The organism is Sutterella sp. KLE1602 (assembly GCF_001578585.1).
Classification (GTDB): domain Bacteria; phylum Pseudomonadota; class Gammaproteobacteria; order Burkholderiales; family Burkholderiaceae_F; genus Sutterella; species Sutterella wadsworthensis_A.
In genome coordinates this window covers 1-52,228 of sequence record NZ_KQ968485.1, presented here as the reverse complement: position 1 = coordinate 52,228, position 52,228 = coordinate 1, and the positions used below count along the sequence as shown (strand labels likewise).

Annotated in this window: 66 protein-coding genes and 2 tRNA genes (1 of these 68 cut by a window edge); 18 read left to right on the top strand and 50 right to left on the bottom strand. The window is 61.2% G+C overall.

Going from position 1 to position 52,228, the window contains the following annotated elements; genetic code table 11:
• The 6 genes in view from HMPREF3036_RS00755 to HMPREF3036_RS00730 are tightly spaced (at most 20 nt apart) and all read right to left on the bottom strand, a layout consistent with a single transcriptional unit that may run on beyond the window.
• A protein-coding gene (locus tag HMPREF3036_RS00755) for an MlaC/ttg2D family ABC transporter substrate-binding protein (RefSeq protein ID WP_005434334.1) crosses the window boundary here: on the bottom strand, nucleotides 1-468 show its 5' portion. It extends 174 nt beyond the left edge of the window; only the first 468 of its 642 coding nucleotides appear in the window; the start codon lies at nucleotides 466-468; the stop codon falls past the left edge of the window.
• 2 nt (nucleotides 469-470) lie between these two features.
• Nucleotides 471-1,283 carry an MlaA family lipoprotein gene (locus HMPREF3036_RS00750; RefSeq protein ID WP_038006365.1) on the bottom strand — a complete coding sequence of 271 codons (813 nt, stop codon included), beginning with the start codon at nucleotides 1,281-1,283 and terminating at the stop codon, nucleotides 471-473.
• A 17-nt stretch (nucleotides 1,284-1,300) separates the two neighbouring features.
• Nucleotides 1,301-1,774, bottom strand: a complete 474-nt coding sequence (mlaD, locus tag HMPREF3036_RS00745; RefSeq protein WP_005434331.1) for an outer membrane lipid asymmetry maintenance protein MlaD — start codon at nucleotides 1,772-1,774, stop codon at nucleotides 1,301-1,303.
• A 20-nt stretch (nucleotides 1,775-1,794) separates the two neighbouring features.
• Nucleotides 1,795-2,571, bottom strand: a complete 777-nt coding sequence (gene mlaE, locus HMPREF3036_RS00740; RefSeq protein ID WP_005434329.1) for a lipid asymmetry maintenance ABC transporter permease subunit MlaE — start codon at nucleotides 2,569-2,571, stop codon at nucleotides 1,795-1,797.
• Nucleotides 2,568-3,368: an ABC transporter ATP-binding protein gene (locus HMPREF3036_RS00735; protein WP_005434327.1), complete on the bottom strand. Its 801-nt coding sequence runs from the start codon at nucleotides 3,366-3,368 to the stop codon at nucleotides 2,568-2,570. The genes mlaE and HMPREF3036_RS00735 overlap by 4 nt, the downstream gene beginning before the upstream one ends.
• A 6-nt stretch (nucleotides 3,369-3,374) precedes the next feature.
• On the bottom strand, nucleotides 3,375-3,866 hold the full coding sequence (locus HMPREF3036_RS00730) for an acyl-CoA thioesterase (protein ID WP_005434325.1): 492 nt from the start codon (nucleotides 3,864-3,866) through the stop codon (nucleotides 3,375-3,377).
• 328 nt (nucleotides 3,867-4,194) lie between these two features.
• On the opposite strand from HMPREF3036_RS00730, the gene HMPREF3036_RS00725 reads away from it, so the two are divergent.
• The gene (locus HMPREF3036_RS00725) at nucleotides 4,195-6,576 is read left to right on the top strand and encodes a penicillin-binding protein 1A (RefSeq protein WP_062330792.1); all 2,382 of its coding nucleotides are present in this window, start codon (nucleotides 4,195-4,197) and stop codon (nucleotides 6,574-6,576) included.
• Between the two features lie 97 nt (nucleotides 6,577-6,673).
• Here HMPREF3036_RS00725 and cyaY read toward each other — a convergent pair whose 3' ends face one another.
• Entirely contained in the window at nucleotides 6,674-6,979 is a 306-nt protein-coding gene (gene cyaY, locus HMPREF3036_RS00720; RefSeq protein WP_005434321.1) for an iron donor protein CyaY, read from the bottom strand.
• Between the two features lie 14 nt (nucleotides 6,980-6,993).
• Between cyaY and HMPREF3036_RS11435 the strand changes: the two genes are divergently transcribed.
• From HMPREF3036_RS11435 to hemB, 5 genes are all read left to right on the top strand, one after another.
• Nucleotides 6,994-7,131 (top strand): LPS translocon maturation chaperone LptM, encoded by a 138-nt coding sequence (locus tag HMPREF3036_RS11435; protein WP_005434319.1) that lies wholly within the window; start codon nucleotides 6,994-6,996, stop codon nucleotides 7,129-7,131.
• Between the two features lie 46 nt (nucleotides 7,132-7,177).
• The gene (lysA, locus tag HMPREF3036_RS00715) at nucleotides 7,178-8,458 is read left to right on the top strand and encodes a diaminopimelate decarboxylase (RefSeq protein ID WP_062330789.1); all 1,281 of its coding nucleotides are present in this window, start codon (nucleotides 7,178-7,180) and stop codon (nucleotides 8,456-8,458) included.
• Nucleotides 8,459-8,618: 160 nt separating this feature from the next.
• On the top strand, nucleotides 8,619-9,662 hold the full coding sequence (locus HMPREF3036_RS00710; protein WP_062330786.1) for a GMP reductase: 1,044 nt from the start codon (nucleotides 8,619-8,621) through the stop codon (nucleotides 9,660-9,662).
• Between the two features lie 113 nt (nucleotides 9,663-9,775).
• Nucleotides 9,776-10,423 (top strand): ribosome biogenesis GTP-binding protein YihA/YsxC, encoded by a 648-nt coding sequence (gene yihA, locus HMPREF3036_RS00705; RefSeq protein ID WP_005434313.1) that lies wholly within the window; start codon nucleotides 9,776-9,778, stop codon nucleotides 10,421-10,423.
• A 68-nt stretch (nucleotides 10,424-10,491) separates the two neighbouring features.
• Nucleotides 10,492-11,505, top strand: coding sequence for a porphobilinogen synthase (gene hemB, locus HMPREF3036_RS00700; protein WP_005434311.1), 1,014 nt, complete (start codon nucleotides 10,492-10,494; stop codon nucleotides 11,503-11,505).
• A gap of 78 nt (nucleotides 11,506-11,583) precedes the next feature.
• On the opposite strand, the gene HMPREF3036_RS00695 is transcribed toward hemB, so the two are convergent.
• From HMPREF3036_RS00695 to HMPREF3036_RS00535, 32 genes are all read right to left on the bottom strand, one after another.
• Entirely contained in the window at nucleotides 11,584-11,961 is a 378-nt protein-coding gene (locus HMPREF3036_RS00695) for an RNA-binding S4 domain-containing protein (RefSeq protein ID WP_005434309.1), read from the bottom strand.
• An 86-nt stretch (nucleotides 11,962-12,047) separates the two neighbouring features.
• A complete protein-coding gene (rplQ, locus tag HMPREF3036_RS00690) occupies nucleotides 12,048-12,437 on the bottom strand; it encodes a 50S ribosomal protein L17 (protein ID WP_005434304.1) in 390 nt (129 codons plus the stop codon).
• A gap of 241 nt (nucleotides 12,438-12,678) precedes the next feature.
• On the bottom strand, nucleotides 12,679-13,677 hold the full coding sequence (gene rpoA, locus HMPREF3036_RS00685) for a DNA-directed RNA polymerase subunit alpha (RefSeq protein ID WP_062330783.1): 999 nt from the start codon (nucleotides 13,675-13,677) through the stop codon (nucleotides 12,679-12,681).
• Between the two features lie 279 nt (nucleotides 13,678-13,956).
• Nucleotides 13,957-14,583, bottom strand: a complete 627-nt coding sequence (gene rpsD, locus HMPREF3036_RS00675; protein ID WP_005434301.1) for a 30S ribosomal protein S4 — start codon at nucleotides 14,581-14,583, stop codon at nucleotides 13,957-13,959.
• A 95-nt stretch (nucleotides 14,584-14,678) separates the two neighbouring features.
• Complete coding sequence (gene rpsK / locus HMPREF3036_RS00670) at nucleotides 14,679-15,086, bottom strand: 30S ribosomal protein S11 (protein WP_005434300.1); 408 nt, start codon at nucleotides 15,084-15,086, stop codon at nucleotides 14,679-14,681.
• Between the two features lie 12 nt (nucleotides 15,087-15,098).
• Complete coding sequence (gene rpsM / locus HMPREF3036_RS00665) at nucleotides 15,099-15,464, bottom strand: 30S ribosomal protein S13 (RefSeq protein WP_005434299.1); 366 nt, start codon at nucleotides 15,462-15,464, stop codon at nucleotides 15,099-15,101.
• Nucleotides 15,465-15,475: 11 nt separating this feature from the next.
• Nucleotides 15,476-15,589: a 50S ribosomal protein L36 gene (gene rpmJ / locus HMPREF3036_RS00660; RefSeq protein ID WP_038006473.1), complete on the bottom strand. Its 114-nt coding sequence runs from the start codon at nucleotides 15,587-15,589 to the stop codon at nucleotides 15,476-15,478.
• Between the two features lie 256 nt (nucleotides 15,590-15,845).
• Nucleotides 15,846-17,177 (bottom strand): preprotein translocase subunit SecY, encoded by a 1,332-nt coding sequence (gene secY, locus HMPREF3036_RS00655; RefSeq protein ID WP_005434292.1) that lies wholly within the window; start codon nucleotides 17,175-17,177, stop codon nucleotides 15,846-15,848.
• A gap of 26 nt (nucleotides 17,178-17,203) precedes the next feature.
• Complete coding sequence (gene rplO, locus HMPREF3036_RS00650; RefSeq protein ID WP_005434291.1) at nucleotides 17,204-17,644, bottom strand: 50S ribosomal protein L15; 441 nt, start codon at nucleotides 17,642-17,644, stop codon at nucleotides 17,204-17,206.
• Nucleotides 17,645-17,660: 16 nt separating this feature from the next.
• Nucleotides 17,661-17,843, bottom strand: coding sequence for a 50S ribosomal protein L30 (gene rpmD, locus HMPREF3036_RS00645; protein ID WP_005434290.1), 183 nt, complete (start codon nucleotides 17,841-17,843; stop codon nucleotides 17,661-17,663).
• Nucleotides 17,844-17,858: 15 nt separating this feature from the next.
• The gene (rpsE, locus tag HMPREF3036_RS00640; protein ID WP_005434289.1) at nucleotides 17,859-18,380 is read right to left on the bottom strand and encodes a 30S ribosomal protein S5; all 522 of its coding nucleotides are present in this window, start codon (nucleotides 18,378-18,380) and stop codon (nucleotides 17,859-17,861) included.
• 11 nt (nucleotides 18,381-18,391) lie between these two features.
• Entirely contained in the window at nucleotides 18,392-18,757 is a 366-nt protein-coding gene (rplR, locus tag HMPREF3036_RS00635) for a 50S ribosomal protein L18 (protein ID WP_038006471.1), read from the bottom strand.
• Nucleotides 18,758-18,775: 18 nt separating this feature from the next.
• Nucleotides 18,776-19,309, bottom strand: coding sequence for a 50S ribosomal protein L6 (gene rplF / locus HMPREF3036_RS00630; RefSeq protein WP_005434281.1), 534 nt, complete (start codon nucleotides 19,307-19,309; stop codon nucleotides 18,776-18,778).
• A 14-nt stretch (nucleotides 19,310-19,323) separates the two neighbouring features.
• The gene (gene rpsH, locus HMPREF3036_RS00625) at nucleotides 19,324-19,719 is read right to left on the bottom strand and encodes a 30S ribosomal protein S8 (protein WP_005434279.1); all 396 of its coding nucleotides are present in this window, start codon (nucleotides 19,717-19,719) and stop codon (nucleotides 19,324-19,326) included.
• 17 nt (nucleotides 19,720-19,736) lie between these two features.
• Nucleotides 19,737-20,042, bottom strand: coding sequence for a 30S ribosomal protein S14 (gene rpsN, locus HMPREF3036_RS00620; RefSeq protein ID WP_005434278.1), 306 nt, complete (start codon nucleotides 20,040-20,042; stop codon nucleotides 19,737-19,739).
• 12 nt (nucleotides 20,043-20,054) lie between these two features.
• Nucleotides 20,055-20,594, bottom strand: a complete 540-nt coding sequence (gene rplE / locus HMPREF3036_RS00615) for a 50S ribosomal protein L5 (RefSeq protein ID WP_005434275.1) — start codon at nucleotides 20,592-20,594, stop codon at nucleotides 20,055-20,057.
• A gap of 11 nt (nucleotides 20,595-20,605) precedes the next feature.
• Nucleotides 20,606-20,926 carry a 50S ribosomal protein L24 gene (gene rplX / locus HMPREF3036_RS00610; RefSeq protein WP_005434273.1) on the bottom strand — a complete coding sequence of 107 codons (321 nt, stop codon included), beginning with the start codon at nucleotides 20,924-20,926 and terminating at the stop codon, nucleotides 20,606-20,608.
• Between the two features lie 13 nt (nucleotides 20,927-20,939).
• A complete protein-coding gene (rplN, locus tag HMPREF3036_RS00605; RefSeq protein WP_005434271.1) occupies nucleotides 20,940-21,308 on the bottom strand; it encodes a 50S ribosomal protein L14 in 369 nt (122 codons plus the stop codon).
• A gap of 245 nt (nucleotides 21,309-21,553) precedes the next feature.
• Nucleotides 21,554-21,820 (bottom strand): 30S ribosomal protein S17, encoded by a 267-nt coding sequence (gene rpsQ / locus HMPREF3036_RS00600; protein WP_005434269.1) that lies wholly within the window; start codon nucleotides 21,818-21,820, stop codon nucleotides 21,554-21,556.
• Nucleotides 21,817-22,011 carry a 50S ribosomal protein L29 gene (gene rpmC, locus HMPREF3036_RS00595; RefSeq protein WP_005434268.1) on the bottom strand — a complete coding sequence of 65 codons (195 nt, stop codon included), beginning with the start codon at nucleotides 22,009-22,011 and terminating at the stop codon, nucleotides 21,817-21,819. The genes rpsQ and rpmC overlap by 4 nt, the downstream gene beginning before the upstream one ends.
• Nucleotides 22,012-22,021: 10 nt before the next feature.
• Nucleotides 22,022-22,438, bottom strand: coding sequence for a 50S ribosomal protein L16 (gene rplP, locus HMPREF3036_RS00590; protein ID WP_005434266.1), 417 nt, complete (start codon nucleotides 22,436-22,438; stop codon nucleotides 22,022-22,024).
• 2 nt (nucleotides 22,439-22,440) lie between these two features.
• Nucleotides 22,441-23,217: a 30S ribosomal protein S3 gene (rpsC, locus tag HMPREF3036_RS00585; protein WP_005434264.1), complete on the bottom strand. Its 777-nt coding sequence runs from the start codon at nucleotides 23,215-23,217 to the stop codon at nucleotides 22,441-22,443.
• A 9-nt stretch (nucleotides 23,218-23,226) separates the two neighbouring features.
• A complete protein-coding gene (gene rplV, locus HMPREF3036_RS00580) occupies nucleotides 23,227-23,568 on the bottom strand; it encodes a 50S ribosomal protein L22 (RefSeq protein ID WP_005434263.1) in 342 nt (113 codons plus the stop codon).
• Entirely contained in the window at nucleotides 23,569-23,847 is a 279-nt protein-coding gene (gene rpsS / locus HMPREF3036_RS00575; protein WP_005434261.1) for a 30S ribosomal protein S19, read from the bottom strand.
• Between the two features lie 10 nt (nucleotides 23,848-23,857).
• Nucleotides 23,858-24,685 carry a 50S ribosomal protein L2 gene (gene rplB, locus HMPREF3036_RS00570; protein WP_005434259.1) on the bottom strand — a complete coding sequence of 276 codons (828 nt, stop codon included), beginning with the start codon at nucleotides 24,683-24,685 and terminating at the stop codon, nucleotides 23,858-23,860.
• Entirely contained in the window at nucleotides 24,685-24,984 is a 300-nt protein-coding gene (rplW, locus tag HMPREF3036_RS00565; protein WP_005434258.1) for a 50S ribosomal protein L23, read from the bottom strand. Before rplW ends, rplB begins: the two co-directional genes overlap by 1 nt.
• On the bottom strand, nucleotides 24,981-25,601 hold the full coding sequence (gene rplD, locus HMPREF3036_RS00560) for a 50S ribosomal protein L4 (RefSeq protein WP_005434256.1): 621 nt from the start codon (nucleotides 25,599-25,601) through the stop codon (nucleotides 24,981-24,983). Before rplD ends, rplW begins: the two co-directional genes overlap by 4 nt.
• A gap of 11 nt (nucleotides 25,602-25,612) precedes the next feature.
• Nucleotides 25,613-26,257, bottom strand: a complete 645-nt coding sequence (gene rplC, locus HMPREF3036_RS00555; protein ID WP_005434254.1) for a 50S ribosomal protein L3 — start codon at nucleotides 26,255-26,257, stop codon at nucleotides 25,613-25,615.
• Between the two features lie 172 nt (nucleotides 26,258-26,429).
• Nucleotides 26,430-26,741 carry a 30S ribosomal protein S10 gene (gene rpsJ, locus HMPREF3036_RS00550; RefSeq protein ID WP_005431601.1) on the bottom strand — a complete coding sequence of 104 codons (312 nt, stop codon included), beginning with the start codon at nucleotides 26,739-26,741 and terminating at the stop codon, nucleotides 26,430-26,432.
• Between the two features lie 100 nt (nucleotides 26,742-26,841).
• On the bottom strand, nucleotides 26,842-28,032 hold the full coding sequence (tuf, locus tag HMPREF3036_RS00545; RefSeq protein WP_062330780.1) for an elongation factor Tu: 1,191 nt from the start codon (nucleotides 28,030-28,032) through the stop codon (nucleotides 26,842-26,844).
• A gap of 71 nt (nucleotides 28,033-28,103) precedes the next feature.
• Nucleotides 28,104-28,178 (bottom strand) — tRNA-Thr (locus HMPREF3036_RS00540).
• A 104-nt stretch (nucleotides 28,179-28,282) separates the two neighbouring features.
• A tRNA-Tyr gene (locus tag HMPREF3036_RS00535) sits at nucleotides 28,283-28,368 on the bottom strand.
• A gap of 170 nt (nucleotides 28,369-28,538) precedes the next feature.
• Here HMPREF3036_RS00535 and cls point away from each other — a divergent pair.
• Nucleotides 28,539-30,005 carry a cardiolipin synthase gene (gene cls / locus HMPREF3036_RS00530; RefSeq protein WP_062330777.1) on the top strand — a complete coding sequence of 489 codons (1,467 nt, stop codon included), beginning with the start codon at nucleotides 28,539-28,541 and terminating at the stop codon, nucleotides 30,003-30,005.
• 6 nt (nucleotides 30,006-30,011) lie between these two features.
• On the opposite strand, the gene HMPREF3036_RS00525 is transcribed toward cls, so the two are convergent.
• Nucleotides 30,012-30,380, bottom strand: a complete 369-nt coding sequence (locus tag HMPREF3036_RS00525; RefSeq protein ID WP_005434223.1) for a hypothetical protein — start codon at nucleotides 30,378-30,380, stop codon at nucleotides 30,012-30,014.
• A gap of 388 nt (nucleotides 30,381-30,768) precedes the next feature.
• Here HMPREF3036_RS00525 and folE2 point away from each other — a divergent pair, with 388 nt between their 5' ends.
• The 3 genes from folE2 to HMPREF3036_RS00510 all read left to right on the top strand — a co-directional run bounded on the left by folE2 (nucleotide 30,769) and on the right by HMPREF3036_RS00510 (nucleotide 34,013).
• The gene (gene folE2 / locus HMPREF3036_RS00520; RefSeq protein ID WP_005434222.1) at nucleotides 30,769-31,563 is read left to right on the top strand and encodes a GTP cyclohydrolase FolE2; all 795 of its coding nucleotides are present in this window, start codon (nucleotides 30,769-30,771) and stop codon (nucleotides 31,561-31,563) included.
• A gap of 158 nt (nucleotides 31,564-31,721) precedes the next feature.
• Nucleotides 31,722-33,464 carry an arginine--tRNA ligase gene (argS, locus tag HMPREF3036_RS00515; protein ID WP_005434221.1) on the top strand — a complete coding sequence of 581 codons (1,743 nt, stop codon included), beginning with the start codon at nucleotides 31,722-31,724 and terminating at the stop codon, nucleotides 33,462-33,464.
• An 18-nt stretch (nucleotides 33,465-33,482) separates the two neighbouring features.
• Nucleotides 33,483-34,013 carry an SPOR domain-containing protein gene (locus tag HMPREF3036_RS00510; RefSeq protein WP_005434220.1) on the top strand — a complete coding sequence of 177 codons (531 nt, stop codon included), beginning with the start codon at nucleotides 33,483-33,485 and terminating at the stop codon, nucleotides 34,011-34,013.
• 75 nt (nucleotides 34,014-34,088) lie between these two features.
• Here the strand turns inward: HMPREF3036_RS00510 and recQ are convergent, their stop codons facing one another.
• On the bottom strand, nucleotides 34,089-35,912 hold the full coding sequence (gene recQ / locus HMPREF3036_RS00505; RefSeq protein ID WP_005434219.1) for a DNA helicase RecQ: 1,824 nt from the start codon (nucleotides 35,910-35,912) through the stop codon (nucleotides 34,089-34,091).
• A 94-nt stretch (nucleotides 35,913-36,006) separates the two neighbouring features.
• Nucleotides 36,007-37,236, bottom strand: coding sequence for a serine/threonine transporter SstT (gene sstT / locus HMPREF3036_RS00500; protein WP_005434218.1), 1,230 nt, complete (start codon nucleotides 37,234-37,236; stop codon nucleotides 36,007-36,009).
• A gap of 315 nt (nucleotides 37,237-37,551) precedes the next feature.
• Between sstT and HMPREF3036_RS00495 the strand changes: the two genes are divergently transcribed.
• Entirely contained in the window at nucleotides 37,552-38,754 is a 1,203-nt protein-coding gene (locus HMPREF3036_RS00495; protein WP_005434217.1) for a tetracycline resistance MFS efflux pump, read from the top strand.
• Between the two features lie 108 nt (nucleotides 38,755-38,862).
• Here the strand turns inward: HMPREF3036_RS00495 and HMPREF3036_RS00490 are convergent, their stop codons facing one another.
• Genes HMPREF3036_RS00490 through HMPREF3036_RS00475 form a run of 4 tightly spaced genes read right to left on the bottom strand, consistent with a single transcriptional unit; the run spans nucleotide 38,863 to nucleotide 43,409 of the window.
• Complete coding sequence (locus HMPREF3036_RS00490) at nucleotides 38,863-40,488, bottom strand: NAD(P)-binding protein (protein WP_005434215.1); 1,626 nt, start codon at nucleotides 40,486-40,488, stop codon at nucleotides 38,863-38,865.
• 22 nt (nucleotides 40,489-40,510) lie between these two features.
• Nucleotides 40,511-41,569 (bottom strand): thiamine pyrophosphate-dependent enzyme, encoded by a 1,059-nt coding sequence (locus tag HMPREF3036_RS00485; RefSeq protein ID WP_062330774.1) that lies wholly within the window; start codon nucleotides 41,567-41,569, stop codon nucleotides 40,511-40,513.
• A 3-nt stretch (nucleotides 41,570-41,572) separates the two neighbouring features.
• Nucleotides 41,573-42,838, bottom strand: a complete 1,266-nt coding sequence (locus HMPREF3036_RS00480; RefSeq protein WP_062330770.1) for a transketolase C-terminal domain-containing protein — start codon at nucleotides 42,836-42,838, stop codon at nucleotides 41,573-41,575.
• Nucleotides 42,831-43,409 (bottom strand): 2-oxoacid:acceptor oxidoreductase family protein, encoded by a 579-nt coding sequence (locus HMPREF3036_RS00475; protein ID WP_005434209.1) that lies wholly within the window; start codon nucleotides 43,407-43,409, stop codon nucleotides 42,831-42,833. Before HMPREF3036_RS00475 ends, HMPREF3036_RS00480 begins: the two co-directional genes overlap by 8 nt.
• Before the next feature lie 238 nt (nucleotides 43,410-43,647).
• Here HMPREF3036_RS00475 and HMPREF3036_RS00470 point away from each other — a divergent pair, with 238 nt between their 5' ends.
• On the top strand, nucleotides 43,648-44,199 hold the full coding sequence (locus HMPREF3036_RS00470) for a DUF3455 domain-containing protein (protein ID WP_147645216.1): 552 nt from the start codon (nucleotides 43,648-43,650) through the stop codon (nucleotides 44,197-44,199).
• 193 nt (nucleotides 44,200-44,392) lie between these two features.
• Entirely contained in the window at nucleotides 44,393-44,803 is a 411-nt protein-coding gene (locus tag HMPREF3036_RS00465) for a DUF1801 domain-containing protein (protein ID WP_231289334.1), read from the top strand.
• 79 nt (nucleotides 44,804-44,882) lie between these two features.
• Here the strand turns inward: HMPREF3036_RS00465 and HMPREF3036_RS00460 are convergent, their stop codons facing one another.
• Both HMPREF3036_RS00460 and HMPREF3036_RS00455 read right to left on the bottom strand, forming a co-directional pair.
• Nucleotides 44,883-45,803 carry an alpha/beta fold hydrolase gene (locus tag HMPREF3036_RS00460; protein ID WP_038006350.1) on the bottom strand — a complete coding sequence of 307 codons (921 nt, stop codon included), beginning with the start codon at nucleotides 45,801-45,803 and terminating at the stop codon, nucleotides 44,883-44,885.
• A complete protein-coding gene (locus HMPREF3036_RS00455) occupies nucleotides 45,800-47,029 on the bottom strand; it encodes a sigma 54-interacting transcriptional regulator (RefSeq protein ID WP_005434201.1) in 1,230 nt (409 codons plus the stop codon). The genes HMPREF3036_RS00460 and HMPREF3036_RS00455 overlap by 4 nt, the downstream gene beginning before the upstream one ends.
• A gap of 154 nt (nucleotides 47,030-47,183) precedes the next feature.
• Here HMPREF3036_RS00455 and cydP point away from each other — a divergent pair, with 154 nt between their 5' ends.
• The 5 genes from cydP (at nucleotide 47,184) to HMPREF3036_RS00430 (ending at nucleotide 50,938) form a co-directional block, all read left to right on the top strand.
• Nucleotides 47,184-47,387, top strand: coding sequence for a cytochrome oxidase putative small subunit CydP (gene cydP / locus HMPREF3036_RS00450; protein ID WP_005434200.1), 204 nt, complete (start codon nucleotides 47,184-47,186; stop codon nucleotides 47,385-47,387).
• 15 nt (nucleotides 47,388-47,402) lie between these two features.
• Complete coding sequence (locus tag HMPREF3036_RS00445; protein WP_005434198.1) at nucleotides 47,403-48,953, top strand: cytochrome ubiquinol oxidase subunit I; 1,551 nt, start codon at nucleotides 47,403-47,405, stop codon at nucleotides 48,951-48,953.
• 14 nt (nucleotides 48,954-48,967) lie between these two features.
• On the top strand, nucleotides 48,968-50,107 hold the full coding sequence (cydB, locus tag HMPREF3036_RS00440) for a cytochrome d ubiquinol oxidase subunit II (protein WP_062330767.1): 1,140 nt from the start codon (nucleotides 48,968-48,970) through the stop codon (nucleotides 50,105-50,107).
• Between the two features lie 142 nt (nucleotides 50,108-50,249).
• A complete protein-coding gene (locus HMPREF3036_RS00435) occupies nucleotides 50,250-50,540 on the top strand; it encodes a cyd operon YbgE family protein (protein ID WP_005434195.1) in 291 nt (96 codons plus the stop codon).
• 14 nt (nucleotides 50,541-50,554) lie between these two features.
• A complete protein-coding gene (locus HMPREF3036_RS00430; protein WP_062330764.1) occupies nucleotides 50,555-50,938 on the top strand; it encodes a group II truncated hemoglobin in 384 nt (127 codons plus the stop codon).
• A gap of 256 nt (nucleotides 50,939-51,194) precedes the next feature.
• On the opposite strand, the gene HMPREF3036_RS00425 is transcribed toward HMPREF3036_RS00430, so the two are convergent.
• Together HMPREF3036_RS00425 and HMPREF3036_RS00420 are read right to left on the bottom strand one after the other, a co-directional pair.
• Nucleotides 51,195-51,758: a YaeQ family protein gene (locus HMPREF3036_RS00425; protein WP_062330761.1), complete on the bottom strand. Its 564-nt coding sequence runs from the start codon at nucleotides 51,756-51,758 to the stop codon at nucleotides 51,195-51,197.
• A 36-nt stretch (nucleotides 51,759-51,794) separates the two neighbouring features.
• Nucleotides 51,795-52,199 carry a DUF4870 family protein gene (locus tag HMPREF3036_RS00420; protein ID WP_062330758.1) on the bottom strand — a complete coding sequence of 135 codons (405 nt, stop codon included), beginning with the start codon at nucleotides 52,197-52,199 and terminating at the stop codon, nucleotides 51,795-51,797.
• Nucleotides 52,200-52,228: the final 29 nt, after the last annotated feature.

The following is a 52,228-nucleotide window of genomic DNA, read 5'->3' as shown; positions in this document are numbered from 1 at the left end:
GTCGCGGTAGATGCGGAAGTCGATGCCGATGTCAGGATTGCCCGTCGACTTGAGGATGGTGCGGATGACCATCTCGTCCTTGATCGTCCTGTTGCGGGTCGGACGGAGTTCGCACTTGTGGTCCGTCACGGTCTTGAGGGCGCCGGAGTAGACGCGGATGAGCAGCTTCTCGAAGCCGTCCATCAGGCGTTGGCGTTCTTCCTTCGTGGCCTTTCGCCACTTCGGGCCGATCGTCATGCGCGTCATCATCGCAAAGTCCGCGGCCGCCATGACGCGACGGTCGACGAGCGCCTGAAGCGCCGTCTGATCACCCGAGTGCAGCTTGGGATCCGCGCGGATCTCGTCAAGAATGCTGTTGTTGAGGGCGACGATCCACTCGAAGGGATCGACGGCCTCGGCCGCAAGGGCGGGCATGGCCGCAAGCGCGAGGCCGCAGGCGCCGCCGAGAACCAAAGTACGTCTCTGCATGATTACTTTTCCTTGTCCTTGTCCGTTTCAGCCGGCTTGCCGGCGTCGTCCTCGGCCTCCTCGTCGTCAAAACTCAAGGGCGTCAGACTGTTGAGCTGGGCATCCTCGTCGATCTGTCCGTCGGCAACGGCCATGCGGCGCGACTGACGGTAGGCGTCGCGGATCGCAACGTACTCGTCGACCACGTTGGCGCGCATGTCGTCAAGACCTGCGTCCATCATGCGGGAGCGGGTGTCGACCGCGTCGACGACCGCATACGCCGTGCTCCACTCCCACTCGTCCCACGTCAGATAGGTGATGGGATTGGTGGCGGTCTGCACGGGCCACTTGAAGATGTCGCGTCCGCCCGAGGGACCGAGAAGCGGCAGCTCGAAATACGGGCCCTCAGGCACGCCCCAGACGCCGAGCGTCTGGCCGAAGTCTTCGGGAGCCCTTTCCATGCCGACCCAGGTCGCCACGTCGAAGAGACCGAACACGCCGATCGTGGAATTGAGCATGAAGCGGAACGCGGACGTGATGCCCTGATCCACCTTGCCCTGCAGCACGTTGTTGAGCGTGTTGTTCACTTCGCCGAGGTTGTCGATCGCGTTGGAGACGCCGTCCTGGACGAACTGCGGCGTCACCCAGCGATAGCCCTTCGTGACGGGCTTGAGCGCCGCATCGTCGACCATCACGTTGAACGCGTGCATGTTGCGGTTGAATGCCTCGTACGGGTCCTCGGGATTCTGTCCGGCATCGGGGGGCACGTTCGCGCAGCCCGACAGTCCCAACGATAAGGCACTGAGAGTAAGAATGAGGATTTTCGTGTTTTTCATTTTTGTGACCCCGTGCTTCATTCCTTTCCGGTCTTTTCCGCCGTGTTGTAGAGGAACTGGCTGATCAGGGTTTCGAGTACGACCGCACTCTGGGTGCGGCGGATTTCATCGCCGTTCTTCAGGTTCTCCTCGTCGGCGCCGGCCTCAAGGCCGACGTACTGTTCGCCGAGAAGACCCGAAGTCAGGATCTTGGCCGAGGAGTCGGCCGGGAAGGGATAGGCGGCGTCGAGATCCATCGTGACCTTCGCCTGGAAGGACTCGGGATCGAAAACGACGGACTGCACGCGGCCCACCACGACGCCCGCAGACTTCACTGCGGCGCGGGCCTTGAGGCCGCCGATGTTGTCGAAGGCGGCCGTGACGCTGATCGTCTTGCCGCTGCCCGTGAAGCTGCCGAGGTTGGCCGCCTGCAGTGCCATGAACAGCATGGCAGCAAAGCCGAGGAACACGAAGATCCCGACGTAAAACTCGAGTGTGCGATTCTTGTCCATTTTAAAAATTCCCCATTCGCTTACACGGTCGTAAACATCCACGCCGTCATGATGAAGTCAAGGCCGAGCACGAGAAGCGAAGCCACCACCACGGTGCTCGTCGTGGCTCTGGAGACGCCTTCCGGTGTCGGACGGGCGGCATACCCGTTGAAAAGTGCGACGAGCGCGACGGCAACGCCGAAGACCACGCTCTTGATGAAGCCGTTGCCGATGTCGTGCCAGACGTCGACTGCGCTCTGCATCTGGCTCCAGAACGCGCCGCCGTCGGTGCCGATCATCTCCACGCCCACAAACCAGGCGCCCATGATGCCCACGGCCGAGAAGATCGTTGCCAGCACGGGCATCGCCACGAAGGCGCCGATGAATCGGGGGGCGAGGACGCGGCGGACCGGGTCGACGCCCATCATCTCCATGGCCGCGAGCTGCTCGCCCGCGCGCATGAGGCCGATTTCAGCGGTGAGCGCAGTGCCCGCCCGGCCCGCGAAGAGCAGCGCCGTCACGGCGGGGCCGAGCTCTCGCACAAGGGAGAGCGCGACCATGGTGCCGAGCGCCTGCTCGCTGCCGTAGGTGACGAGCACGTAGTAGCCCTGAAGGCCGAGCACGAAGCCCACGAAGAGGCCCGAAACCGCAATGATGAGAAGCGAGTAGTTGCCGATGAAGTGGATCTGCTGAACGACGTGGCTGAGCCTTGCGCCGCCCAGCCGCATCAGAAGCGTCCAAGAGAAGATCCCGAATCGGCCGACCCTGCAGAAGAGTCCGACCACGAAGCGGCCGATTGCCGTGAGGAGCTTTCTCATCTTTCCTCTCCTCCGAAGCAGGCCTCGATGCTGTTGGCCGGGTAGTGGAAGCGGACGGGACCGTCGGGAAGCGCATTGATGAACTGCTTGACGAACGGCTCCTCGGAACGGCACAGCTCCTCGGGAGAGCCCTCGGCCGCCACGCGGCCCGCATTGATCATGTAGACGTAGTCGGCGATCTCGAACGTTTCGACGACGTCGTGGGTCACGATGACAGACGTGGAGTGCAGCGCATCGTTGAGCTTGCGGATCAGGTTGGCGGTGACGCCGAGCGAAATCGGATCAAGGCCCGCGAACGGCTCGTCGTACATGATGAGCGCGGGGTCGAGCGCAATCGCACGTGCGAGCGCAACGCGGCGCGCCATGCCGCCCGAGATCTCGGAGGGCATCAGGTGCGCGGCGCCCCTCAGGCCCACGGCATTGAGCTTCATGAGCACCAGATCCCGAATGGTCTCCTCGTCGAGATCCGTCTGCTCGCGCATCGGGAAGGCAACGTTGTCGAAGACCGAAAGGTCGGTGAAGAGCGCACCGAACTGGAAGAGCATGCCCATGCGGCGGCGGATGCGGTAGAGGCGCTTCTGGTTCGAGGGATCGAGCGTTTCGCCCGTCACCTCGACCCTGCCGCCCTGAGGCGTCAGCAGGCCGCCGATCAGCTTGAGCAGCGTCGTCTTGCCCATGCCCGACCCCCCCATGATCGCGACGACCTTGCCGGCGCCGAACTTCATGGACACGTTCTGCAGGATCAGGCGATCGCCATAGCCGAATGTGACATCTTCAATTTTGACGGTATATTCCATAATTCCTCATTTGGACGCCGCGGCGAGTCCGGGACTCGGCGCAAAGCGGACCATCCGCCGGATACCCATGTCCCTGAGAACCTCCGCGTCGGGCGCAACGAGCCTGAACGACGCGCGCATCTCCTCGGGGATCTGCACGGGCGTGCGCCTTTCGTAGTCCACGAGCACCCATTCAGTGGCGCCGACGGTCAGAAGCTCGCCGTTGCGAAGCACTGCATAGCGCCTCAGGGACGACAGGCGCCTGACGCTCTCCACCCAGGTCGCAACGACAAGTTCGTCGCCCAGACGCGCGGAGCGCAGGTATTCGATCCAGTGCTGCCTGACGACCCACACACGGCCGGCCGACCGAAGGGCATCGAAGCTCCAACCGAGGGAGGCTGCGTGCGCGGTGGCCGCCGCCTCCATCCAGCGCATGTACTCGCGATTGTTGACGTGTCCGAGCAGATCGATGGACGACTCTCCGACAACGACGGGCATGCTGAAAACGGATTCCTGCATTTTATTATTCCCAGAGGCGTTTCCCCAAATTTGTACATTATCGCCCGAAAACCGGCCCGACTACGGTCTGACGGAGGGACCATGTCGCGAAGAAACTACACAACAAATGCGGACGGGAAGACTGCCTGCGTTCAAAAACCGCAGCGACTCCTGCCTCCCCGCACCTTGCATTTCCATACAAAAGACCCTGCTCCCTGAACGGTTCAATGCCCTCCGTGACCGCCGCCCCGCCGCCTTCTCGATTAGAATCGTTACATTCAGCCGACACGGCCGCGCATGACGGCCGTGTTTCTCTTTCGGCCCCACACATTCACGACAACACATCCACGTGACCCAGACCAAACGAACTACCGCCGCCAGAAAGAAGCCTGCGCGCAAATCCCCGCGCGCGGGTTCGGTTCTGGCCTGGCTCTTCGGCATTGCGGCTGCAGGCATCGCCTCCGGCGTTCTGCTCGCCGTCTTCGTCTTCGCCTTCATCTACAGGCAGCTCCCCCCGATCGACACGCTTGCCGACTATCGTCCGCGCGTGCCGCTTCGCGTCTGGAGCGCCGACGGCAAGCTCATCGGCGAGTTCGGGGAGGAGCGCCGCGACTTCGTGCGCCTCTCCGAAGTGCCCGACCACGTCAAGCACGCCATTCTCGCCGCCGAGGACGACGGCTTCTACGAACACCCCGGCATCGAGATCACCGGCATCATCCGCGCCGCACTCTCCAACGTGCTGACCGGCCGCCGCGGCCAGGGCGGCTCGACCATCACGCAGCAGGTTGCCCGCAACTTCTTCCTCTCGTCCGAGCGCACCTACACCCGCAAGCTCTACGAGATCGCGATGTCCTTCAAGATCGAGAAAACGCTTACGAAGGACCAGATCCTCGAGATCTACATGAACCAGATCTATCTGGGTCAGCGCGCCTACGGCTTCCAGAGCGCCGCACGAACCTACTTCGGCCGCTCGCTCGACCAGATCTCGATCGGCGAGGCCGCCACGCTCGCGGGTCTTCCCGTCGCGCCTTCGGCCTACAACCCGATCGTCAATCCGACGCGCGCCACCATGCGCAAGAACTACGTGCTCGGACGCATGCGCGATCTCGGCTACATCGACGAACTCACCTATGAGACCGAGAAGGCCCAGCCGATGCAGCCCCGCCGCGTCGCCACGCAGCAGGAAATCGTGACCTCCAACATGAGCGAGGAGTTCGTCACCGCCAAGTACGCGGCCGAGCTTGCCCGCATGCTCGTCTACGACGTGTTCAAGGAGGAGACCTACTCGCGCGGCCTCAACGTCTACACGACGATCGACATGGGCGCCCAGAAGACGGCCGTCGACGCCGTCCGACGCCAGCTCATCTCGTATGACCGCAAGTACGGCTACCGCGGTCCCGAGTCCTACATCGACCTCGGCCCCGCCGACAAGCACGCCGAGAACATCCGCGCCGCGATCGCCAAGACGACCGCCTCTCCCTTCATGGTCGCCGCCGTCGTCACCGAAGCCGATCCCAAGGTCATCAAGGCCGCCCTGTCGGCCAACGAGATCGTGACGCTCGACGCCGAAAGCCTGAAGTTCGGCCGCCGTCATCTCGGAAAGGTCTCCAAGCAGTATCAGGACAGCGCGCTCAAGCCCGGCGCCGTCATCCGCGTGATGCGCTCCGCCAACGGCAAGCACTGGACGCTCGCCCAGGTGCCGCGCGTCGAGGCCGCGTTCGTTGCCGGCGACTTCAACACGGGTGCCGTGCGCGCGCTCGTGGGCGGCTTCGACTTCAACCTCAACATGTTCAACCACGTGACGCAGGCCTGGCGTCAGCCGGGTTCGTCCTTCAAGCCCTTCATCTACTCGGCCGCACTCGACAAGGGCTTCTCGACGACCACGATCATCAACGACGCCCCGATCAGCATCGATCCGAGGCTCACGGGCAACAAGCTCTGGGAGCCGAAGAACTATGAAGGCCGCTTCGACGGTCCGATGCCGCTCCGCATAGGTCTTGAGAAGTCGAAGAACCTCGTCTCGATCCGCGTGATGCAGGCCATCGGCCCCGAGTACGCGCAGGAGTTCGTCCGCAAGTTCGGCTTCCAGCCCGACAAGCACCCCGCCAATCTGCCGATGGCACTCGGCGCGGGCAGCGTCACGCCCTGGCAAATGCTCGGCGGCTACACGGTCTTCGCCAACGGCGGCTACCGAGTTCAGCCCTATTTGATCGAACGCGTCACCGACGTTGACGGCCGCACGCTCATGCGCACGACGAACCGCACCGCCGGCGACGAATCCATCCGCGCCATCGACGACAGGAACGCCTACATCATGCAGAGCCTGCTGCACGGCGTCGCCACCCGAGGCACCGCCGCACGCGCGAGCCGCATGCTCAAGCGCGGCGACATCGGCGGCAAGACCGGCACGACGAACAACAGTCATGACGCCTGGTTCTGCGGCTATGCGGGGGGCCTCGTCGCCGTCTCCTGGATGGGCTACGACAATCCCAAGCCGCTCGGCGCCCGCGAAACGGGCGGCGGTCTGGCGCTGCCCGTCTGGATCGACTTCATGAAGGCCGAGCTCAAGGGCGTGCCCGAATACACGCGCGTCATGCCCTCGAGCGTCGTCGAGCGCGACGGCGAGGTCTTCTACAGGGATCCCGTCAAGGGTGCCGCAGGCGCCTTCTCGGACCTCCTGATGTCAGGCAGGGACGAGGCGAGCGAGCTCGTGCGCGACCAGATCTTCTGACGACAGCCCTGAAAAAACGAAAAGAGACCGAAGAACTCATGTCTTCTGGTCTCTTTTCCTTATATGGAGTACGGAAATGTCCGCTACACTCTTCAGATCAGATGCGGCCGCCCAGCTTGCGGAGCGCCTCGGCGATCATGTCCTCGAGCGTGCGGTCCGTGCGGCTGTCGCGCCATGCGCCTTCACGCCATGAGAAGTGGTGGCCTCCGAAGCGCGAGGCGCACCAGATTTCATGCATCGGCGTCTGAATGTTGACGACGACCTGCTCGCCGCTGTCGAGCTCAATCGTCAGCACGTTGCCGCTGCGGCTGCAGTCGAAATCATCCCCGGCCTCTTCGAGCCAGTTTTCAAGGGACGCCATTTCGGCTTCGGCCATTGTCAAAAATTCAGTATCTTTATCCATTGCAAGGACTTCCTATGTTGAGAACCGCCATGCTCATGAGCATCATCGCCACCCTGTGCGCAGGCCTCTCGGGCTGCGGCCTGAAGGGTGACCTCTACATGCCCGACCGCCCGCACGCCGAACAGACGACGAGCCAGCAGTCCGGCCGTTGATTTCCGGACTTTAGCATACGAACCGCCCCTGCACTTTTCCCTCAAGATGTCTGAAAACAACCACAGGCCCTGCTTTCACAGGGAGGACGGCGTCCTCTTCTGCGAAGGCGTCTCCCTGCTCGAACTCTCCCGCCGACTCGAGCAGACCACCTACGTCTATTCCCGCGCTCGCATCGAGCGCAACTACCTCGCCTACGAAGAGGCGCTCGCCGACGTCCCGCATGCCATCTGCTATGCCATGAAGGCCAACTCGACGGCCGGCGTTCTTCAGGTGCTCGCGCGCCTCGGCGCCGGCGTCGACACCGTGAGCGGCGGCGAAATCGCCCGCGCGCTTCGCGCCGGCTTCCGCCCCGAGAAGATCGTCTACTCCGGCGTCGGCAAGACCGCCCGCGAGATCACCTTCGCGCTCAAGGCGGGCATCGGCTGCTTCAACGTCGAGAGCGAGCCCGAACTCGAGCGGATCAACCGCATTGCGACCGAGCTCGGCGTGCGCGCACCCATCTCGATCCGCTGCAATCCCGACGTTGATCCGAAGACGCACCCCTACATTTCCACGGGCCTCAAGAACAACAAGTTCGGCATCGCCATCGCGGACGTGGAGGACATCTACCTGCGCGCCGCCAACATGCCCGGCATTGAAGTCAAGGGCATCGATGCGCACATCGGCAGCCAGATCACCGAAATCCAGCCCTACCTCGACTCCGTGCACCGACTGCTTGACACGATGTCCGCACTCCGCGACAAGGGTCTCGTGCTCCATCACCTCGACATGGGCGGCGGCCTCGGCATCCAGTACCGTCCCGAGGACCAGCCTCCCACGCCGCAGACCCTGCTGCGCCCCGTGCGCCGCATGATGGAGGAGCGCGGCTTCGGCGACGCGGTCCTCATGGTCGAGCCCGGCCGCTCGATCGTGGGCGATGCAGGTCTCATGCTCACTCAGGTCGAATACATCAAGCAGAGCGAGACGCGAAACTTCTGCATCGTCGACGGTGCCATGACCGACCTCATCCGTCCGGCCCTCTACTCCGCCTGGATGGACATCGTCCCCGTCGTCGAACGACATGACGCCGCGCCGCTTGTCATGGACGTCGTCGGCCCCGTGTGCGAATCGTCCGACTTCCTCGGCCGCGCCCGCGAGCTCGCCGTCAGGGAGGGTGACTGGATCGCCGTGTGCGATGCGGGCGCCTACGGCGCAAGCATGGCCAGCCGCTACAACAGCCGCATGCTTCCCATGGAGGTCATGATCGACGGAGAGCGCGTCCTCCCGCTGCGCACTCCCGACACGTTCGACGAAATGGTGAGCGGCGAAGTTCTGCTCGAACTTTGAGACGCCTGACGGGGCTACTACTTTCGACTGACTTGCGGTTTTTCAAAGCAACCCCGTAAAATGGGTAAACGCCGGATCTCGGAGACACTCCCGAGATGCGGCGTTTTTTTGTGTCTGCAGACAGGGCCATGCCCGAACGCCCAGACAGAAGGAGTCAGCCATGCATCTTGAGAATTCCGTCAAACTCGACTTCAAGGACGTCCTCATCCGCCCGAAGCGCTCGACGCTCACGAGCCGCAGCGAAGTGGACATCACCCGTGAATTCAAGTTCCTGCACTCTTCCGAGCCCTACCACGGCATCCCCATCATCGCCGCCAACATGGACACGACCGGCACCTTCGAGATGGCGTCCGCCCTCGGCAGGCACAAAATGTCCACCGCTCTTCACAAGCACTACACGGCCAAGGAATATGTCGACTTTTTCCAGAAGCTTGAGAACAAGTCCGACGCCTTCTATTCGCTCGGCATCGGCGAGCACGACTGGCAGAAGTTCCGCGAGGTGATGGCTGCCGCTCCCGGCGCGATCCGCTATGTCTGCATCGACGTCGCCAACGGCTACACGGAGGCGTTCGTCGCCTTCGTGAAGAAGGTTCGCGAAACCTATCCCGACATCGTGCTGATGGCGGGCAACGTCGTCACGGGCGACATGACTGAAGAGCTTCTTCTTGCTGGCGCCGACATCGTCAAGGTGGGCATCGGCCCGGGCTCCGTCTGCACGACCCGCAAGATGACCGGCGTGGGCTATCCTCAGCTCTCCGCGATCATCGAGTGCGCCGATGCGGCTCACGGTCTCGGCGGCCGCATCTGCGCCGACGGCGGCTGCACGGTGCCGGGCGACATCGCCAAGGCCTTCGGCGGCGGTGCCGACTTCGTGATGCTCGGCGGCATGCTTGCGGGCCATGACGAGGCCGCAGGCGACGTCGTCACGACTGAAGACGGGGTCTTCAAGCGCTTCTACGGCATGAGCTCTCGCAACGCCATGGACAAGTACGCGGGCGGCGTGGCCAAGTACCGCGCGGCCGAGGGCAAGGCCGTCCTCATTCCCGCCCGCGGTCCCGTCGAAAGCACCATCCAGGACATCCTCGGCGGTGTGAGGAGCGCCTGCACCTACGTGGGCGCGCGCCGCCTCAAGGAGCTCACCATGCGCACGACCTTCGTCCGGGTGTCCATGCAGCTCAACGAGGTCTTCGGCAAGGCGCCGTAATCCGCGCCGTCCCTCCTGACGCAGGCCCCCGATTCTTGCCAGATTCGGGGGTCTTTTCGTGCCCTGCGCAGTACAATGACGGCACTCCAAGACTTTTCACCGACGAGGTTACCTTGAGCATCTTCGACACCGCTCGTTTTGTCATCTCCGCCGCCAAGCTCTCGGGCCTGCCGCCCGAAGCCGTGCCTGAAATCGCCTTTGCCGGCCGCTCCAACGCCGGTAAGTCGACCACCATCAACGTGCTGACGCGCAAGACCCGCCTCGCCTTCGCGAGCAAGACGCCGGGCCGCACCCAACTCATCAACTTCTTCGCCCTGTCGAAGAAGAACGAGGCGGGCGTGCGCGAGGACGTCGGCTGCCTCGTCGACCTTCCGGGCTACGGCTTTGCCAAGGCGAGCGAAGACACCCGCAAGACCTGGTCGCAACTCGTGGGCGGCTACATCGCGCAGCGCCCGAACATGGTCGGTCTCGTCATCGTGATGGACGCCCGCCGTCCCTTCATGCCCACCGACGAGTGGCTCATCGAATTCATGGCGGGCCGCCCCAACGTGCGCATGCACTGGCTGCTCAACAAGGCCGACCAGCTCAAGAATCAGGAGAGGCGCACGACGCTTCGCAACGCGCAGAAGCGCGCCGCCGAGATCGGCCCCCACGTCACGGTCCAGCTCTTCTCGGGCATGAAGAAGGAAGGCACCGAGGAACTCGGCGCCGTGCTTGAGGGCTGGCTTGGCCTTAATGCTCAGGAAAGCCCGAAGGAATAAAGTAAGGGCAATGCTTCAGAAAGGCTTCGGCACCTCCGAAGCCGTCTTTTTATTCGTAGGAACACCAAATGCAGACTCTTGGCGCGTATCCCAGCGTTCGCATGCGCCGCATGCGTCATGACGACTTCTCCCGCCGCCTGATGCGCGAAAACGTCGTGACCCCCAACGATCTGATTCTCCCGGTCTTCGTGATCGAGGGCACCGGCCTTCGCGAGCCGGTTTCGTCCATGCCCGGCGTCGACCGCCTGAGCATCGACGAACTCCTCAAGGTCGCCGGCGAGTGCGTGGAACTCGGCATTCCGATGATCGCGCTCTTCCCGCACATCGAAGAAGCCCTGAAGACGCCCGACGGCCGTGAAGCCGCGAACCCCGACGGCCTGATCCCGCGCGCCGTCAAGGCCCTCAAGGCCGCCTATCCGCAGCTCGGCGTGATGACCGACGTTGCGCTTGACCCGTACACCACGCACGGTCAGGACGGCCTCATCGACGAAGAAGGCTACATCCTGAACGACGAGACGATCGAAATGCTCGTCCAGCAGGTACTCGCTCAGGCCCGAGCCGGCGCCGACGTCGTTGCGCCCTCCGACATGATGGACGGCCGCATCGGCATCATCCGCAAGCGCCTCGAGGATGAAGGTCTCATCCACACGCGCATAATGGCCTACTCCGCCAAGTACGCCAGCTCCTACTACGGTCCGTTCCGCGACGCCGTGGGTTCCTCCTCCAACCTCGGCAAGTCCAACAAGGCCGTCTACCAGCAGGACCCCGCCAACGGCAACGAAGCCCTCTGGGAAGTGGGCCTCGACCTCGCCGAAGGCGCCGACATGGTCATGGTCAAGCCGGGCGTTCCCTATCTCGACGTGCTCTGGCGCGTCAAGCAGGAGTTCAAGGCTCCGACCTTCGCCTACCACGTCTCCGGCGAATACGCGATGATCAAGTTCGCCGCTCAGGCCGGCGCCATCGACGAAAAGAAGATCACCTTCGAGACGATGGTCTGCTTCAAGCGCGCGGGTGCCGACGGCATCCTGACGTACTGCGCCCTTGACGTCGCCCGCTGGATCCGCGAAGGCTACAACTACTGAGCCTCACGTCAGGATTCCTGAATGACGAAAGCCCGCACGAAGTGCGGGCTTTCGTCGCTTTGGGAGCCGGAAAGGCCCTTACTTCATTTTGTGCTGCCATTCCCTCAGCAGGCGGCCATCCTTCTTGGTCGGTCGTCCCTGACGAATGTAGGAGGCGGGCTCGGAGGCAAGCCTCAGCATCTCCTTCATCTGCGCACGGGTCATCTTGCTCTCCTCGGTTTCACGATAGAGCTTCTGAGCCTCTGCGGCAGGCCCGCGAGTATTGGAGAGTCCTTCGACAAAGACATGGAAGGTCTCCTCGCCGCGGCGGATCGTGAGGCGGTCTCCGACGCGCACGTCGCGGGATGCCTTCATGCGCTGGCCGTCGATGTGAACGCGCCCAAGGCCGACCTCCTCCTGTGCGATGGTGCGGGTCTTGAAGAACCTGGCGGCCCAGAGCCACTTGTCGATGCGCATAGCGTCCAAATCAGTCTCCCTAATGAGAAAAAAGGCCCGACCGCAGCAACGATCGAGCCTTTGTCAAAGCAGTGCAGCCTCAGAAATTATTCTTCGGACTTGACTTCTTCAACGGCAACAGCCTTTTCCGTGAGTTCCATGTAGGCCATCGGGGCGTTGTCGCCAACGCGGAAGCCCATCTTGAGGATGCGGGTGTAGCCGCCGTTGCGGTTGGCAAAGCGCGGGCCGATTTCGTTGAACAGCTTGCAAACGACTTCGCGGTCACGGAGACGGTTGAAGGCGAGGCGCTTGTTGGCAACGGTCGGTTCCTTGGCGAGGGTGATCATCGGTTCGACGACGCGACGAAGTTCCTTAGCCTTGGGAAGGGTCGTCTTGATGGCTTCGTGCTTGATGAGAGAGCACATCATGTTGCGAAGCATGGCGAGACGGTGGGCGCTGGTACGGTTCAGCTTGCGGAGACCAAGACGGTGACGCATTTTGTATGTTCCTAAAAATATCTATGAAAGGATGCCGGCTTTGACCGGCAGGCTTGCCCCGAGTCTTCTATCTCTTGAGAAATTCGAGCGGTCGGGTGAAAGCGATGGGCGTGATCGCGAGATCACGCCCATGTGAGCCAAACGGCAGGACGGGATTATTGCACAGCAACAATCGGGCGTCAAACGAAATCAGATGAAATTTTGAGCCTTCATCGGACTGCGACGACGCCCTTCCTGTCCATTAGTGTTCCTGGGCGGGCGGCCAGTTTTCGAGACGGGAGCCGAGCGTGAGGCCGTGGGCGGCGAGCACTTCCTTGATTTCGTTCAGGGACTTGCGGCCGAGGTTCGGCGTCTTGAGAAGCTCGTTTTCCGTGCGCTGGATCAGATCGCCGATGTAGTAGATGTTCTCGGCCTTGAGGCAGTTGGCGGAACGAACCGTGAGCTCGAGATCGTCGACCGGACGGAGCAGGATCGGATCGAGCGGCGGCGGAACGTCTTCGTCTTCCTCGGCAGGAGCAGCGTCGGCGCCGGTGTCCTGATGGATCGTGCCGAACACGGCGAGCTGATCCTGGAGGATGCGGACGGCTTCACGAAGGGCGTCTTCGGGACCGATGGCGCCGTTGGTCTCGATCGTCATCTCGAGCTTGTCGAGGTCGGTGCGCTGGGCCACGCGGGCGGCCTGAACCTGATAGGCAACGCGGAGGATCGGGGAGAAGGAGGCATCCATGATGATGCGGCCGATGGCAGCCTTGGAGTAGTCATCGCGGAAGGCGCGGACGTCACCCGGCTGATAGCCGCGGCCCTTTTCAATCTTGACCTGCATTTCGAGACGACCGCCGGAGAGGTGGGCGATCACGTGGTCGGGATTGACGACGGAAACGTCGTGGGGAAGATCGAAGTCGGCGGCGGTCACAACGCCTTCGCCGTCCTTGCGGAGCATGACGGTGACTTCGTCGCGGCCGTCAAGCTTGAAGACAACACCCTTGAGGTTGAGAAGGATGTCAACGACGTCTTCGAGAACGCCGTCGATCTGGGAGTATTCGTGAACGATGCCCGTGATCTGGACTTCCGTCGGCGCAAAGCCGATCATGGAGCTCAGAAGGATGCGGCGGAGCGCATTGCCGAGCGTGTGGCCGTAGCCGCGTTCGAACGGTTCGAGCGTGATGACGGCGCGGTTCGGATTGTTTTCGGAAAGCGCGACTTCGACAGAGGTCGGCTTCAGAAGCGAGGTGTTAGCCATAGTTTGAGATCCTTTGCATTCCCCCGGGCGCGTTAAGCCCGCGGACGAATAAGGCGGCAGCACAGAATTGCGGCGGCTGCCCGGCCGCACGGCCATTGTAGACCATTTGAAAGCGCCCTCTGGAGTAAAGGACGCTTTCAAATGAGGGACCGAAACGTGGGCCCATCAGGCAAGAAAACGCGGACACTTGCGTGACCGCGTTTTCCATTGCTTTTCCTGCCTTGTGTCTGCGGAGCTACAGCGCACTACACCGAGCTCCACAAGTACATTCAAGCGATATTAGCGGGAGTAGCGTTCGACGATGAGAGCTTCGTTGATTTCGTAAGCGATTTCATCGCGAGCAGGAACGTTCTTGAACGTGCCTTCGAACTTCTTCGGTTCGACGCTAACCCAGCCCGGGAAGCCGTTCTGCTGAGCCAGTTCAAGGGCTTCAGCGATACGAGCCTGCTTCTGGGCCTTTTCGCGCACGGAGATGACGTCGCCCGGCTTGACGTGGTAAGAAGGAATGTTCACCTTCTTGCCGTTGACAAGGATGGCGCCGTGAGAAACCACCTGGCGGGCTTCAGCGCGCGTGGAGCCGAAGCCCATGCGGTAAACCACGTTGTCCAGACGGGATTCAAGAAGGGCGAGAAGGTTTTCACCGGTGTTGCCGGTGATACGTTCAGCTTCCGCGAAGTAACGACGGAACTGACGTTCGAGAACGCCATAAAGACGCTTGGCCTTCTGCGTTTCGCGCATCTGAGCGCCGTAGTCGGACGTGCGGGCTCCGGAAATCTTACCGTGCTGGCCCGGCTTGGAACCGGCGTCCTTGACCTTGGACTCAAACGAACGACGGGCGCTCTTCAAATTAAGATCAATGCCTTCGCGACGCGAAAGCTTGAGCTTAGGACCGAGATATCGTGCCATTTAAAATTGCCTCTCTTATCCTGTAGGTATCCCTACATTCAGTCCACGTGCCTCAGTATGCATGTGGACACGGGATTCAACAGAAAAATGAAAAATTAGACGCGGCGACGCTTGGAGGGACGCACACCGTTATGCGGGATCGGCGTCACATCCTGAATAGACGTCACACGAATGCCGAGCGCATTGAGAGCGCGAATCGAGGATTCGCGGCCGGGACCGGGGCCCCAAATGCGGACTTCGACGTTCTTAAGACCGTATTCAAGAGCAGCCTTGCCAGCGACGTCCGCAGCAACCTGAGCAGCGAACGGGGTGGACTTACGGGAACCCTTGAAGCCCTGAGCGCCGGAGGAAGACGCCGAAATGGCGTTGCCCTGGCGGTCAGTGATCGTGATGATCGTGTTGTTGAAGGAAGCATGCACGTGAGCGATACCTTCCGTCACAACCTTCTTGACCTTCTTACGAGCACGCTGCGCAGCAGCCTGCTTGGAATTATTGCCAGCCATAGTTGTCCTTTATTACTTCTTGAGCGTCACACCGGCCTTACGCGGGCCTTTACGGGTGCGAGCATTCGTACGAGTACGCTGACCGCGGCAGGGAAGACCCTTGCGGTGACGCATACCACGATAGGTGCCAAGGTCGATCAAACGCTTGATCGAGAGCTGAATTTCGCGACGGAGGTCGCCTTCAACCGTAAACTTGCCAACCTGTTCGCGGATCTTTTCGAGATCAGCGTCGGTCAGATCCTTGACCTTCTTGGAAAATTCGATGCCGCAATTCGTCAGAATTTCACGAGCGCGAGAACGGCCGATGCCATAGATGGCAGTGAGACCGATTTCGGCATGCTGCTGCGGCGGAATGTTAATACCGGCGATACGAGCCATTTTTTACCTCTTTAGCCTTGACGCTGCTTGTGACGCGGGTCAGCACAGATCACGCGCACCACGCCTTTGCGCTTAATGATCTTGCACTTGCGGCACATCTTTTTGACCGAAGCGTTAACCTTCATTCTCATCTCCACGTGCGTAAGCACGGATAACAATGCCCACATGGCAGGAAAGCGCAGAAGAATACTACAGCTTTCTGTTTATTGCAAGTCAAAAACGAGCGTAGTGCACTCTTTGTTGTCCAACCGCAATAATTTAATGAAAATCGGGGGCGCAGGCCGTCTCCGGCCGCGCCCTCGGTCATCATTCCATGCTTGCCCCAGTGGTTAAGACCGGGGCCGAGCATCGGTTGATTGTAAGTCAACCCGCACTGACTGATCAGTGCTTGGGCTGACCCAAACCGCGGAAGTTGGTCTTCCGCAGCAAACTTTCATACTGGTGGGTCATCAGGTAAGCCTGGACCTGACTCATGAAGTCCATCGTGACAACGACCACGATCAGCAGCGAGGTGCCGCCGAAGTAGAACGGGACGTTGAAGCGAAGGTTCAGGAATTCAGGCACAAGGCACACGAAGACCAGATAGACAGCACCGCCCAAGGTCAAGCGCAGAAGCACTCGGTCGATGTAGCGGGCGGTCTGATCACCCGGACGGATGCCCGGAATGAACGCACCACTCTTCTTGAGGTTTTCCGCCGTTTCCTTCGGATTGAAAACAAGAGCCGTGTAGAAATAGGCGAAGAAAACAATCAGCACTGCGTACAGAAGCGTGTACAGCGGCTGGCCCGGGGAAAGGGCTGCGGCAAGATCACGGATCCAGCGAGTGGAGTCGCCGGAGGTGAACCAGCCGGCCAGCGTAGCCGGGAACAGGATCAGAGACGAAGCAAAGATCGGGGGAATAACACCCGACATGTTCATCTTGAGCGGCAGATACGAGCTCTGGCCGCCGTAGATCTTGTTGCCGATCTGGCGCTTGGCATAGTTGACGGTGATTCGACGCTGACCACGTTCGATGAAGACCACGAAGGCGGTGACCGCCAGGATGATCGCAATCACGAAGATGGCCGCCAGCGGGCTGATGGCACCCGTGGACACGAGCTGGAAGAGACCAGACGTACCGCTCGGGAGGCCAGCAACAATACCGGCGAAGATGATGATCGAAATACCGTTCCCAAGACCGCGTTCGGTGATCTGTTCACCGAGCCACATCAGGAACATCGTACCCGTCAGCAAGGAGATCGTGGTGGTGATCCGGAACATGAAGCCCGGATCAAGCACCAGACCAGCCTGGCTTTCGAGAGCGACGGCAATGCCGAAACCTTGGAAGAGACCCAGAAGCAACGTGCCGTAGCGCGTGTACTGGGTGATCTTGCGTCGGCCGGACTCGCCTTCCTTTCGCAATGCTTCAAGCTCAGGCAGCACGTACGACAGCATCTGCATGATAATCGATGCAGAGATGTACGGCATGATGCCGAGCGCGAACACCGAGAAGCGCGACAAGGCGCCACCGGAGAACATGTTGAACAGCCCGAGAATGCCGCCCTGCTGCTCATCGAAGAGCTGCTTGAGCATATCGGGATCGATACCTGGCACCGGCACATGTGCACCGATGCGGTAAACAACGAGCGCGAGCGCTAGGAAGATCAGGCGACCCTTAAGGTCGCCGTACTTGCTGAGGCCCGACTGTTGCTTAGAGCTGGGGCTGGTCGCCACGTCGGTGTCCTCTTTGGTTAGCAGTCTTATTCGTTGTCAGCAATGGAGCCGCCGGCAGCTTCGATAGCAGCGCGGGCACCCTTGGTGACGCCGAGACCACGCACGGTGACCTTGCGGGTGATTTCACCGGCGAGGATCACACGGGCGTTCTGAGCAAGGGCGGAAACGACGCCGGCAGCCTTGAGGACGGCCAGATCGATTTCGTCACAGCTCAGACGTTCCAAATCGGACAGACGCACCACCTCGCAGTACTTGCGGGTGAGCGAGGTAAAGCCACGCTTCGGGAGGCGGCGATACATCGGCATCTGGCCGCCTTCGAAACCGACCTTGTGGAAGCCACCGGCACGGGACTTCTGGCCCTTGTGGCCGCGGCCGGCAGTCTTGCCCCAACCGCTGCCAACACCGCGACCGACGCGGTGGTGGGCGTGCTTAGAGCCCTCAGCGGGCTTGATCGTATTCAAACGCATTTCGTTATCCTTTCGATCATTCGGCGCGCACGAGGTACGCAACCTTGTTGATCATGCCACGGACAGCAGGCGTGTCTTCGAGAACGCGAGACTGGCGGATCTTCTTGAGACCGAGGCCAGCGAGCGTAGCGCGATGATCAGCCTTCGTACCGATGGGGCTCTTGACAAGAGTAACCTTAACGGTCTTCTTTTCGGACATGTCTTGGACTCCTGATTAGCCGAGCAGCTCTTCGACCGTCTTGCCGCGCTTGGCAGCAATTTCGGCCGGGCTACGCAGATTGTTGAGAGCCTGGATGGTGGCACGAACGAGGTTGTACGGGTTCGTGGAACCGTAGGCCTTGGCGACGACGTTGCGGATGCCGACAGCTTCAAAAACAGCGCGCATCGGACCGCCGGCGATCACGCCGGTACCTTCCGGGGCGGGCATCATGATCACGCGGGAAGCGCCGTGACGGCCTTCGACAGCGTGATGAATGGTGCCGTTCTTGAGCGGGAAGCGCTTCATGTCGTGACGGGCACGATCCATGGCCTTGCTGACGGACTGCGGCACTTCGCGGGACTTGCCCGTACCCATGCCGACGCGACCGTCGCAGTCGCCAACAACCGTAAGAGCGGCGAAAGCGAGAATGCGGCCACCCTTAACAACCTTCGTGACGCGGTTAACCGCGATCATCTTTTCGCACAGACCGTCGCCCTGTTCGTCGACCATCTGATTTTTACCTTGAGCCTTAGCCATTTCGCCCTGCCTTAGAACTTGAGACCGGCTTCGCGCGCAGCTTCAGCGAGCGCGGCGACACGGCCATGGTAACGGTAGCCGGAACGGTCGAAGGCGCAGGATTCAATACCGGCAGCCTTGGCCTTTTCGGCAAGACGCGTGCCAACGAGCTTGGCAGCGGCAACGTTGCCACCGCGGCCAGAGACGTTCGCGAGCTGAGCACGCACTTCGGGTTCGACCGTGGAGGCCGAAACCAGCGTACGGCCGTTGTCGGCCGAGATGATGCTGGCGTAGATGTGCAGGTTGGTGCGATGAACCGTCAGGCGATCGACCTTCTGCAACAGAATGCGAGCGCGCGTGGCACGAGCACGACGCAAGCGGCTTTGTTTCTTGTTGATCATTTTGTATCGCCCCGATTACTTCTTCTTGGTTTCCTTGATCACAACGACTTCGTCGGCGTAGCGGACACCCTTGCCCTTGTAGGGTTCGGGAGCGCGGTACGAACGAATGACGGCAGCGGTCTGACCGACCTTCTGCTTGTCAGCGCCCTTGATCAAAATTTCAGTCTGGCTCGGCGTTTCGCACTTGACACCAGCGGGCATCTGATGGACGACCGGGTGGGAGAAGCCGAGGGAGAGATTGAGCTTGTCGCCCTGAGCCTGGGCACGATAGCCCACGCCGACGAGCTGAAGCTTCTTCTGGAAGCCAACGGAACAACCCTTGACCATGTCAGCCACGAGAGCGCGCATCGTGCCAACGTTGGCGTTGGCTTCGCGGGTTTCTTCAACCTGCTTGAAGTGCAGAGCACCGTCTTCTTCCGTGATGGTCACGAAGGGAAGAATGTGCATGGAGACTTCACCCTGCGGGCCCTTAACCGTGATGTTGTCAGCGGTCAGCGTGTAGCTGACGCCCTGAACGATCTGAACCGGAATCTTAGCAATTCGACTCATTTCACACTCCTCGGTTAGGCGACGTAGCAAAGAACTTCACCACCGATACCGGCGGAACGAGCAGCGCGGTCGGTCATGACACCCTTCGGCGTGGAAACGATCGCGATGCCGAGACCGTTCATAACCTGGGGAATGGAACCGTGGTTCTTGTAGATACGGAGGCCGGGACGGGAAACGCGTTCGAGGCGTTCGATGACCGGGCGACCGGCGTAGTACTTAAGACCAACGTGAAGTTCGGGCTTGCCTTCGTTGGCAACGACGGTGTAGCCGTCGATGTAACCTTCATCCTTGAGGACCTTGGCGATGGCGACCTTCAGCTTGGAGGACGGCATCACAACTTCGGCCTTTTCGACGATCTGACCATTGCGGATGCGGGTCAGCATGTCGGCGATCGGATCACTCATACTCATTGTCGTAATCTCCTCGCTTACCAGCTAGCCTTGACAAGGCCAGGAATGTCACCGCGCATGGCGGCATCACGAATCATGCCACGGCACAGACCGAACTTGCGGAACGTGCCACGGGGACGACCGGTCAGGGCGCAACGATTGCGCTGGCGGACCGGGCTCGCGTCGCGCGGGAGAGCCTGCAGCTTGGCGCGGGCTTCCAGGCGCTCTTCCATCGAGCGGGTAGCGTCGTTAATAATTGCCTTGAGGGCGGCGCGCTTGGCCGCATACTTCGCAACCGTAGCAGCACGCTTGGCTTCACGGTTAATCAGAGCAAGTTTTGCCATTTTGCGTCAACCTCAGTTGCGGAACGGGAAGCTGAAACCGGCGAGAAGAGCCTTGGCTTCTTCGTCGGACTTCGCCGTCGTGGTAATAGAAATGTTCATGCCACGGAGACGATCGATCTTGTCGTATTCGATTTCCGGGAAGATGATCTGTTCCTTGAGACCGATGTTATAGTTGCCGCGGCCGTCGAAAGCACGACCGGAGACACCACGGAAGTCACGGACGCGCGGGAAAGCGACGGTCACGAGACGGTCAAGGAAGTCATACATGCGTTCGCCACGGAGGGTGACCATGCAGCCGATCGGCATGTTTTCGCGGATCTTGAAGTTCGCGATAGCCTTGCGGGTGCGGGTGACCATCGGCTTCTGGCCGGCGATCTTGGTCATGTCGCCAACGGCGGCGTCGACAAGCTTCTTGTCGTTAACGGCTTCACCGACACCCATGTTCAGCGTGATCTTAGTGATACGCGGAACCTGCATCGTGGTCTTGTAGCCGAACTTCTTCATGAGTTCGGGGACAATGGTGTCGTGATACATGGAACTAAAACGAGACATTGTCACCCTCATTAGGCCTTGGCGCCGACAACGGCACCGTTGCTCTTGAACACGCGAACCTTCTTGCCGTCAACTTCCTTGAAGCCGACGCGGTCGCCCTTGCCCGTTTCCGGGTTGACCAGCATGACGTTGGACTGATCGATCGGCATGTTCTTTTCAACAATGCCGCCGGCAACGCCGAGATGCGGATTCGGACGAACGTGCTTCTTAACGACGTTCACGCCTTCGACGATGACATGGCTGTCGTCAACGCGGGAGAGGACGGTGCCCTTCGTGCCCTTGTCACGGCCAGCAATGACGACGACTTCGTCGCCCTTACGGATACGCTGCATCGCTTCTCCTTAATTAAAGAACTTCGGGAGCGAGCGACACGATCTTCATGAACTGCTCGGTACGCAGTTCGCGCGTGACCGGCCCGAAGATGCGGGTGCCAATCGGCTCCAGCTTGCTGTTGAGAAGAACGGCGGCATTGCCATCAAAATTGATGGAGGAGCCATCCGGGCGGCGAACGCCGTGAGCGGTGCGAACGACGACCGCATTGTAGACTTCGCCCTTCTTGACACGGCCGCGGGGGGCCGCTTCTTTGACAGTCACCTTGATGACGTCACCGATGTTGGCATAACGGCGCTTGGAGCCGCCCAACACCTTGATACACATCACCGAACGAGCACCGGTGTTATCGGCGACGTCCAGTCGGCTTTGCATCTGAATCATGGTTTAGAAAATCCCAACTTATTCCACATTAGCGGATAGTATTGGTCCCGTTTAGGGGAGGAAGGCAGAAAATCGGCCGTCTCGGAAGCCTTGCCTGGCGCAAGGGGAGGCGGACAATTCACAACCCAAGAAAAGTAATCGCCCGAGACACCGCTAGGGGTACCCCGGGCGATTGGCTTGCAACTATAAACTAATGTTTAGAGCTGTGCAAGCGAATCTGGCGATTTTTTTTCGCCGGCTTCAACTTAGAGGACAACGGCCTTTTCGAGAACCTTCGTCACCGTCCAAGACACGGTCTTGGAGAGGGGACGGCATTCAGCGATTTCAACCTTGTCGCCTTCGTTGCAGCCAATTTCGTCGTGAGCATGATACTTCTTGCTCTTGACGACGTACTTGCCATACAGCGGATGCTTGACCTTACGTTCAACGAGGACCGTAACGGTCTTTTCCATCTTGCTGCTGGAGACCGTGCCGACGAGGGTACGGTTCAGAGACTGAGCGGTTTCCGTCATTTCGTGGTCGCCTTTTCGGTAAGGATCGTGCGAACGCGCGCGATATCACGACGCGTCGTGCGCAGCGAACTCGTGTTCGTGAGCTGCTGGGTGGCCTTCTGCATACGCAGCTTGAAGTGCGTGTTCTGAAGGTCGTTCAGTTCCTGTTTGAGCGCGGCCTCATCCTTGGCGCGCAGTTCCTTAGCGTTCATGTCCGTCTCCTTACATGCCGATCTGGCGGACAACAAACGTGGTCTTCACGGGCAGCTTGGCGGCAGCGAGAGCAAAAGCTTCGCGGGCGAGCTGTTCGTCAACCCCGTCCATTTCATAGAGCACACGGCCCGGCTGAACCAGCGCAACCCAGTACTCCGGATTACCCTTACCGTTACCCATTCGGACTTCAGCAGGCTTGCTGGAGATGGGCTTGTCCGGGAACACACGGATCCACACGCGACCACCACGCTTAATGTGGCGGGTGATGGCGCGACGGGCAGCTTCAATCTGGCGAGCCGTAATGCGGCCGCGTTCGAGCGTCTTCAGACCGAATTCGCCGAAAGAAACATTGGCACCGCGCGTGGCGAGACCATAGTTACGGCCCTTCTGGTCCTTACGATATTTGCGACGATTAGGTTGCAGCATCGTTATTCTCCGTCCTTAGCAGCCGGCTTGCGGGCCTGCTGCTGCTTGTCATTGCGACGACCGTTGTTGCGGCGAGCACCCGGCTTGCCGGCACGGTCACCGGGGCGACGGCCACGACGATCTTCGCGGGGAGCTTCAACAGCTTCTTCCTGGCCGAAGTTGTCACCCTTGTAAACCCAGACCTTAACACCGACGATACCGTACGTGGTAAGGGCTTCGGAGAAGCCGTAGCCGATGTTGGCGCGAAGGGTCTGAAGAGGCACGCGGCCTTCACGGTACCATTCGCAACGGGCGATGTCGGCACCGTTGAGGCGGCCGGACGACATGATCTTGATGCCCTGGGCACCGAGACGCATGGCGTTCTGCATGGCGCGCTTCATGGCGCGACGGAACATAACGCGCTTTTCGAGCTGCTGCGTGATGCCGTCAGCGATGAGCTGAGCGTCGAGTTCCGGACGGCGGACTTCTTCGATGTTGACGTGAACGGGCACGCCCATCATCTTCTGAACTTCAGCCTTGAGAGCCTCGATGTCGGCACCCTGCTTGCCGATCACGATACCCGGACGTGCGGAGAAGATCGTGATGCGAGCATTGTTAGCCGGACGTTCGATGAGAATACGGCTGACGCTGGCGTTGCGAAGCTTCTTGAGAAGGAAGCTGCGAACAGCGAGGTCTTCACCGAGCGTGCGGGAAAAATCACGGCCAACCGCGTACCAACGCGACGTCCAATTGCGCGTCACGGGAAGACGGAAGCCGGTGGGATTAATTTTCTGACCCATGGTACACCTTTACTTAGCTTTCGCGTCGCCAACAGAAATATAGATATGGCTGGTCTGCTTGTTGATGCGGGTGCCGCGGCCCTTAGCGCGGGCAGCGAAACGGCGCAGCGTAGCAGCCTTTTCCACGTGAATCTTGGTCACGACCAGCGTGTCGATGTCGGCACCGTCATTGTGCTCGGCATTGGCGATGGCGCTCTCAAGAGCCTTCTTGATGATGACAGCAGCCTTCTTCTGCGTGAAGGTGAGGATGGCGAGAGCCTTGTCCACGGGCTTGCCGCGAACGAGGTCAGCAACCAAACGACCCTTCTGAGCCGAAAGGCGGACACCACGGACGATAGCAGTAGTTTCCATTTACTTACCCACCTTCTTGTCGCCGGCAGCGTGGCCCTTGAACGTGCGGGTATTCGCAAATTCGCCGAGCTTGTGGCCGACCATGTTTTCATTGATGTACACCGGAACGTGCTGACGGCCGTTGTGGACGGCGATGGTCAGACCGATGAACTCGGGAAGAATCGTAGAGCGACGGGACCAGGTCTTGAGCGGACGCTTGTCGCGGCTCGCCTGGGCGGCTTCAACCTTCTTCATCAGGTGCCCGTCAACAAACGGGCCTTTCTTCAAGGAACGAGACATTCAGGCCCCCTTATTTACGGTTACGACGCGAGACAATCATGTTGTCCGTGCGCTTGCAGTTGCGGGTACGGTAGCCCTTCGTGAGCTGACCCCACGGCGTGACAGGAGCGCGACCGGTACCGGTCTTGCCTTCACCACCACCATGCGGATGGTCAACCGGGTTCATAGCAACGCCACGGACCGTCGGACGGACACCGCGCCAGCGCTTGGCACCGGCCTTGCCGAGTTCGCGGAGGCTGTTTTCTTCGTTGCCGACCGTACCGATCGTGGCGCGGCATTCGATGAGAACGCGGCGGACTTCACCGGAACGGAGGCGGATCTGGGCGTATTCACCTTCACGGGCCACGAGTTGGGCGAAAGCACCGGCAGCGCGGACCATCTGAGCACCCTTGCCCGGGAGCATTTCGATGCAGTGAATCGTGGAACCGACGGGAATGTTGCGGAGCGGAAGCGTGTTGCCGACCTTGATCGGGGATTCCGGACCGTTCATGATTTCCTGACCAACGGTCAGGCCCTTCGGAGCAATGATGTAGCAGCGTTCGCCGTCGGCGTAGCAGACCAGAGCGATGTGAGCGGAACGATTCGGATCGTATTCGATACGTTCAACGCGGGCGGGCACACCGTCCTTCTGGCGCTTGAAGTCGATGATACGATAAGCGCGCTTGGCACCGCCGCCCTTGTGACGGCAGGTGATATGACCGTTGTTGTTACGGCCGGAACCGCGGTTCTTCTTTTCAGTCAGAGCGGCCCAGGGCTTGCCCTTGTGGAGCTCCTTGTTGACAACCTTAACCGCATGACGGCGACCGGCGGACGTCGGCTTGAGTTTGACGAGAGCCATTACTTCACCTCTTGCGCGAAGTTGATTTCCTGACCCTGAGCGAGCGTGACGTAAGCCTTGCGGACGTCATTGCGCTTGCCCATGAAGCGGCCAAAGCGCTTCTGCTTGCCCTTCAGGTTCAGGATTTGAACGGATTTGACCTGCACCTTGAAGAGCAGTTCAACAGCAGCCTTGACCTCGGCCTTGTTGGCGTCGGGAACGACGACGAAGCAGGCCTGGTTCAGCTTCTCGGCGACCATGGTGCTCTTTTCAGAGATCACCGGGGCGACGAGCACCTTCAAAAGACGTTCCTGGTTCATGCCAGCATCTCCTCAATCTCGGACACAGCGGCCTTCGTCACCACCACCTTGTCGAAGTAAAGGAGGCAGAGCGGATCGGCGTAACGGGTCGGGACAACGAGCACATCCTTCATGTTGCGGGAAGCGAGGATGAGGTTGTCGGTGAGTTCTTCAGCGCCAACGACGAGAAGAACCTTGTTCTGCAGACCCATCGTCTTGAGCTGCGTGGCAAAAGCCTTGGTCTTCGGGGATTCGACCGCGAAGGATTCGACAACGCAAAGACGTTCGTCGGCAACGAGCTTCGACCAGATGGAAGCCATCGCAGCGCGGTACATCTTCTTGTTGACCTTCTGGCTGAAGTTTTCGTCCGGGGAGTTCGGGAAGGCACGACCGCCGCCACGCCACACCGGGGAAGACGTCATACCAGAGCGGGCACGACCCGTGCCCTTCTGGCGCCAGGGCTTCTTGGTGGAGTGATGCACAGCTTCACGGGTGAGCTGAGCACGCGTACCAAGACGCGCATTAGCCTGGAAAGCGACCACGATCTGGTGCACCAGAGCTTCATTGTATTCACGACCGAACACGGCTTCGTTGACATCAACGGTCTTGCCCTGTTCGTTCAGGAAATTGAGTTCCATTGTTTCGCTCCTTACGCCTTAACAGCCGGACGGACGATCACTTCGCCGCCCTTGGCGCCGGGAACAGCACCGCGAACCAGCAGAAGCTGACGTTCAGTGTCAACGCGCGCAATGATGAGGTTCTGCGTCGTGCGCTGCACATCGCCCAGATGACCGGCCATACGCTTGCCGGGGAAAACGCGGCCCGGGTCCTGACGGTTACCGATAGAACCAGGGGCACGGGTCGTCACGGAGTTACCGTGGGACGCGCGGTTGGACGAGAAGTGGTGACGCTTGATACCACCCTGGAAACCCTTACCGATGGTCGTGCCGGTCACGTCGACCTTCTGACCTTCCGTGAACATTTCGGCCTTGAGGGCCATGCCGGGCTTGAATTCGGCAACCTGTTCAGCTTCGATATGGAACTCTTTGAGCATGCTGCCAGCTTCAACGCCAGCCTTAGCAAAATGGCCAGCAAGGGGCTTGCTCACGCGCGTGGGCTTCTTGGAGCCGAACGCGACTTGGATTGCATTGTAGCCGTCGGTTTCAACCGTCTTCACCATAGTGACACGGTTGTTCGACACATCGAGCACAGTCACGGGAACGGACACGCCGTCTTCCGTGAAAATGCGCGTCATGCCGATCTTGCGACCGACGATGCCGAGCTTATCACTCATTGTTTTCTCCACCCCGGCTGCGATTGGCCGGGACCGTTTTCATGAAAAAGCCAACTGGTTCCTGAGTTGTGAACCGTTTGGACTGAAAGGCGCGATTGTAGCTGTGATTCTCTGAGTGTGCAACTCATTTTGCGACTTTTCTTGTGAAGCACAGCTGACAGTCTGAATTTGATTACTGGACCTTGATCTTGACGTCGACGCCAGCCGGGAGGTCAAGCTTCATGAGAGCGTCAACCGTCTTGTCGGTCGGATCAACGATGTCCATGAGACGCTGGTGGGTGCGGATTTCGAGCTGATCGCGGGACGTCTTGTTGACGTGCGGGGAGCGAAGGATGTCGAAGCGCTGGATGCGGGTGGGAAGGGGGACCGGACCACGGACCACGGCGCCGGTGCGCTTGGCGGTGTCGACGATTTCGAGAGCCGACTGGTCGATCAACTTGTAGTCATACGCCTTGAGGCGGATGCGAATGCGCTGAGACTGCATTTCGTATTCCTGTAAAAAAAGAACAGATAAAAGAACAGAGGGAGCGGAGTATACACCCCGCTCCCTCGAGCGATCAAGTCAAATTACCGAAAAAATTCGATTATTCGATGACAGCGGCAACGACGCCAGCGCCGACGGTGTGACCGCCTTCGCGGATGGCGAAGCGGAGACCCTGTTCCATGGCGATCGGGCAGATGAGCTTGACAGTCATCTGGATGTTGTCGCCAGGCATGACCATTTCAACACCTTCCGGCAGTTCGATCGTGCCCGTAACGTCCGTCGTACGGAAGTAGAACTGCGGACGATAGCCCTTGAAGAACGGGGTGTGACGGCCGCCTTCTTCCTTCGTCAGGACGTAGACTTCGCCCTTGAAGTGGGTGTGCGGGGTGATCGTACCCGGCTTGGCGAGAACCTGGCCGCGTTCGACGTCTTCACGCTTCGTACCACGGAGAAGGATACCGACGTTGTCACCGGCTTCGCCTTCGTCCAGGAGCTTGCGGAACATTTCGACGCCCGTGCAGGTCGTCTTCGTCGTCGGCTTGATACCGACGATTTCGATTTCGTCGCCAACGCGGATGACACCACGTTCAACACGACCCGTCACAACCGTACCACGGCCGGAGATCGAGAACACGTCTTCGATCGGCATAAGGAACGGCTGGTCCACGGCGCGTTCCGGCGTCGGGATGTAGGAGTCGAGCTGGTCAGCGAGGGCGAGGATGGCCGGTTCGCCGATCGGGGACTGGTCGCCTTCGAGAGCGAGCTTGGCGGAACCCTTGACAATGGGGATCGTGTCGCCCGGGAAGTCGTAGTTGGACAGAAGGTCACGGACTTCCATTTCGACGAGTTCGAGAAGTTCTTCGTCGTCGACCATGTCGCACTTGTTCAGGAACACGATGATGTACGGAACACCGACCTGACGAGCGAGAAGGATGTGTTCGCGCGTCTGGGGCATCGGACCGTCAGCAGCGGAGCACACGAGGATGGCGCCATCCATCTGGGCAGCACCGGTAATCATGTTCTTCACGTAGTCAGCGTGACCCGGGCAGTCAACGTGAGCATAGTGACGGGTGGCCGTTTCGTATTCAACGTGAGCGGTGTTGATGGTGATGCCGCGGGCCTTTTCTTCAGGAGCGGCGTCGATCTGGTCATAAGCCTTGGCTTCGCCACCGAACTTCTTGGAGAGGATCGTGGTGATAGCAGCCGTCAGCGTGGTCTTACCATGGTCCACGTGACCGATCGTGCCCACGTTAACGTGGGGCTTGGTACGTTCAAACTTACCCTTGGCCATCTTTGGCTCCTGAACAAGCTCCCAGCTCCCGGGAAGGAACTGGAATTATTTAAAGAGAAGGAAAAAATTAGTGGTGCCCATGATGCGGATCGAACGCATGACCTCTCCCTTACCAAGGGAGTGCTCTACCACTGAGCCACATGGGCACGCTTCATGGAGCGGGTGAAGGGAATCGCAGGAGGAGTTGCTCCATCTGGATCTAGTGTCCTTCCGCGCTGCATTTGAGAAATTCGCTTTGCGAAAGTTTCGCTGGTGGAGAGGGATGGATTCGAACCATCGTAGGCGTAAGCCAACAGATTTACAGTCTGCCCCCTTTAGCCACTCGGGCACCTCTCCGTAACGAGGATTTGAATTATGCAGACGTCTTTTCGAACTGTCAATAGCACTTCTTCAAAAAGGCTTAAATTCCGTATTACTACTTAAAAACAATCCCCTTCCCCTAAGATCTCATGCGTATACACTAGACAAACAACCGCATTCACAACCGCCTGCAGGGCCCCGCGTCAATGCCTTCGCTCGACTCGATCATCACCTTCAGCACGCTTGCCGCGCTCGTACAGTTCGGCATCATCATCAGCGTCATCCTGCGCGTCATGCTCACGCGCCACCCGCCCGGATCAGCGTTTGCGTGGATTCTCATCACCACACTTCTCCCCTACTTCGGCTTCATCCTCTACCTTCTCTTCGGCGAACGTCCGATCGGCCAACTCCGAGCCACGCGTTTTCGCAAGCATCTCGCGCACCTTAAGGAGCTCTCGCGCCAGAAGCTCACTCCTACGGGGCCGCTGCCGCGCCACCTCGCCAGACACCGCACGCTCATACATCTGGCGACCCGCATGGGGAACCTTCCCGTAACGTCGGGCACCGAAATCAGGCTTCTCTCCTCCTCAGACGACACGTTCGCCGCCATCATCAGCGACATTGAAGCCGCCTGCAGCTCAATCGACATGGAGTTCTACATCTGGCATCCGGGCGGCGAGGCCGACAAGGTGGCCGCCTCGCTCCTCAAGGCCCATGAGCGCGGCGTGCGCGTGCGCATTCTCGTCGACGACTTCGGCTCGCGCGCCTTCCTCAAGAGCGACACCTGCAGGGCGTTCCGCAATGCAGGGATCGAAGTCGCCAAGGCCATGCCCATGCGGCTCCTGCACTTCTTCGGCCTTCAGCGCGTCGACCTGCGCCTCCACCGCAAGACCATCATCATCGACAACGAGATTGGCTACACGGGCAGCCTGAACATGATCGACCCGCACACCTACGACGCCGCGCGCACCGTCGGCCCCTGGGTCGACGCCATGGTCCGCCTCACCGGCCCCGCCGTGCAGAGCCTGCGCGCCACCTTCCTGATCGACTGGGCCATCCAGCCCGACGGGGACCCCTCAGACCTCGAGCGGGTCCACTCCGTCCCTCCGATCCCACAGCTCGGCACGGCCACGATCGTCACGGTGCCCTCAGGTCCCTACGGTCAAAAGGACCCGAACCTTTACCTGCTGCTCGACACCATCAACGCCGCACGCTTCAACATCACCATCACGACGCCCTACTTCGTTCCCAACGAAGGCCTTGCCACGGCCCTTCTGAGCGCCGCATACAGAGGCGTGAAGATCAGACTGATCGTACCCGCCAACGCCGACAGCAAGGCCGTCACCTGGGCCGCCCGACGCTACTTCGACGACATGCTCTCCGCCGGCGTCGAAGTGCTCCTCTACAACGGAGGACTGCTGCACACCAAGTCCATCTCCGTCGACGACGAATATGCCGTCTTCGGCACCGTCAACTTCGACAACCGCAGCATTCACCTCAACTTCGAGATGATGCTGCTCATCTTCGACGCCTGCTTCATTCACGACCTAAAAAAGCTGCACGACTCCTATGCGGAGCAGTGCAGCCGTCTCGACCCCGAAACCTGGTACCGGCGCCCCGTGTCCGAGCGCCTCAAGGAAGGGGCCTGCTATCTGATTTCTCCTCTGCTTTAAGGAGAGTTACTTTCGCTCCTCGATATCCTCGACGTCGTTCATCTTCCACTTCTTGTTGTCCGACGTCTTGATGCTGAGCACCGTCGTCTCCGTGCGCGTCTCACGCACGTCTTCACGAGCGCCCTGCTCGGAAGCCTGACGACTTGCGGCGGCACGGCTCATCGCCTCGTACCAGTCGGTGGTGCCGCCCGCCTGCCTGGCCTTCCACCATGCCCATCCCCAGGCGACAAGCCCCATCACCATGACGGCGGCGATGACCGCAAGCACCACGGGCAGCATCAGGAAGCCGAGACCGACAAGCACGGCGAACGAAACCAACCCGATCAGGATGCGAACAAAGGGGTTTCCTGACGTCTGAAAAACATAGAGCGGCATAAGCGTCTTTCTCCGATAGGCCTCCGGCGTCTTCAAGTTCTGTGGCACATTGCCGGAGCTTCACATTCAAGTATAAGAGGCGGCCCCGTTCCGCGGCGGCCCCTCATCTATTTCCTTCTAGATGGGGACGAATACACCCCGGGACAAGCGTTCGGGTTGTAAACATTCGTACCCTCAGAAGAATGAACGCAACTATGAGGCCGTTTCCGCCCCACGAAGCGTCATGTTTTTGTAAGATAGCAGACCACCCTATAATTGATCGATCAGCAGGCATCCCCTCACTCAAAAAAACGGATGCTTATCCGTGCAGCTTGCCGGTCAAGCAATGCTCAGTTTTCATTCCCAGAACAGCTTCCAAGCAGTTGTCCTGAGCCACCAAAGAAGATTTATGGACGCAGATAACAAAAACACTCTTCCGGACGTTCAGTCCGCGCGCGACGGCCGCAACATCGCCATCGACCGCGTCGGCGTTCGCGGCATCACCGTTCCCATTACGGTGGAGACCAAGGAAGACACCCTTGCCACCGTCGCCACCGTCGAAATGACCGTGTCGCTTCCTGCAGACAAAAAGGGCACGCACATGTCCCGCTTTGTCGCGCTCATGGAAGAGCATTCCGAACCGCTCAACGTGGACGTCGTCCGCTCTCTCATGGCCGACATGCTCAAGCGTCTTGACGCCGTTGACGGCACGATCGAGCTTCGCTTCCCGTTCTTCATCCGCAAGTGCGCCCCCGTCAGCAAGCTCACCAGCCTCATGAACTACGAGGCCGCCTGGATTGCCGACAGCCGCGGCGGCGTCATCACCGTCCGTCAGGAAACTGCCACTCCCGTGACGAGCCTCTGCCCCTGCTCCAAGGAAATCTCCCGCTACGGCGCTCACAACCAGCGCTCCCGCCTGACGGCCTCCGTCGAGCTTTCCGCTCCGATGAGCCTCGAAGAGCAGATCGCCTATAGCGAGGAGGCCGCCTCCTGCCAGCTCTGGGCCCGCCTGAAGCGCTCCGACGAAAAGTACGTCACGGAATACGCCTACGATCATCCGAAGTTCGTCGAAGACATCGTTCGCGACATGGCCGCCGCTCTCAACAAGGAAGAGCGCGTCGTCGCCTACCGCGTCGAGGCTGAAAACTTCGAATCCATCCACAATCACTCCGCCTACGCCTACATCACGCACGACAAGCGCTGATGCCCGCCAGGCACTGATACGTTCACAGCGTCGGCCTGTTGTCTGAACGGACGGCAGGCCGTTACGTTTTCCCGATCCCTTTCAGATGTGTCCTCACTCCCGAAAAGGTACACTGTGACGATCAGGAAAACGAACCCATCACTCACACGACACTCATCATGCTCGCTCAGCAAAAAGAGGCTCTGACCTCCCTCATTTCCGCCGCGCTCGAAACGCTCGGCGTCACCGGCGTCACCGTCATTCTCGAACGCCCGAAGATGCCCGAACACGGCGACGTCGCCTGTACGGTCGCCATGCAGCTCGCTCGCGCCCTCAAGAAGAACCCGCGCGAGATCGCCACGCAGATCGTCGAGGCCCTCAAGGCCAACCCCGAAAGCGAAGCTCTCATCAAGTCGGTCGAAATCGCCGGCCCCGGCTTCATCAACCTCCGCATTCAGGACAACGCCCGCCAGGAAATCATCCGTCAGGTCCTCAAGGCCGGCACGTCCTTCGGCTGCGGCGACGCCCACAAGAACCAGTCCGTTCTTCTTGAGTTCGTGTCCGCCAACCCGACCGGCCCGCTTCATCTCGGCCACGCCCGTCAGGGCGCCCTCGGAGACGTGCTTGCCAATCTTCTCGCCACTCAGGGCTGGAAAGTCACCCGCGAGTTCTACTACAACGACGCCGGCGTTCAGATCGGCAATCTCGCCGAATCCATCCGCCTGCGCGCCCGCGAGCTCAAGGGTGAAGCCGTCGAACTTCCTGAAAACGCCTATCACGGCGAATACGTGATCGCCATCGCCCGCGACTACCTTGACTGCAAGCCCGTGCATGCGCATGACGGCACGGTCATCGAATCCAAGGGCGACCTTTCCGACACCGACTGCATCCGTCGCTACGGCGTCGCCTATCTGCGCAACGAGCAGGACGACGACCTTGATGCGCTCGGCGTACACTTCGACAACTTCTACCTCGAGTCCTCGCTCTACGCCTCCGGCCGCGTGCAGGCCGCCGTGCAGTCCATGATCGACTCCGGCCGCACCGAAGAACGCGACGGCGCCCTCTGGCTCAAGACCACCGAATGCGAAGACCTCGGCATTCACGACGACAAGAACCGCGTGATGCGCAAGGTCGACGGCACCTTTACCTACTTTGTGCCCGACGTCGCCTACCACCTTGCCAAGTTCGAGCGCGGCTTCACCAAGGCCGTCAACATTCAGGGCTCCGACCATCACGGCACGATTGCCCGCGTCCGCTGCGGCCTTCAGTGCTGCGCGCTCGCCCGTCAGATGAGCATCCCGAAGGAATTCCCCGAATACATCCTTCACAAGATGCTCTCCGTCGTGAAGGACGGCGAACCCGTCAAGATGAGCAAGCGCTCCGGCAACTACGTCACGCTGCGCGACCTCGTCGACATGGCCGGCCAGGACGCCGCCCGCTTCTTCCTCGTTGCCCGCAAGGCCGATGCCGAATTCGTCTTCGACATCAACCTCGCCCAGCAGAAGAGCGACGAAAACCCCGTCTACTATCTGCAGTACGCCCACGCCCGCATCTGCTCCGTGTTTGCGAACGCCAAGGAAAAGGGCTACGAAGTTCCGTCCGCCGACGAACTCATCAAGGCCGATCTCTCTAGCCTCGTGAGCGAGCAGGCCATGGACCTGATGGCCAAGATCGCCGAATATCCGTCGCTTCTCACGCTGGCCGCCAAGGACCATGCGCCGCACATGCTCTGCTACTACCTGAAGGAGCTCGCCGCGGCCTTCCACACGTTCTACAACGCCGAACGCGTCGTGATCGAGAACGATGTCGAGCGCAACGCCCGCCTCGCTCTCCTTGCCGCCACCCGCCAGGTGCTCGGCAACGGTCTCGCGCTTCTCGGCATCAGCGCGCCTGAATACATGGCCCGCCGCGAAGATGCTTAATCAAGAGGACTATCCACAGTGGCCCGTACCAATCTTGCTTCCGGCTTTGCCGGCTTTCTGATCGGCGTCGTCACCGGCTGCGCAATCTGCGCAGCCGCGGCGGTGTTCATCACCAACAGCCCGATCCCCTTCGTCGAGAAGGTTCAGAAGGTGACCGCTGACGTCGACCCCGCCCAGAAGCTCGCGGGCGGCATCGATCCGAACCGCGCCCTCAATGAGCAGCAGGAAAAGAGCGCCGAACAGGACGATTCGTCCGGCGTCAAGACCGTGACCGTCGCTCCGCCGGTCCAGTCCCAGCCTCAGTCTCAGACGCCCGCCGCCGGAGCTGGCGGCAGCTACTGGCTGCAGGCCGGTGCTTTCAAGGAAGAGAAGAGCGCCCATGACCTTACGGGCTCCCTCGCCCTCACCGCAGGCATCAGCAATGTGCAGGTGGTGAAGGCGGGCAGCGTCTGGCGCGTCCGCATCGGCCCCTTCGACAACAAGCTGGAGGCGTCTGAAGTCCAGAGCCAACTCGACAATCAGGGCATTCAGACCACGGTGGTCCGCTGAGTCCTCTAGAGTCCAAGCAAAAAGAGCAGTCCTCATGGGCTGCTCTTTTTTTGTTTCATGCGGATCCCCGTCGGCTCAGCTTTCCGCCGCCACGATGTCGAGCACGGCGTCGCCGTAGTTGACGAGCTTCTTCTCGCCAACACCTGAGATGCGTCTCAGGGCCTCAGGGGACGTCGGGCGCTCGCGCACTATCTCCAGCAGGGTCGCATCCTTGAAGATGACGTAGGGAGGCTTGCCGAGGCTCTTCGCCTCATCACTCCTCCACTGGCGCAGCGCTTCGTAGAGGCTTCTGTCACGCTTGGAGAACTCCTGCAGCAGGGCCTCCGTCTGCGAATGCTCGCGGCGCTTCCTGCGCGTTTCCGCCACACGCTTTCTCACGCTGATCTTCATGTTGCCCCGCAGCAGGTCGCGGGCAGCCTCTCCAAGGCTCAGCGCATTGCGCGCCGTCGGATCCACCCAGACGACATGGCGTGCGACAAGCTGGCGAAGCAGAATCCGCCACTCGGCCGCCGACAGGTCCTGTCCGATGCTCCAGGTCGAGAGCTTGTCGTGGGAAAAGCGAGCCACGCGGTCCGTCATGTTGCCCATCAGCACGTCGATGACGTGCTGAGCGCCGAAGCAGACGCCGCTCGCCTCGCGAATGCGGTAGATGCAGGAGATGAACTTTTTGGCGGGCACCGTCATGTCGAGGAGGTCGGGCGGCTCGAGGCAGTTGTCGCAGTGACCGCAGGGCTCGGACTTTTCGCCGAAGTAGGCCAGAAGCCTCTGCCTTCGACAGTCGGGCGCCTCGGCCAGACCGAGCATGGCATCGAGCTTCTGCGTACAGAGCTGCTTGTGCATCTCGTCCGCATCACTCGCATCGATGAAGAAGCGCTGGTTGACGACGTCGTTGAGGCCGTAGGCCATCCAGGCGTCGGCGGGCTCGCCGTCGCGTCCCGCGCGCCCCGTTTCCTGAAAGTAGCCTTCGATCGACTTGGGCATGTCCACGTGCGCCACGAAGCGCACGTTCGGCTTGTCGATGCCCATGCCGAAGGCGATGGTCGCCACCATCACGATGCCGTCCTCACGCAGGAACCTTGCCTGATTGCGAGCCCTCTCCTCTGCGGGAAGGCCCGCATGATAGGGCAGCGCCTCGATACCGCAGCCCGAGAGGTACTGCGCAATCTCCTCGGTCGTGCGGCGGGCCAGGCAGTAGACGATGCCGCTGTCACCCGAATGCTCGTACTTGATGAAGTTGAGGAGCTGCTCCTTGATGTTGCGCTTGTCGACGATGCGGTAGAAGATGTTCGGCCTGTCAAAGCTCGCCACGAACTCCCTGGCGTCGTTGAGAAGCTTTCCGACGATCTCCGCCCTCGTCTTCTCGTCGGCCGTGGCCGTGAGCGCAATGCGGGGAACCTGAGGATAGCGGGTCCTCAGCAGCTCCAGCTCTCCGTACTCGGGACGGAAGTCATGTCCCCAGACGCTCACGCAGTGCGCCTCGTCAATGGCGAAGAGCGAGACGTTGACCCTGTCGAGCAACGAGAGCATAGAACTCATCATCAGGCGCTCGGGCGCCACGTAGAGCAGATCCAGCCTGCCCGACAGAAGCTCGTCCTTCACTCTGGAGGCCTCCTCGGGCGTGAGAGACGAGTTGAGATAGGCCGCCTTCACGCCGACTTCGTCCAGCGCATCGACCTGATCCTGCATGAGGGCGATCAGGGGGGAGACCACGACGGCCACGCCGTCGCGCAGCAGCGCGGGAATCTGATAACAGAGGCTCTTGCCACCGCCTGTCGGCATCAGCACCAGAGCGTCCCTGCCCGACACGACGGTTTCAACCACCTCCTCCTGAAAGCCCCTGAAGGACTCGTAGCCGAAAACCTGATTTAGCACCTCGATCGGGGTATTGAAACGTCGCATATCGTCGGATGAAGTCAAAAAAATTGCCGAAGTCAAACTTCGGCAATTTTAAATCAGCAGGGCGGCGCAAGTCCGTCCCTGCATTTCGGAAGGATTACTCCCCGCGTTCCAGACGCTCGGCGCGCTGGCAGGCGGCGATCGTGAAGAGCGCGTCGCTCGAGGAGTTCAGGGCCGTTTCGCAGGAGTCCTGGAGCACGCCGATGATGAAGCCAACGGCGACCACCTGCATGGCGGTGTTCTGATCGATGCCGAAGAGACCGCAGGCAAGCGGGATGAGCATCAGGGAGCCGCCCGGCACGCCGGAGGCGCCGCAGGCGCAGATCGAGGCCACGAAGGAGAGGAACACGGCCGTGCCGAGGTCAACGGGAATGTTGAGCGAATAGGCGGCGGAAAGCGTCAGCACGGTGATCGTGATGGCGGCGCCGGCCATGTTGATCGTGGCACCCACGGGAATCGAAATGGAGTAAGTGGATTCAGGCAGGCCGAGGCGACGGCAGATTTCCAGATTGACCGGAATGTTCGCGGCGGACGAGCGGGTGAAGAAGGCGGCCACGCCGGATTCGCGGAGCGTCATCAGCGTCACGGGGAACGGATTCTTGTGGGTGCAGAACCAGACGAGGAACGGATTGATGACAAGAGCCACGAAGAACATGGAGCCGAGAAGCACCACGAGAAGCTGGATGTAGCCGATGAAGACTTCGGCGCCGGTCGTGGCGAAGGTGTTCGCAACGAGGCCGAAGATGCCGACGGGGGCGAAGCGGATCACGAGGCGGACCACGAACTCGACGCCCTTGGCGGCGTCATTGAGCACTTCGCGCGTGGCGACGGTGCCATGGCGCAGCACGACGCCCATGGCGATGGCCCAGGCGAGAATGCCGATGTAGTTGCCGGACGAGATGGCGTGGACGGGATTGTCAACGACGTTGAGAATCACGTTGCCGAGCACCTCGCCGATGCCGCCGGGGGTGGTGGCCACAGCGTCGGTCGCCGTCAGGATGAGCTTCGTGGGGAACATGAAGCTCGCCACGACCGCAACGATGGCGGCGGAGAAGGTGCCTATCAGATAGAGGACGATGATCGGCTTGATGTGGAGGTTTTCGCCGGACAGGTTCTGGTTCGCAATCGAACTCATCACGAGCACGAACACCAGAATCGGGGCGACGGCCTTAAGAGCCGTCACAAAGACGGTGCCGAGGAAGCCGCAGCTGACGGCTGCGGCGGGAGCCGCATAGGCAAGCGCAATGCCAAGTACCAGACCGACCAAAATCTGCTTGACAAGCGATGCCTGCAGGAACGGCATCGCAAAATTGAAGACTCGCTTCATTGTTGTACTCCAGGTGACATTCTTCTTTCGTACGGCCTTTTTCTGCCTTCGGCGACCAAGCCTCGGCGGCATTCGTACGCATTTGTTTACATTACCAAAAACTTCACCTCCAACACCCTCTTCTTCCAAGCTTCACAGCCACCAAAATGTCAATCAGATTTACAACTGTTGATTCGCATCAAAGCGACTGGGTGGGTTCCGCCTAGGCTCAGCCCGGCCTCTCCGGCCTGCGGCAGCCCTTCGGCCCCTTCCGCGCCGCCCTGCGACTCGCGGTAATATTGGATCTTCGTCAGCTTCTTTCCGCGCCCCTGTCCCATGATGAGAAAGCCTGCAATTGGGTTTGTTCTTGCCTGCGTCTTCCTCGACGCACTGGGCATCGGGCTCATTGTTCCTGTTCTTCCGAGGCTCATCGGATCGCTCGCTGACACGCGCGACCTGCAGACCAGCTGGTACGGCGCAATCATGGTGAGCTACGGCCTGATGCAGTTCTTCTTCGCGCCCATCCTCGGCGCCCTTTCTGACCGCATCGGACGGCGTCCCGTGCTGCTTACGGGCATTCTCGGCCTTTCGATCATGATGATCGTGCCCGCCGTCAGCCAGTCCCTGCCCTTCATCCTGCTCTCGAGACTTGTCGGCGGCATGATGAGTTCCAACATCGTGGTGGCGCAGGCCTACATCGCCGACGTGACGCCCTCTCACCAGCGCATCGCCTCCTTCGGCAAGATCGGCGCAATCTTCGGGATTGCCTTCGTGCTCGGCCCCGCCGTGGGCGGCGTGCTCGGCCAGACCGATCCCAAAATTCCGTTCTTCGTCGCAAGCGCCATCTGCGCCCTCAACTTCCTCTACGGCTTCTTCATCCTTCCCGAGAGCCTCAGGGTCAGGTCGACGGCTCCGCTCTCCCTCGGACGCCTCAACCCGTTCTCCGCCATCTGGAGCCTGGCAGGCAACCTCAGTCTTCGCCCGCTGCTCGTCGTCATCACACTCTTCACGCTTGCACAGAGCCTGATGCAGTGCACCTGGGCGCTCTACACGGAATACCGCTACGCCTGGACGCCGCTCATGATCGGCATGTCGATCTTTGCGCTCGGCCTCTCGATCAGCCTCACGCAGGGCTTCATCCTGCCGCGTCTCGTCCAGAAGCTCGCGCCGGGACACATCATCGTGACGGGCCTCCTCATCGGCCTTTCCTCCATGCTCGTCATCGCGCTTTCGCCGTCGGGCGCGGTGAGTCTCGCCATGGTCTGCCTCTTCGCCGTCATGGGCATCGTGGGGCCGACCATTCAGGGCCTCATCAGCAGGCGCTGCGAAGCAAGCACACAGGGCGTCAACATGGGAGCGGTCAGCTCGCTCAACAGCTTCACGGGCGCCATCTCGCCGCTCATCGGCACTCCTCTGCTCATGATCACGGCGGACCACCACATGCATCCCGTCCTTGCAGGCGCGCCCTACCTTGCCACCGTTCTACTCATCGCCTGCGCGCTCGCTCTGACATTGAAGACGAACGTCGGCGGCGATTGAAGGTCAACGGCCCCTACAGCCCATAACGAAAGAAGCACCGTTGGAAAACGGTGCTTCCTTCATTTTTTACGGCCCGTCCGGTCTCTTGACCGGACGGCATCAGGTGCATCAGATGGACTCGGGCACCATGTCGATCGCGCCGCAGGGACACTCGTTGGCGCAGATGCCGCAGCCCTTGCAGTACTCGTAGTTGATGCGGAACTTCTTGCCGGGACCGAGCTTGATGATGGCATTGTCAGGACAGACGCCGTAGCAGTTGTCGCACTCGAAGCAGTTGCCGCAGGACATGCAGCGGCGGGCCTCGAAGAGCGCAGTCTGCTCGGTGAGCCCCTGGACCACCTCGTCGAACGTCGTCTGACGGCGAACGAGGTCAAGCTGGGGACGCACGGACTTGGGCGCATCCGCGTAGTACCACGTGTTGAGACGGCCGAAGGTCGCGGGCTGGCGTTCTTCGGCGGCAGGCATCGGACGACCGGCAAGCCAGGCATCGATCGAGCGGGCGGCTCGCTTGCCATGGCCGATCGCCACGGTCACGTTGCGCTCGCCCGGCACCATGTCGCCGCCGGCGAAGATGCCGGGACAGCCCGTCATCATCGAACCGTCGACCACGACGCTGCCGTTCTCCATCTGAAGGTCGTCGATGCCTTCGAGGAACTTCAGGTTCGTCTCCTGACCGAGGGCGAGCACGACGCTGTCGGCGCTCACCGTCTCGAACTCACCCGTCGGGACGGGACGGCCGCTCTCGTCAAGCTTCATCTTCTCGATGCGGATCTCGCCTTCGTCGGCATGCGCAATGGTGGAGAGCCACTTCATGTGCACGCCTTCCTCGATGGCCTCCTCGATCTCGAACTGATGGGCGGGAGCGCGCTCGCGGGTGCGGCGGTAAACGACCAGCGGCTCGGCGCCAAGGCGCTTTGCGGTGCGGGCCACGTCGATGGCGGTGTTGCCGCCGCCGTAGACCACCACGCGGCGGCCCAGAAGCGGCTGCTCCTCGCCTTCCATGGAGCGGAGCACCGTAACGGCGTCAAGCACGTGCGCGGCGTCGCCGGCGGGAATGTAGGCTCGGCGGGCAAGGCTTGCGCCAACGCCGAGGAACACGGCGTCAAAGCCGCCTTCCTTCATTTCGGCGGCCAGATCGGTCACCTCGCGGGAGAGCTCGAACTTCACGCCAAGCTCGGCGATGCGCGCGATCTCCTTGTCAAGAACCTCACGGGGCAGACGGTACTTCGGAATGCCGTAGCGCATCATGCCGCCTGCGGCCTTGGCGCCGTCGCGCACGCAGACCTCATGACCCATGCGGGCGAGATGGTAGGCGGCGGAAAGGCCTGCAGGACCTGCGCCCACGACAAGAACGCGCTTGCCGCTCTTCGTCTCGGGCTTCTTGAACGACCAACCGTTTTCAAGCGCATGGTCGCCGAGAAAGCGTTCGACGGCGTTGATGCCGACGGACTCGTCGAGCTCGCCGCGATTGCAGGCGGACTCGCACGTGTGGTAGCACACGCGGCCCATGCAGGCGGGGAAGGGATTGTCCTCGACGATCTTCTCCCAGGCGTGACGGTAGTCGCCGCTTTCAGCATGGTAGAGCCATGCCTGGCACTGCTCGCCGGCGGGACACTTGGCATTGCACGGAGGGAGGCGGTTCACATAGACCGGGCGCAGCGTGCGCCAGCTTCCGGTGCGGTTGGCCAGCGACGTGCCGACATCGAGCGTAATGGCAAAGGGTTTGCTGCTCACAGATATCTCCTAATCTTCTCTATCAAAAGTGATGAGCACGCTCATCACCCTGAACCGCCGTCGGATGCGTTTCGACCTCTTCCTCGTCGATCAGGCCGTAGTCCTTGATATTGCGGTCCGCCATGGCCTGAATGCGGGCGATGACGGTGAGGTCCGCGTTCTTGCCGAACAGGTGGGCGAAGCGCTTCTGCGGCTTCAGATACTGCTCGACGGGAATCTTGCGGCGGATCTTGCTCACGCCGGTGACTTCACCGTATTCAGCCTCGAAAACGGGGAAGATGCCGGTCTGCTGAGCCATGCGGGCCATCTGAACCGTCAGGCCGGAACCGTGTCCCCAGCCGAGCGGGCAAGGCACGAGAATGTGGATGTAGCGGGCACCGCGCACGCTCATGGCCTTCGTCACCTTGCGCTCAAGATCGCGAAGATCGGCCACGGTCGCCGTCGCGACGTAGGGAATGCCGTGCGCCATTGCGATGAGCGGCACGTCCTTGCCCTGGCCCCAGGCGTTGCCGGGTTCGTCGCCCGCGACCTGGGTCGTCGCCGTGCGGGCGGCGGGAGGCGTGGCGGACGAGCGCTGCACGCCCGTGTTCATGTAGGCCTCGTTGTCGTAGCAGATGTAGAGCACGTCATCGTTGCGTTCGAACATGCCGGAGAGGCAGCCGAACCCGATGTCGGTCGTGCCGCCGTCGCCGCCCATGGCGATCACGCGGGTTTCAGCGCCGCCCGACTTCTTCGCCTTCACCTTGAAGGCGGCGGCCATGCCGGTCGCCACCGCCGCAGTGTTGCCGAAGAGGGAGTGGAACCAGGGCAGCTGCCAGCTCGTTTCAGGATAGGGCGTCGAGAAGACTTCAAGGCAGCCCGTGGCGTTGGCCGCGGCCAAACGGCCGTTCACGGCGCGCATCGCCGCATCAACCGCGTAGCGGGCGCCGAGCGCCTCGCCGCAGCCCTGACAGGCGCGGTGACCGGACGTGAGCGCATTGGTGCGCTCCATGGAGGCCTGCCCCGCACGCTCTTCAGGCGTGACAAGACGGTTGCCTACGGTGAAGGTTCCCGTTTGATAGAAATGTACGACCTCGCTCATTCTTTAAATCTCCTCGCCCTGAAGAATCTTTCTTTCATTCACTTCACGGTTCAACGATTCGGCCACGGGGCCGGTGTGGCGCTGTTCGGCCTCGCGGGCCAGCTGATGCTCGACAAGCGTCCTGTCAAGGTCGAGAAACACCGTTTCGTCGGGGAGCGTACCGTTGCAGGCGGACTCGAACACCGCGCGCAGGCTCGCCTTCGTGACCGCGCGGCCGCCAAGGCCGGCAATGACGCTGCGAAGCTCCACGGGCTCCCTGCGGACGGCCTTGAGCACGTCGAGATAGAGCGCGCCGCCGCTGCCTGCGCTCACCATGCGTTCGAGCACGACGAGCGTCTTGACGGACTTGACGGCCTCGCGAAGGGCTTCGTCGGGGAACGGACGATAGCTCTTGAGGCAGAGCACGCCGATCCTGACGCCCGCCTCGCGCATTTCGTCCACCGTGTCCTTGATCGTGCCGAGGATGGAGCCCATGGCAAGCACGCAGACCTCCGCATCCTCCATGCGATAGGTGTCGAGCAGACCGCCCGACTTGCGGCCGAAGCGCTCTGCGAAGTCCGCAGACGCCTTTTCAATGGCAGGCAGCGCATCGAGCATGCGCTTGTGGGCAAGCCAGCGGACTTCCGTGAAGGCCTCGGGGCCGACCATGGCGCCGATCGAGTACGGATGATCGGGATCGAGCACCTGACGCGGCTCATAGGGCGGCAGGAACGCGTCGACGTCCTCCTGGGAGGGAATGTCCATGCGCTCGAAGGCGTGGGTGAGCACGAAGCCGTCCATGCAGACCATGACGGGCAGCGAGAGCTCCTCCGCGATGCGGAAGGCCTGGATGTGCAGGTCGACGGCCTCCTGATTGGTCTCCGCAAAGAGCTGGATCCAGCCGCTGTCGCGCTGGCTCATGGAGTCCGAATGGTCGTTCCAGATGTTGATCGGTGCGCCGATCGCACGGTTGGCGACCGTCATGACGATCGGGAGTCCGAGACCGGACGCGTTGTAGACCGCCTCGACCATGAAGAGCAGGCCCTGGGAGGCGGTGGCCGTATAGGCGCGGGCGCCGGCAACCGATGCGCCGATGGCAACGGACATGGCCGCGAACTCGCTCTCGACGTTGATGTACTCGCAATCCTTGAGGACGCCCTTGCGGCAGAGCGCGCCAAGGGCCTCGACGATGTGGGTCTGCGGCGAGATCGGGTACGCGCAGACGACTTCGGGGCGGCAGAGCGCCACGGCCTGGGCAACGCCCTGGCTGCCTTCCAACTGCTTAAGCATGAACACCTCCGAGCATCGACTTGACCGAATCAAAGGCCAGCTTCGCGACTTCGGCGTTGGCCTGGGCGACACGGCCCGAGAACTTTTCGTTGTAGGCGGCGATGACGCTTTCGAGCTTCATGCTGCCCGTCATGGCGGCCATGCCCGCGAGCATTGCGGCGCCGGGCAGGGGGCGGCCGATCTTTTCAAGAGCATAGGCCGTGGCCGGCACGCAGAGGAAGTGCCCCTCAGGCAGACGCTTCTTCAGATCCTCAAGTCCGAGAGCCTCGGGCGTCTCGCTCGAATTGATGAGTACATAGCCGTCCTCGCGCAGGCCCTTGAACACGTCGACGCTCTCGAGCAGCGTCTTGTCCTGCACGAGCACGACGTCCGGCTCAAGCACGGGCTCCCTCAGGCGGATCTCGGAAGATGCGAGACGGGCGAAGGCCACAACCGGCGCGCCCGTGCGTTCGGAGCCGAAGCTCGGGAAGGCCTGTGCATGATGGCCCTCCATGAAGCCGGCGAGCGCCAGCATCTCCGCAGCCGTAACAACACCTTGTCCGCCGCGGCCGTGAATGCGAATTTGGAACACTGCAGTCCCCCCGTAAAAATGATGGCCGCACCGCTATCTCCTGGGCGGAGCTGCGACCGTTCTGATCCTGTGTCCGAAGCCTCTTTTGAGTCATCGGCAAAACCCGTTAACTCTACCAAGGTTGACACTCATGTATCCGATTATTATGTTTGATTGTATTAGCCCGCGGCCGTGGACGCCTGTCCTATTCACGCTAATCCTCGGCCGACCCGCCCGCAATCTCCGCATTTCGACCGCCATGCCCCTCCGTTCGCCACGTCCTCTTGTCGCTTTTTCCGCAATCGCCTGTGCCGTAGTGCTTGCGGGTTGTTCGTCGCTCCTGCCCCAGGGCACGCCGGGCGTCTCCGGTCAGGACGGCAGGAGCGTCTCCCACTGGCGCGACGCCATCAGCTCCGCCAGCAGGATCTCCACCCGCACGGCCAGGGGCCGCATGCACTTCGTCTGCTCCTACGACGCCAAGGGCTTCTACTGGCGCTTCTCGCATCCCTCGGGAGGGCTCTACCGCGGCAACACCAAGGTGGGCACGCTCAATTCCGACTGGAGCATCACCGCCTCCGACGGCACCACCCTGAAGATGTCCGTCCTCACGAACGGACCGAGGCGAAGCGCCGAGGATCTGACCGACGCCGTCTTCAAGGCCTCGGCCCCGAAGAAGGGAACCTTCGCGGGCGTGCGCTATGTGGAGCGCACCAATACCCGAGGCGGAATGCCGCTCACCAAGTGCTCCGCATCACAGCAGGGACAGCGTCTTTCGCGCCCCTTTGAGGCCGACTACACGTTCTGGCGTTGATGCCTGTTGAAGGCGGAATCACATTCCTGCTCCGATTTTCGGCCAAGATAGGCCAAATTTTGATAAAATTGTAGGTCTTTACTACAAAATTTCATCGGAGAAGCTATTCATGGTTCCTGCCGCTACGACGGTCGGAGGCTATCTGCAAAGCCTTCCCAACGACCGGCGCGTTGCTATGGCGCGAGTCTGCAGCATGATTCGCCGCTCTGCCCGAGGCGTTCGTGAAAGCATGCGCTTCGGACTCGCCTTTTATGAACTCGACGGGCCGCTCTTTGCCGTCGAATCCCATGAAAAGTCGCTTGTCCTCTATCTGGCCGAGCGAGACGTCGTCAAGGATTTCAAAGACAAGATCAAGAACATCGACATCGAGCACTGCCGCGTTGAATTTCCCGATCTTAACTGCCTTTCGCTCGACGTCGTCGAAAAGCTTGTCCGCGCCTCCCTTGTCTGCAGGCGCGCCCGCAAGGCCAGCGCCGAAGAGCCGCCGTCCCAAGCTGATCTCGTCGCCCTCTGGGGCCTGACCGAAAAGGACGTCGAGGCCGCCCCGCCGATCGTGCGCATCACGATCAACCGCGAAGACGAGGAAGCGCCCGCCGCCAAATAAGATGCCGCGCGTCGAACATCAAAAAAGCCTGCAGCTCAAATGCCGCAGGCTTTTTCTTTTTCCCTTCACAGGCTCCCGCTCAGCCGCGGAACTCCCTTCCGATCCATTCCTCGATGATGCGGCTCACCTCCTCGGGACATTCCGTCAGAGGCCAGTGGAAACAGTTGACGACGGCCCAGGAACCGTCGCGAAGACTCCTGACCCATTCCTGCATGCGGCCCGCATCCGTGAAGGTTCCCGACGACGCGCCGATCACCAGCACGGGGAACCCGACGCCGGAGAGATCAGGCGTTTCGCGGCCCACTTCGAGAATGTCGCGCATGTAGCAGGCGGTGTGAATGTGGCCGAGGTCCTTGAGCGGGGACGAGTATTCGTCGATGAAGGCCTGCAGGGCGTCGCCGCCTCGGGCCAACATCTCCCGCGCCTTGCGGTCGTGCGCCCTGAGGCTGTAGTGGGGCATGCGGCGGCGGATGCCGAGCGCATTGAGCATGCGGGCGAGGAACTCCACGGTGACGAGAAGCGGATACTTCCTGCGATGCGCGAGGGCGGAGGGCGTAAGGGCGGACGTCACCAGAGGATCCATCAGCACCATGCCCTGGATTCGGTCCGGGTACAGCACGGCGGCACGCATGGCGATCTGTGCGCCCAGGCTGTGCCCGACAAGCACGGCCTTCTCAATGCCGGCGTCGTCCAGCACCCGCATCAGGTCGGCCGCATGAATCTCAAGCGTCGCCTTTTCGCGGGACTCGCTCGCACCGTGTCCCCTCAGGTCAAGGCGAATGATCCGCCAGCCTTCGCGCAGCGGCGTCTGCTCCGTAAACTCCTCCCAGCGGCTCGCATTGGAGCCCACGCCGTGAATGAGCACGATCGTGCCCGCACACGGGCCGCTCCTGCATGAGGCCACGGCATAGCTGAGGGCTCCGTCTGCGAGCGCAACCTCTCTGTGCTCCTCTCCTTCGACCAGATCAAACAGCAGTTCTTCGGGGCATCCCACTTTCATTTCTCCTGACGGCTACGTTCGATCCAGCGATAGACGGTGCGCTCGCTCACGCCGAGATGCGCGGCAAGGTCGGCTCTGGATCCCTTCCAGCCTCTAATTAAAGCACGCAGGCGCGCCTCCTCGGAGGCGTCCCGCCCCTCGGCAGGAACAGGCTCGTCGTCGAAGAGGGTCTCGACGCCGACGATTTCCCCGCGGCTGAAGATGGCCGCGCGCTCGAGCACGGCCTGCAGTTCGCGCACGTGACCCCGCCACGTGCGGCGGGAAAGCGCCTCGCAGACGCCCGGAGCAAGCCTGAGCTCGAGTCCCTTCGCCTTCAGGCTCTGAAGCGTGAGGCGCACGATCTCGGGCAGGTCCTCCGCACGCTCCTCCAGTCCGGGCACCCGGATCGGGCAGACGCAAAGCCTGTAGTAGAGCTCCTCCCTCAGGACGTCCGCCTCCAGCAGTTCGGCCAGCGACTTTCTCGTTCCGCAGACGAGGCGGATGTCGGCTCGCTCGCAGCTCGCGCCCTCCGTGTCAACCCAGCTGCCCGTCTCGAGCATCCTGAGCACGGCGCCCTGCATGTCGGCCGAGAGCTCCTCGATGCCCTTCAGATACAGCGTGCCGCCGGAAAGACCGAAGGGGGCGGTGAGCTGGAGCTCCCTGCTGAGCTTTGCGGGCGTCAGCCCCCTGCAGTCGACGCAGAGAAAGGAGTGTGCTGCGCGGCGGGAGTTTTCATGAAGCAGGCGGGCGAACTCCCGCTTGCCGCTCCCCGAAGGCCCGATGAAGAGCACGGGCACGTCGAGCGCGGTGACGAGCGAGATCTTCTCGAGGACGGCCTTCGTGGCTGGCGACTCGGCCACGACACCCCTGAGATTCAGGGGCTCCTGGGTGCCGTTTCGGTCCGCAATCGACTCCATGAAGAGCACCGCTCTTCCGTCCGCCCCCTTGAGCGGCGTGCTGCAGAGCTCGAGATAGCGCACGCCCGTCGGCCCGAGCTCCCTGCGCAGCACCGTCTCGGACGCCCCCGTGACGGCCGCGCTCTCAAGCGGACAGCGCTCGCCGCATTCGGCGCAGCACGACGACTTGTGGAAGAGAAGCTCATAGCAGCTCCTTCCTGCAAAATCCTGCCGCCCGTAGCGCCTCACGAAGGCGCGGTTGGCATACGCCACCGTATGGTCCGCCCTCACGAGAAGCCTCGGATCGTCAAACGCGTCGAGGACGGTCTTCAACTCAGAACTGACTGACATATCTGCCACTCCGCATGTCAAACTGACTGCCATACTGACACACTCATGTCGTTTTAGTCAATTTGCAAGTTTTGTTAGAAAGTTCCTGCGGTTTTTTCGGCTCGGACGGCCTTAGCATGAACCTGTTGATGTGCATCCGTCGTATTTCCCAGCAATGAAAACCAACAACGTCTCCCCTGGCAAGTCGAAGCTCGGCCGCGAAATCGCAGTCGTGATCGCGTGCAAGCTTCTCTTCATCTTCGGCCTCTGGTACTTCTTCTTCAGTCCCGAGCATCGTCCCGAAGTGAATGCCGACGTTGTCGGAAACGTCGTGCTGGGCGCTGCGGACGCACCTGCCAAAGCCAATCCAACCAAATAACATCTGGAGTCCTCAATGATCCCATCTGATCTTGTTGACCTGTCCCGCCTTCAGTTTGCGGTGACCGCGATGTACCACTTCATCTTCGTGCCCCTGACGCTCGGACTTTCGTTCATGCTCGTGGCCATGGAAGTGACGTACGTCCTTACCGGCAAGGAAATCTACAAAGACATGACCCGCTTCTGGGGCAAGCTCTTCGGGATTAACTTCGCCCTCGGCGTTGCCACCGGCATCACCATGGAGTTCCAGTTCGGCACGAACTGGGCCTACTACTCCCACTACGTGGGCGACATCTTCGGCGCCCCGCTCGCCATCGAAGGCCTGATGGCCTTCTTCCTTGAGTCCACCTTCATCGGCCTCTTCTTCTTCGGCTGGGACCGCCTCTCCAAGGGCAAGCATCTTGCCGCTACGATCCTCATGGCCGTGGGCTCCAACCTCTCCGCCCTCTGGATTCTCGTTGCCAACGCCTGGATGATGAATCCCGTCGGCGCTGAGTTCAACTTCCAGACGATGCGAATGGAAATGGTCGACTTCTGGGCCGTTCTCACGAACGAATGGGCTCAGGCCAAGTTCGTCCACACCGTCGCCGGCGGCTACATGACGGGCGCCATCTTCGTGATGGCCATCTCCGCCTACTACATGCTCCGCCGTCAGGACCTGCAGTTCGCCCGCTCCTCCTTCCGCCTCGCCGCCGTCTTCGGCATGATCGCCACCCTGATGACCATCCAGATGGGCGACGAATCCGGCTACCTCGTCACGAAGGACCAGCCGACCAAGATCGCCGCCATGGAAGCCATCTGGGAAACGCATGAGGCTCCGGCTCCGCTGACGCTCTTCGCCATCCCCGACGAAGCCGCCCAGACGAATCACGCCCAGATCGACGTGCCCTGGCTCTTCGGCCTGATGGGCACCCGCTCCCTCTCCACCGAGATTCCGGGCATCAAGGAGCTCACGGCCCAGGCCGAGCAGCGCATCGTCAACGGCCAGAAGGCCATCGGCGTACTTGAACAGCTCCGCAAGGATCCCGCCAACGAACAGCTCCGCGAACAGTTCCTCGCCGTGCGCGACGACCTCGGCTTCGGTCTTCTCCTGAAGCGCTACACGAACGACGTCAACGCCGCCACGCCCGAAATGATCAAGCAGGCTGCCGCCGACACGATTCCGTCCGTGACCCCGATGTTCTGGTCCTTCCGCATCATGGTCGGCTCCGGTCTGGCCATGGCCCTCGTCTTCGTCCTCGGCCTCTTCTATTCCTTCAGGAATGAAATCGCCGAGAAGGCCTGGTACCTGCGCCTCGCCGTGCTGGCCCTGCCGCTTCCCTGGATCGCCAGCGAAGCCGGCTGGTTCGTCGCCGAATACGGCCGCCAGCCCTGGACCATCTACAACGTCCTTCCGACGCATCTCTCCGTCTCCGCTCTCACCGCGGGTGACGTCGCCGGTTCGCTTCTGGGCTTCGGCGTCCTCTACACCGCCCTGCTGGTCGTGGAGATGTGGCTGATGATCCGCATCAGCAGGCGCGGCCCGAGCGCTCTCGGCACCGGCCGCTACCACTTTGAACGCAACTAAGCCGAGGCTCTGACATGATCGACTATGAAATCCTCAAAGTAATCTGGTGGCTTTTCATCGGCGTGCTGCTCGTCGGCTTCGCCGTCATGGACGGCCACGACATGGGCGTCGGCTCGCTCCTGCCGTTCCTCGGCAAGGACGACAACGAGCGCCGCGTGATGATCAACTCCGTCGCTCCGCACTGGGACGGCAACCAGGTCTGGCTCATCACCGGCGGCGGCGCCATGTTCGCCGCTTGGCCGATGATGTACGCTACGGCGTTCTCCGGCTTCTACTGGGCGATGCTCGTCCTGCTGATGGCCCTCATCTTCCGTCCCGTCGCCTTCGACTTCCGCTCCAAGGTGGCCGCCACGAAGTGGCGCACGACGTGGGACTGGCTCCTGTTCCTCGGCTCCGCCATCCCGCCGGTGATCTGCGGCGTCGCCTTCGGCAACCTGCTGCAGGGCGTTCCGTTCCACATCGACGAAACGATGCGTCCGATCTACACGGGCTCGTTCTTCGGCCTGCTGAATCCGTTCGGCCTGCTCTGCGGCGTGCTCTCGCTCGTCATGATCGTGGCCCACGGCGGCAACTACCTGACGCTTCGCACTGAAGGTGCCCTGCAGGCCCGCGCCCGCAGCGTCGCCTTCATCGCCGGCATCGTCTCCGCCGTGCTCTTCGTGATCGGCGGCCTCTGGGTCTGGGCAGGCATCGACGGCTACGTCGCCGTCGCCGGTCTTGACCCCGCCGGCCCGGCCAACCCGCTCGCCAAGACCGTCGAGGTCCAGGCCGGCGCCTGGTTCGCCAACTTCGCCTCCGTGCCCGTGCTCTGGCTCGTGCCCGCTCTCGGCGTGATCGGTGCGCTCGGCGGCGCCGTCATGGTCCGTGCGAACAAGCCCGGCTTCGCCTTCGTGCTCTCGGCCGCCTCGCTGCTCGGCATCATCCTGACGCCGCTGCTCGCGATGTTCCCGTTCGTCATGCCGTCCTCGACGATGCCCAACGCCGGCCTCACCCTCTGGGACTGCACGAGCTCGCAGCTGACGCTTGAAATCATGCTGTTCGTCACGCTGATCTTCCTCCCGCTGGTGCTCCTGTACACCGGCTGGGCCTACAAGGTCATGAGCGGCAAGCTCAACAGCGAATACATCGAGAAGAACTCGCACTCGCTCTACTGATCGAGCGCAACATCCGACAACCGGGGCCGGCCCAGCCGGTCCCGACTGAAAGAGGAAACAACCATGGCTTACTTTTACTGGGTGATGGGTCTGGCCTTTGCCATCCTTCTCGCTTCCGTCGTTGAAGTCGTCCTGTCCAAGAATGAGCACTGACGAACTCAAGAAGACGCCCGGCGCCAACGGATTCATCCGCACGCTGTCCATCCTCGCGGCTGCCGCCGTCGTGGCTCTGGTCGTGATCTATCCGCGCGCCGTCGCCACGGACGGCGCGTCGGTGCCGCACGGCTGGTTCGTCCTCATGATGATGGGCATGAGCATCTGCTGGATCTGCGGCTTCGGCTTCACGCCGGAGAACCGCTGGCTGCGCAGGCTGCTCTCTCTGCCCGTCGGCTGGACCATGCTGCTGATCGGCGCCTGGCAGGTTTTTTCATAAGGGGAAAGGACGTCATGTCGAATCTCAATTCTCTCTACGCACGCCTGGGCGGCGAGGAGGGTGTCATTCGGCTGGTCAAGGCCTACATCGAGGCTCTGAAGACGCTTCCCGGGGCCCAGAGGCTTCGCAGCCTCTACCCGGAGGACCTCTCCAAGTACGAGCTGCGCATGACCGAATTCCTCAGCACCTGGCTCGGCGGTCCCGCGCTCTATCAGGAGCGCCACGGCATGCCCATGCTGAGGGAGAGCCATCGAAGCTTCGCCATTGACGGCGAGGCGCGCGATGAATGGATGCTCTGCATGCGAATGGCCCTTCGCGAGACGGTCTCCGACGAGGAGCTCCGCCTCTATCTCGAGGGCGCCTTCTGGCGCATGGCGGACAGCCTCCGCACCAAATGAGAGAAGCCGCCCTTCAGGCGGCTTCTTCTTTTTCATGAAAAAGATGAGAGCAAAGCACGCAGAAAACCCTGCGGCCCGAAGTCGCATCTTGAAAGATTCGCAGGAACCAAGCTCTCATCACCACATCGAGATCTGCGTCGCACCCGTATCTCTTCATGAGCTGATCTGATTGTCTGGCGATGCACCTGCTCCTTGCTTTTCATCATAGAGGGTGATGAACGGTTTGTCATCATGTCCATTTTTTGCGCGATGCGGATCAGAAGTCCGAGTACCGCTCGTGCTCGGTCTGCAGGACCGTCACCTCGATCTGAAGTGAATCACGATCGTCGCTGATCCAGAGGATGCCGTCCTGGATCGTGACCGCAAGCTTCATGTTGCGCGACGCCATCGAGGCAAGCGCCGTCACCTGATCGTCGGGCACGCTCACGATCGTGAGCTTGCCGATCTTGGCGAAGTCTCCCTTGTTTCCCTCCCACCAGGGTTCGACGCGATCCTCGCCGTAGGCGACGATCTGCACGTGTTCGCTGCGGCCCGCAGCCTTTCTCACCTGCTTGACGTCGGGACATCCCACCTCGATCCACTGGACGATCGCACCCGTGTCGTCAATCTCCCAGAGCGCGGGTTCGCCTTCCGTTGAAAGTCCGCGGCCGAACTCCAGACGTTCGCCCGCCAGCCTGCAGAACGCCAGCACGCGGAGCATCAGGCGCTCCTCCGTTTCAGAAGGATGACGTGCGATCGTGAGCACGTAGTTGCCGTAGCTGTCGCGGTCCAGGTCCGAGACGTCGATCGTCGCCTTGTAGACGGTTGCTCCCAAAGCCATTTCGTTTTGTTCCTTTGCGTCCTTCCCGTGCCGCCCTCAAAGCGGCAGCGCCTCGTGACGTCCGAGCCTGAGCCAGCCGTAGCCGATGCGGTACGCAATCCAGACGCCGAGGACGAGAAAGCCGATGATCAAGATGAAGAATCCGATCCCGAAGAAAAGCAGGACCCAGCCGAAGAGCCCCGTCACGACGAGCCAGAGCGCCGCCAGCCAGAAGGTGCGGATCTGCCATGCAAAATGGCTTTCAAGGTACGTCCCCTCCGCGTCACCGCGGAAGATGTAGTTCAGGATCACTGCCAGAATGGAAGGCCACGAAAAGATGAAGGCGCCTGCAATGGAGGCGCCCGTCATCAGTCCGAGCAGGATCGAGACGGTGTGCAGACCATAAACGACGTGCGCGACGATGCGCGTGCCGTCGGACGGTTCGTATACCCGAGGTTCCATAGAATTGCCGCGAGGGAACATCCGACTTC

What these genes read in the sequence shown, in the direction of transcription:
- mlaD (WP_005434331.1), bottom strand. Translation starts at nt 1,774, where the DNA reads ATGGACAAGAATCGCACACTCGAGTTTTACGTCGGGATCTTCGTGTTC.
- HMPREF3036_RS00435 (WP_005434195.1), top strand. Translation starts at nt 50,250, where the DNA reads ATGAGCACTGACGAACTCAAGAAGACGCCCGGCGCCAACGGATTCATC.
- cydP (WP_005434200.1), top strand. Translation starts at nt 47,184, where the DNA reads ATGAAAACCAACAACGTCTCCCCTGGCAAGTCGAAGCTCGGCCGCGAA.
- HMPREF3036_RS00710 (WP_062330786.1), top strand. Translation starts at nt 8,619, where the DNA reads ATGCATCTTGAGAATTCCGTCAAACTCGACTTCAAGGACGTCCTCATC.
- rpsN (WP_005434278.1), bottom strand. Translation starts at nt 20,042, where the DNA reads ATGGCAAAACTTGCTCTGATTAACCGTGAAGCCAAGCGTGCTGCTACG.
- HMPREF3036_RS00495 (WP_005434217.1), top strand. Translation starts at nt 37,552, where the DNA reads ATGATGAGAAAGCCTGCAATTGGGTTTGTTCTTGCCTGCGTCTTCCTC.
- rpsH (WP_005434279.1), bottom strand. Translation starts at nt 19,719, where the DNA reads ATGAGTATGAGTGATCCGATCGCCGACATGCTGACCCGCATCCGCAAT.
- rpsK (WP_005434300.1), bottom strand. Translation starts at nt 15,086, where the DNA reads ATGGCTGGCAATAATTCCAAGCAGGCTGCTGCGCAGCGTGCTCGTAAG.
- rplC (WP_005434254.1), bottom strand. Translation starts at nt 26,257, where the DNA reads ATGAGTGATAAGCTCGGCATCGTCGGTCGCAAGATCGGCATGACGCGC.
- rpsE (WP_005434289.1), bottom strand. Translation starts at nt 18,380, where the DNA reads ATGGCTAAGGCTCAAGGTAAAAATCAGATGGTCGACGAACAGGGCGAC.
- HMPREF3036_RS00460 (WP_038006350.1), bottom strand. Translation starts at nt 45,803, where the DNA reads ATGAAAGTGGGATGCCCCGAAGAACTGCTGTTTGATCTGGTCGAAGGA.
- HMPREF3036_RS00735 (WP_005434327.1), bottom strand. Translation starts at nt 3,368, where the DNA reads ATGGAATATACCGTCAAAATTGAAGATGTCACATTCGGCTATGGCGAT.
- folE2 (WP_005434222.1), top strand. Translation starts at nt 30,769, where the DNA reads ATGGACGCAGATAACAAAAACACTCTTCCGGACGTTCAGTCCGCGCGC.
- HMPREF3036_RS00430 (WP_062330764.1), top strand. Translation starts at nt 50,555, where the DNA reads ATGTCGAATCTCAATTCTCTCTACGCACGCCTGGGCGGCGAGGAGGGT.
- HMPREF3036_RS00485 (WP_062330774.1), bottom strand. Translation starts at nt 41,569, where the DNA reads ATGAGCGAGGTCGTACATTTCTATCAAACGGGAACCTTCACCGTAGGC.
- rpsM (WP_005434299.1), bottom strand. Translation starts at nt 15,464, where the DNA reads ATGGCTCGTATCGCCGGTATTAACATTCCGCCGCAGCAGCATGCCGAA.
- rplB (WP_005434259.1), bottom strand. Translation starts at nt 24,685, where the DNA reads ATGGCTCTCGTCAAACTCAAGCCGACGTCCGCCGGTCGCCGTCATGCG.
- HMPREF3036_RS00420 (WP_062330758.1), bottom strand. Translation starts at nt 52,199, where the DNA reads ATGGAACCTCGGGTATACGAACCGTCCGACGGCACGCGCATCGTCGCG.
- HMPREF3036_RS00470 (WP_147645216.1), top strand. Translation starts at nt 43,648, where the DNA reads ATGCCCCTCCGTTCGCCACGTCCTCTTGTCGCTTTTTCCGCAATCGCC.
- HMPREF3036_RS00425 (WP_062330761.1), bottom strand. Translation starts at nt 51,758, where the DNA reads ATGGCTTTGGGAGCAACCGTCTACAAGGCGACGATCGACGTCTCGGAC.
- sstT (WP_005434218.1), bottom strand. Translation starts at nt 37,236, where the DNA reads ATGAAGCGAGTCTTCAATTTTGCGATGCCGTTCCTGCAGGCATCGCTT.
- argS (WP_005434221.1), top strand. Translation starts at nt 31,722, where the DNA reads ATGCTCGCTCAGCAAAAAGAGGCTCTGACCTCCCTCATTTCCGCCGCG.
- rpmJ (WP_038006473.1), bottom strand. Translation starts at nt 15,589, where the DNA reads ATGAAGGTTAACGCTTCGGTCAAAAAGATGTGCCGCAAGTGCAAGATC.
- rpsD (WP_005434301.1), bottom strand. Translation starts at nt 14,583, where the DNA reads ATGGCACGATATCTCGGTCCTAAGCTCAAGCTTTCGCGTCGCGAAGGC.
- HMPREF3036_RS00455 (WP_005434201.1), bottom strand. Translation starts at nt 47,029, where the DNA reads ATGTCAGTCAGTTCTGAGTTGAAGACCGTCCTCGACGCGTTTGACGAT.
- cydB (WP_062330767.1), top strand. Translation starts at nt 48,968, where the DNA reads ATGATCGACTATGAAATCCTCAAAGTAATCTGGTGGCTTTTCATCGGC.
- rpmD (WP_005434290.1), bottom strand. Translation starts at nt 17,843, where the DNA reads ATGTCCGAAAAGAAGACCGTTAAGGTTACTCTTGTCAAGAGCCCCATC.
- rplW (WP_005434258.1), bottom strand. Translation starts at nt 24,984, where the DNA reads ATGAACCAGGAACGTCTTTTGAAGGTGCTCGTCGCCCCGGTGATCTCT.
- lysA (WP_062330789.1), top strand. Translation starts at nt 7,178, where the DNA reads ATGTCTGAAAACAACCACAGGCCCTGCTTTCACAGGGAGGACGGCGTC.
- cyaY (WP_005434321.1), bottom strand. Translation starts at nt 6,979, where the DNA reads ATGGATAAAGATACTGAATTTTTGACAATGGCCGAAGCCGAAATGGCG.
- rplN (WP_005434271.1), bottom strand. Translation starts at nt 21,308, where the DNA reads ATGATTCAGATGCAAAGCCGACTGGACGTCGCCGATAACACCGGTGCT.
- rplV (WP_005434263.1), bottom strand. Translation starts at nt 23,568, where the DNA reads ATGGAAACTACTGCTATCGTCCGTGGTGTCCGCCTTTCGGCTCAGAAG.
- rplE (WP_005434275.1), bottom strand. Translation starts at nt 20,594, where the DNA reads ATGTCTCGTTTTAGTTCCATGTATCACGACACCATTGTCCCCGAACTC.
- rpsS (WP_005434261.1), bottom strand. Translation starts at nt 23,847, where the DNA reads ATGTCTCGTTCCTTGAAGAAAGGCCCGTTTGTTGACGGGCACCTGATG.
- HMPREF3036_RS11435 (WP_005434319.1), top strand. Translation starts at nt 6,994, where the DNA reads ATGTTGAGAACCGCCATGCTCATGAGCATCATCGCCACCCTGTGCGCA.
- HMPREF3036_RS00445 (WP_005434198.1), top strand. Translation starts at nt 47,403, where the DNA reads ATGATCCCATCTGATCTTGTTGACCTGTCCCGCCTTCAGTTTGCGGTG.
- HMPREF3036_RS00480 (WP_062330770.1), bottom strand. Translation starts at nt 42,838, where the DNA reads ATGCTTAAGCAGTTGGAAGGCAGCCAGGGCGTTGCCCAGGCCGTGGCG.
- rpsQ (WP_005434269.1), bottom strand. Translation starts at nt 21,820, where the DNA reads ATGACGGAAACCGCTCAGTCTCTGAACCGTACCCTCGTCGGCACGGTC.
- HMPREF3036_RS00525 (WP_005434223.1), bottom strand. Translation starts at nt 30,380, where the DNA reads ATGCCGCTCTATGTTTTTCAGACGTCAGGAAACCCCTTTGTTCGCATC.
- HMPREF3036_RS00750 (WP_038006365.1), bottom strand. Translation starts at nt 1,283, where the DNA reads ATGAAAAACACGAAAATCCTCATTCTTACTCTCAGTGCCTTATCGTTG.
- rplD (WP_005434256.1), bottom strand. Translation starts at nt 25,601, where the DNA reads ATGGAACTCAATTTCCTGAACGAACAGGGCAAGACCGTTGATGTCAAC.
- HMPREF3036_RS00730 (WP_005434325.1), bottom strand. Translation starts at nt 3,866, where the DNA reads ATGCAGGAATCCGTTTTCAGCATGCCCGTCGTTGTCGGAGAGTCGTCC.
- rpsJ (WP_005431601.1), bottom strand. Translation starts at nt 26,741, where the DNA reads ATGCAGTCTCAGCGCATTCGCATCCGCCTCAAGGCGTATGACTACAAG.
- HMPREF3036_RS00465 (WP_231289334.1), top strand. Translation starts at nt 44,393, where the DNA reads ATGATTCGCCGCTCTGCCCGAGGCGTTCGTGAAAGCATGCGCTTCGGA.
- rplQ (WP_005434304.1), bottom strand. Translation starts at nt 12,437, where the DNA reads ATGCGTCACCGTCTTGGTCTCCGCAAGCTGAACCGTACCAGCGCCCAC.
- rplO (WP_005434291.1), bottom strand. Translation starts at nt 17,644, where the DNA reads ATGCGTTTGAATACGATCAAGCCCGCTGAGGGCTCTAAGCACGCCCAC.
- rplP (WP_005434266.1), bottom strand. Translation starts at nt 22,438, where the DNA reads ATGCTGCAACCTAATCGTCGCAAATATCGTAAGGACCAGAAGGGCCGT.
- cls (WP_062330777.1), top strand. Translation starts at nt 28,539, where the DNA reads ATGCCTTCGCTCGACTCGATCATCACCTTCAGCACGCTTGCCGCGCTC.
- recQ (WP_005434219.1), bottom strand. Translation starts at nt 35,912, where the DNA reads ATGCGACGTTTCAATACCCCGATCGAGGTGCTAAATCAGGTTTTCGGC.
- rpmC (WP_005434268.1), bottom strand. Translation starts at nt 22,011, where the DNA reads ATGAACGCTAAGGAACTGCGCGCCAAGGATGAGGCCGCGCTCAAACAG.
- rplX (WP_005434273.1), bottom strand. Translation starts at nt 20,926, where the DNA reads ATGCAGCGTATCCGTAAGGGCGACGAAGTCGTCGTCATTGCTGGCCGT.
- tuf (WP_062330780.1), bottom strand. Translation starts at nt 28,032, where the DNA reads ATGGCCAAGGGTAAGTTTGAACGTACCAAGCCCCACGTTAACGTGGGC.
- mlaE (WP_005434329.1), bottom strand. Translation starts at nt 2,571, where the DNA reads ATGAGAAAGCTCCTCACGGCAATCGGCCGCTTCGTGGTCGGACTCTTC.
- rpsC (WP_005434264.1), bottom strand. Translation starts at nt 23,217, where the DNA reads ATGGGTCAGAAAATTAATCCCACCGGCTTCCGTCTTCCCGTGACGCGC.
- rpoA (WP_062330783.1), bottom strand. Translation starts at nt 13,677, where the DNA reads ATGGCTAACACCTCGCTTCTGAAGCCGACCTCTGTCGAAGTCGCGCTT.
- rplF (WP_005434281.1), bottom strand. Translation starts at nt 19,309, where the DNA reads ATGAGTCGAATTGCTAAGATTCCGGTTCAGATCGTTCAGGGCGTCAGC.
- hemB (WP_005434311.1), top strand. Translation starts at nt 10,492, where the DNA reads ATGCAGACTCTTGGCGCGTATCCCAGCGTTCGCATGCGCCGCATGCGT.
- HMPREF3036_RS00695 (WP_005434309.1), bottom strand. Translation starts at nt 11,961, where the DNA reads ATGCGCATCGACAAGTGGCTCTGGGCCGCCAGGTTCTTCAAGACCCGC.